The following is a 54,354-nucleotide window of genomic DNA, read 5'->3' as shown; positions in this document are numbered from 1 at the left end:
CCACGGAGAGCCTGAGATTTACGTCGTGATTTGTCGAGACAATAAATGTTACTTGAATTACCGTTAGTGGACGATAAAGCTTAGGAGGACATTTCTACTTTGCTCTATATCAAAGTGCGTATTATGTATATTATGTTAAATACTGTGTGCGTGAGCTTAAAATCCTTACCTTGAACAGCTCTACTAGCTCTACTTAGCCCAGATTTAACCATAATCGATATTTACCATAAAATACTTAATAATCACATTACTTAATCATAGATTAGTAATGTGATTATTAAGAAACAAAAAGCCCGTACAAGAGTTACTGCATGGGCTTTGTGCACTTTTCTAGAAGTTGTTGTCGTCGATGTCGTGCTGATTTCCTCCCGATGATTGGTCGTCATGGCCGAAGCTTCCAGAGTCATCAGTAAAGTCGACACCCGTATCGGTATTGTCGCCAGATGTCCAATCGCCGCTGCCGCCTGCATCTTGCAGACCTGAAGTGTCTGTTGGAGCTTGGCTACTCGCTTGCATTGCGTATTGATCATCAACTTCAATTGTTGTCGTTGCTGTGGCTCCTTCAATTGGAGTATCCAATTCATCAACACCTTGAAATGATATTGATGCTTCACCTTCAAAGGTATCACCTAGTGACATTGTCACAGGTTGCGATAAGTCGCCAGATACTGTGTAAGTACCATCACCATTATCAAGTGCACCGCTAACTGATGCGCCTTCTGGTATACCAGAGAGCTCAACCTGTTCTACACCTTCAGCTGACGTTACTTCATCTGGGATCGACAAGTTAACATCAGTGCCTGGTGCTGCGGTAACATCAGCACTTTCATCTTCAGTGTCGGTTCCATCTGTCGATGTTGCTTCGACTGTTTCTTGTACCGTTTCAGTATCTGGTGCAGCGGTTTCTGGCGCCGTGCTTGATGTAGATGTTGCTTCCGGCGTAGTTTCAACGTTCATTGTTGTTTCTAATGTTTGCTCTTCGCCTCCTGATTGCACGGTCGCTTCTAACGGGATGTCACCACTAAACTCTGGATCCGGCCAGAATGTCCATTGGTCATCACCGGACGGCACTAATGCACCTTCATCACCTGTGTAGTTGAGTTCAGACAAACTTGCATCGTCCGCAACATCAAGGTTTTGAAGAACTTGTTCGCCGTTGATGCCGATAGAGCCATCGTCGGATTGAGCTAATGGTTCAACTGTTCCAGCAGTTTGTTCATCAACCGTGATATTGAAGTGACTTTCAACTGAGTTTTCGCCATCACTAGCCACGAAGCCAATCTGTGCGCTACCAGTATAGCCTTCAGCTGGAGTGAATTGATAACCACCCTGCCCGTCAGACTCAATGAGACCTTCGCCTTCAAGCAGTGTGACGGATTCAATACTCATTTCACCCGTTTCAGAGCTTAAAGTACCCAACATGTCGCTATCGGTGAAGTTAAGTGGTTCACTTTCCTCAACGTTGGCAGAAGCAATAGACTCGATTTGTGGGCCATCGGTGATTTGCCCCTCATTCTCATGAACACCAATTGTGCTTTGTTCATCATGAAGAATGCCATCACGTTCTACCACATAAGCGAAGTCCACTTCCCCAGTGAAGCCATCGGCAGGACTAAAGGTCCATGTACCATCACCATTGTCAACCATCGTGCCTTGGTTAGGATCAACCAAGTGAACCATTTGGATAGCATCGTCATCATTAGCATCGATGTTTTGCGCCATACCAATCAAGTCCTCTTCAGTAAGAATGATTGGTTCGCCTAGCGTGGTATCAAAGTCGCCAGAAATCTCACTACCTTCTGGTTCTGGTAACGGCTCATCACCATAATCAACGGTAGTTGCGCTGACGGTCACGAAGAAGTTTCCAGAGAAATCTTCTGGTGGTGTTAACTGAAGATCATCTATGTTCCAGTTAGTGATACTTATCATTTGTCCAGGCTCGGTAATAATGACCGTATTCTCACCATCACTGACTTCAAACCCTACCGGGAAGCCAGTCATGACCAAGTTGCTGAGCATTTCTGAGTCATCAATTAGGTCAACGTTTAGTCCTAAGTGACCCGTTGAATCTTCAGAGAACACTAACGGACCATCGTGATCTGTGGTGATTACGGCACCATCCGCGACAGGACGTACAAATACTGGTACGTCGAGTGCAGTCTCAAACTCACCGTCAGATGCGACGACTTGTAGTCCAGAAGTTCCTGCAAAATCGCCTGTTGGTGTAAATGTCCAAGTACCGTCACCATTGTCATTTAGGTCACCTCCATCTTCTCCATCTGGCATGATAATGCGAGAAATTACCAAGTTCTCAGTATCAATGTCCCCAAACAGGTCAAGCATGTCGGATGAATCGAAGGTAAATGCCCCATCCTCGTTTGTTGTTAGGAAGGCATTGCCATCGTTAAATGGTGCATCATTCACCGGAATGACATCTACATTGAGCGAGCCTTCTGCTGTCGCTTCGCCATCTGAGATTTCGTAAGCTAATTCTACTAAGCCGTTAAAATCTTGTGATGTAACGAGGTGATACATGCCGTCTGGCTGTTGCTGCAGTTGCGCGTTCTGTGGCGACTTCACACTAATACTTTCTAGTGTTAGCTCGTCTCCATCTAAATCACTTGCTTGTGCCAAGATGTATTCAGGATCGATGACCATAATTTGGTCTTCTTCTCCCTGCATTTCTATTGCAGGTGCCTGAGGCTCATCATTAACTCCGGCTATGTCGATATTGCCTTGAACTGGTGTTAGTTCAGTACCATCATCAACGTTAAAGTTGAATGGCACGTCACCATTGAAGTTTTCTGTTGGTGTGAATGTCCACGTACCATCAGTGTTATCAACCAATGAACCGAATGACTCATCGATTGACAGATCTCTGGCTGTTAGGTCATCTCCATCAATGTCTTGCGCGTGTTTCAATAAGTCTTCTTGTGAGATGATGATGGCGTTATCTTCGATGCCTTCTAGGTCAACAGGATCCGATGTAGCTGCATCATTGACTGGATTCACGGTCAGATCAGCATTTGCAACGATTGTTTCTGTTCCATCAGAGATATCAAAGTTAAGATCGATGTCTCCGTTGAAGTTGGCATCTGGCGTAATGGTAAAGCTGCCATCACCATTGTCTGTTACTGTTGCGTTGTCTCCTGCAGTTAAGTTCGAAGCAGTTAGCGCATCACCGTCCACATCACCTGCTTGGGCTAGCAACTGCTCTTGAGTCAAGGTGATTGAACCATCTTCATCGACACTATAAGCGAGGTCACCTGATACTGGAGCATCATTGACCGCTATGACTTCAATTCCAGCCGTTGTACCAACGGTTGCTCCATCTTCATCAGCAACAACCACATCCAGCGCTACATCACCGTTGAAGTTTTCATTTGGTGCGAAGCTGTAAGTACCATCACCGTTATCTGTGAAGATACCGTCCGTGCCGGAGTAAGACACATCACTGACACTTACCTCGCCCTCCACATCAGAGCTGTTCGCTAGCAATTGGTCGTCCGAGATGGTGATGACCCCATCTTCATCGACTGAGTAAGTCGTTGAACCGGCCACTGGAATGTCATTGACAGACTCAACAGTCACATCAATGTTGGCTTCTGTGGTTGTTGTACCGTCGCTTACTGAGAAGCTTAGGTCTACTTCACCATTGAAGTTCTCATTTGGTGCGAAGGTATAAGTACCATCACCATTATCGGTGAACACCCCTTCGGTTCCTGAGTAACTCACATCCGCAACGGATAGATCATCCCCGTCAATATCTGATGCGCCGGCTAGAAGCTGTTCGTCCGTAAAGGTCAATGAACCGTCTTCTTGGATGGTGTAACCCACATCTTCTACGACTGCTGCATCGTTCACTGGGTTCACAGTGAGATCTGCATTGGCCATGATAGTGTCGGTACCATCAGAGATATCGAAGCTGAGGTCAATGTCGCCATTGAAGTCCGCATCTGGCGTGATGGTGAATGAGCCATCTTCATTGGCAGTGACTGTAGCATTATCGCCAGCGCTTAAGTTAGCGGCCGTCAGGTCATCACCATCGACATCACTTGCTTGCGATAGCAATTGCTCTTGAGTCAGAGTAATTGAGCCATCTTCGTCAACTGAGTAAGCTAAGTCACCTGATACTGGTGCATCGTTCACTGCGATAACGTCAATACCCGCGGTGGTGTCTGCGGTTGCACCGTCTTCATCTACAACGGTGACATCAAGCGATACGTTGCCATTGAAGTTTTCGTTCGGTGCGAAGCTGTAAGTACCGTCCCCATTATCAGTAAAGATACCGTCTGTGCCTGAGTACGACACATCCTCTACCGCAACTTCACCTTCAACATCCAAGCTGTTCGCTAGAAGTTGATCGTCTGAGATAGTAATGATGCCATCTTCATCGACGGAATATGTGGTTGAACCGGCAACAGGAATGTCGTTGACAGACTCAACCGTCACATCAATATTGGCTTCAGTGGTGGTCGTACCGTCACTCACTGAGAAGCTTAAGTCTACGTCACCATTGAAGTTCTCGTTTGGTGCGAAGGTATACGTACCGTCACCATTATCGGTGAACACCCCTTCTGTGCCCGAGTAGCTCACGTCAGCAACTGATAGGTCGTCGCCGTCAATATCTGACGCACCTTCTAGAAGTTGCTCATCAGTGAAGGTCAACGAACCGTCTTCTTGGATGGTGTAACCCACATCTTCCAAAACTGCTGCGTCATTCACTGGATTTACAGTGAGGTCAGCGTTCGCAACAATGGTGTCGGTGCCATCGGAGATTTCGAAGCTAAAGTCAATGTCACCATTGAAGTCCGCGTCAGGCTTAATGGTGAATGAACCATCTTCATTAGCAGTGACTGTAGCATTGTCACCTGCAGATAAGTTCGCAGCCGTGAGGTCATCACCTTCCACATCCGACGCTTGTGATAGTAATTGTTCTTGTGACAATGTCACACTACCATCTTCATCTACGCTGTATGCGAGGTCACCAGAGACTGGAGCATCGTTAATTGGAAGCACATCTACGTTAATGACCGTATCATCCGTGGCACCATCTTCATCTTGAATGGTAACGTTCAACTGAACTTCGCCATTGAAGTTTTCATTTGGCGCAAAGCTACAAGTGCCATCACCATTGACGGAGAAGATACCGTGTGGACCGTCATAGCTGATACCTACTAGAGATACATCGCCTTCGATATCAGATGCATTGGCAAGGACTTGAGACTCACTGAAGGTCAGTACGCTGTCTTCATCAATGGTGTAAGACGTTGGTCCTGCAATTGGTGGGTCGTTGACCTCGATAACGCTTAAACCAGCGCTTGTTTCTGCGGTTGCTCCATCTTCATCTGCTACAACTACATCAAAGCTAACTTCACCAGAGAAGTTCTCGTTTGGAGAGAAGGTATAGGTACCATCACCATTGTCAGAAAAGACACCATCAGTACCTGAGTAAGAGACATCCTGAACGGAAACATCACCCTCAACATCTGAACTGTTAGCCAATAACTGCTCGTCAGTTATGGTAATCGAGTTGTCTTCTTGTACTGAATAAGTCGTAGAACCTGCAACAGGAATGTCATTAACAGACTCAACCGTCACATCAATATTGGCTTCTGTCGTAGTCGTGCCATCGCTTACAGAGAAGCTTAGATCCACTTCTCCGTTGAAGTTCTCATTTGGTGCAAAGGTATAGGTGCCGTCACCATTGTCGGTGAACACCCCTTCGGTGCCTGAGTAACTTACATCAGCAACTGATAGGTCATCACCATCAATATCTGACGCACCCGCAAGAAGCTGCTCATCAGTGAAGGTCAATGAGCCATCCTCTTGGATGGTGTAACCCACATCTTCCACAACTGTAGCGTCATTCACTGGATTTACAGTGAGGTCAGCGTTTGCGACGATGGTGTCGGTGCCATCAGAGATGTCGAAGCTTAGATCAATGTCGCCATTGAAGTCCACATCAGGTGTGATGGTGAATGAACCATCGTCATTAGCCGTTACCGTAGCGTTATCACCTGCAGTTAGATTTGCTGCTTCAAGCTCATCGCCTTCAACATCGCTAGCTTGAGCTAGAAGTTGTTCTTGAGACAATGTAATAGAGCCGTCTTCATCGACGCTATAGGCCAAATCACCAGATACTGGTGCATCGTTGACTGCAATAACGTCAATGCTTGCCGTGGTATCCGCTGTCGCACCATCCTCATCGACAACAGTGACATCAAGACTGACATTGCCATTGAAGTTCTCATTTGGAGCGAAGCTGAACGTGCCATCACCGTTGTCGGTAAGTATGCCGTCTGTACCAGAGTAAGAGACATCTTCAACAGCCACCTCACCCTCTATATCCGAGCTATTAGCTAGCAGCTGGTCACTGGTAATGGTGATGATGTTGTCTTCGTCAACACTATAAGTCGTCGCTCCTGCAACCGGTAAGTCGTTCACTGAGATGACATCGATACCAGCCGTTGTATCCGCTGTCGCTCCCTCTTCATCGACAACCGTAACATTGAGGCTTACATCCCCATTGAAGTTCTCATTTGGTGAGAAGGTATAGGTGCCGTCACCATTGTCGGTGAACACACCATCAGTACCGGTATAGGTGACACTATCGACAGCAACATCACCTTCGACATCAGAGCTGTTGGCAAGCAACTGTGCGTCGCTGATGGTGATGCTGCCATCTTCATCGACACTATAGCTTGTTGCTCCGGCTACTGGAACATCGTTGATTGGCACCACTTGGACATCGATATTGGCCGAGACAGTATCCGTTCCATCACTTACGTCGTAGGTAAGATCAACGTTGCCATTGAAGTTTTCATTTGGCGCGAACGTGTAAGTACTATCTCCGTTGTCAGTAAAGACACCATCGGCTCCCTCATAGTTGACTGACTCGACAGTTAAATCGTCGCCGTCGATGTCAGTTGCGCCAGCGAGTAGCTGTTCGTCAGTAAAGGTTAGTGAGCCATCTTCATTAATGGTGTAGTCGTGGTCGTAAATGACAGACAAGTCATTTACAGCAGTCACAGTAACATCAAGTTCCGCTGGGGTAACGCCACCATTTCCATCGTCAACGTTGTAGCTGATTGAGAACTCACCGTTAAAGTTTTCTTCCGGCGTGATGGTATAGGTACCATCGCCATTGTCTGTGATGAGCGCGTTTTCAATAGCGATATCACCGATGCTCGGTTCATTAATGTCAGTTTCTTCGCCAGAGCCTGTTTCTTCGGTATCACCGGCTACGATTTCTGAGATATCAATGCCATTGTCGGCCGCAGCGGCTTCTTCGGACGTTGGTAGCTCAAAGTTAGTGACCGTGCTGACATCTTGGCTCGGCACTATCACGCCATCGACGATGTCAAATACATGCCAGTGATCGCCTTGCGGATTATCAGGTAAGTCTGGAGTGAATGATTGAATCAGCGTATCACCAACAAAGATTTGAACCTGAACTTCTTCAACACCATCTACGTCCCAACTACGACCACTGTAATTGTGAACTGAATAGTGCATGTTCATGTCTTCGTAGTTTGGAATAGTAATAGTTTCTGGTCCATTCCCATTTACGTCATCGACATCTTGGGTGACTCGGTCTCCACCTCCTTGGTTGTAACTCATATCCTGATAGTAGATATGATCAAGTTCTTGCCCTGAGTCTTGGTCGTATAACCACAGATGGTTATCAAGATCTCGAGGTTCATCGCCCCAAGTTACAACCACACGCATATCTGCATCATCTAGGACTTCAGATATTGCTGTGACGCCACCGTTGGTCTCTTCTCCCGCTGGTACTACAAAGCTAGTAGTAATTGAACCCTCTTGCTCAATTGTTACCGTACCTTCGTTGACAATCGAGCCACTGACCGAGTAATTACCAGAATCATCAGTTACGGTTGTGTAGCTGTTACCTGCTCCATCGGTCAGAGTGACCTCCGCACCTGAAACGGGGTTGCTGCTTTCAGCATCAAGAACCGTACCTGTCACTGTTGTATCATCGCCCTGCTCTCCGATGATGGCTGTCATGTCATCATCTTCAATGTCAGTAGCAAACTGCAATAGCTCCTCTTGAGTGATGGTATAAGAGCCATCTTCCTCAATCGTAATGGCTACATCAGCGGACACAATTGGCGCATCATTAACAGGATCTACTGTTAAGCCGAGGTTAGCTGCAATTGGAGTGTCACCATCACTGATGCTATAGGCCACATCGATGTAACCATTGAAGTTCTCATCTGGCGTGATGGAGAAAGTACCATCGCCATTGTCAATAATGGTTGCATTGTCAGCTACCAAGCTGTCTGCAGTTAGTGCATCCCCCTCGATATCAGCCGCATTGGCAAGCAATTGCTCTTGAGTAATCGTAATGGTGTTGTCTTCATCAACATTAGCGTAAACATCTGAAGTAGTTGGAAGATCGTTGACTGGATTGACCGATAGATCAGCATTAGCAACAATGGTTTCTGTGCCATCCGAGATATCAAAGCTTAGGTCGATGTTACCGTTAAAGTTGGCCTCTGGTGTTACCGTAAAGGTACCGTCACCATTATCAACCACGGTCGCGTTATCGCCAGCAGACAAGTTAGCAGCAGTGAGTTCATCACCATCCACATCTGTAGCCTGAGACAACAACTGCTCTTGGGTTAACGTAATCGAACCGTCTTCGTTGATGTTATATGCAAGATCACCTGATACAGGCGCATCATTGACTGCAATAACCTCGATACCGGCTGTGGTATCCGCTGTAGCGCCGTCTTCATCAGCGACCACAACATCTAATGAAACGTTGCCGTTGAAGTTTTCATTTGGTGCGAAGCTGTAGGTACCGTCACCATTGTCCGTGAAGATACCATCTGTGCCAGAGTAAGACACATCACTGACACTCACGTCCCCTTCAACATCAGAACTATTGGCAAGCAACTGATCATCTGAAATGGTAATCACGCCATCTTCATTCACGGAGTATGAGGTAGAGCCTGCTACGGGAATGTCATTAACAGATTCGACTGAGACATCAATGTTGGCCTCTGTTGTCGTTGTGCCATCGCTAACAGAGAACTTAAGATCAACATCACCGTTGAAGTTTTCGTTCGGAGCAAAGGTATACGTGCCGTCACCGTTATCGGTGAATACGCCATCAGTGCCTGTGTACGACACATCCGCAACAGAGAGGTCATCACCATCAATGTCTGATGCACCTGCCAGAAGTTGCTCGTCAGTAAATGTCAGTGAACCATCTTCTTGGATGGTGTAGCCAACATCTTCCACAACCGCGGCGTCGTTCACTGGGTTAACCGTTAGGTCGGCATTAGCCACTATAGTGTCGGTGCCGTCAGAGATATCGAAGCTTAAGTCAATGTCGCCATTGAAGTCTGCATCTGGTGTGATGGTGAATGAGCCATCTTCGTTGGCTGTAACTGCCGCGTTGTCACCCGCTGACAAGTTCGCTGCAGTAAGGTCATCACCCTCGACATCACTTGCTTGAGACAGTAGTTGCTCTTGCGTCAGCGTAATCGAACCATCTTCATCAACAGAGTAAGCTAAGTCACCTGAGACTGGTGCGTCATTAACCGCAATGACATCGATACCCGCAGTGGTACCCGCTGTTGCGCCATCTTCATCAACAATGGTTACATCAAGCGATACATTGCCGTTGAAGTTTTCATTTGGTGCGAAGCTGTAAGTGCCGTCGCCGTTGTCCGTGAAGATACCGTCAGTGCCTGAGTACGAAACATCATCAACGGCCACTTCGCCCTCAATGTCAGAGCTGTTGGCGAGAAGCTGTTCGTCTGAGATGGTAATAATGCCATCTTCATCTACTGAGTATGTAGTAGAGCCAGCAACAGGAATGTCATTGACCGACTCAACCGTCACGTCAATATCCGCTTCAGTGGTGGTCGTGCCATCACTGACAGAGAAGCTTAAATCAACTTCACCATTGAAGTTCTCGTTTGGTGCGAAGGTATAGGTACCATCACCGTTGTCAGTGAACACACCTTCTGTGCCCGAGTAGCTGACATCAGCAACAGACAAATCGTCGCCATCAATATCTGACGCGCCAGCGAGTAGCTGTTCATCCGTAAAGGTCAACGAGCCGTCTTCTTGGATGGTGTAGCCAACATCTTCCACAACCGCTGCGTCATTTACTGGGTTCACTGTAAGGTCAGCGTTCGCAACAATGGTGTCGGTACCATCGGAGATATCGAAGCTTAAATCAATGTCGCCATTAAAATCAGCATCTGGAGTAATGGTGAATGAGCCATCTTCGTTGGCAGTCACTGTCGCATTATCGCCTGCGCTTAAGTTAGCCGCAGTCAAATCATCGCCGTCTACATCTGAAGCTTGAGACAGCAGTTGTTCTTGAGTCAGTGTGATAGAACCATCTTCGTCAACGCTGTACGCCAAGTCACCAGAGACTGGTGCATCATTCATTGCAATGACTTCTACGCCTGCAGTTGTCTCTGCTGTCGCACCTTGTTCATCCACAACAGTAACGTCAATCGAGACCTCACCGTTGAAGTTTTCATTTGGCGCGAAGCTATATGTGCCATCACCATTGTCGGTAAAGATACCGTCTGTACCTGAGTACGAAACGTCAGAGACCGCGACATCACCTTCGACATCCGAGCTGTTGGCGAGCAACTGCTCGTTGGTGAACGTAAGAATGTTATCTTCGTCAACACTATAAGTTGTTGAACCAGCGACTGGTAAGTCATTGACTTCAGTTACTGTGATATCAATATTCGCTGGGGTGATTTCCGTGCCATCAGATACTTCAAACAAGAGATCAACTTCACCACTAAAGTTCTCGTTTGGAGCAAAGGTATAAGTACCATCACCGTTATCTGTAAATACCCCTTCTGCGCCATTGTATGTGACGGATTCAACGCTGAGGTCATCACCATCTACATCGGTAGCATTGGCGAGCAACTGCTCGTCAGTAAAGGTGAGCGAGCCATCTTCTTCCATGGTGTAAGCCACATCTTCAACAATCGCCGCTGCATCGTTAACTGGATTAACAGTCAAGTCGATATTAGCAACGGTTGAGTCTGTACCATCAGTGACAGAGAACGTTAGGTCGATATCACCATAGAAATCCGCTTCTGGCGTGATAGTGAATGAACCGTCATCATTGGCAACAACGGTAGCATTGTTTGCTGCAGTCACATCTAGAGCAGTAAGGTCATCTCCTTCAACGTCACTTGCTTGAGACAATAGCTGATCTTGGGTAAGCGTAATCGAGCCGTCTTCATTGACGCTGTATGCTAAATCACCAGAGACTGGCACATCATTAACAGCGATGACGTCGATGCCAGCTGTTGTTTCGGCCGTTGCACCATCTTCATCTACTACGGTTACATCAAGCGATACATTGCCGTTGAAGTTTTCATTTGGTGCGAAACTGTATGTACCATCACCGTTATCAGTGAAGATACCGTCTGTGCCTGAATAAGAGACATCGTCAACCGCGACCTCACTTTCAACATCTGAGCTGTTCGCAAGAAGTTGATCATCTGAGATTGTGATGATGCCATCTTCATCAACCGAGTACGCAGTTGAACCTGCAACTGGAATATCGTTGACAGACTCTACGGTAACATCGACGTTCGCTTCAGTCGTGGTGGTTCCATCGCTTACTGAGAAGCTCAAATCCACTTCACCATTGAAGTTCTCATTTGGCGCGAAAGTATAAGTGCCGTTACCATTATCGGTAAACACGCCTTCCGTGCCTGAGTAACTCACATTGGCGACAGACAAGTCATCGCCATCAATGTCTGAGGCGCCGGCTAATAGCTGCTCATCAGTAAAGGTTAATGAACCATCTTCTTGAATGGTATAGCCGACATCTTCAACCACTGCCGCGTCGTTCACAGGATTAACGGTTAAGTCTAGATTTGTCGATACGATCTGGTCGCCATCACTGACATCGAAGCTGAAGTTTACATCACCATTGAAGTCTGCGTCAGGCGTGATAGTGAATGTCCCATCGCCATTATCTACAACAGTGACGTTTTCATCTTCAGTACTCAAGTTAAGTGCAGTTAGTGCATCGCCATCGAGGTCGGTGGCGTTCGCCAGTAGCTGCTCTTGAGTAATGGTGATTGAGCCATCTTCGTCGACTTGTGCAGAGACTGAGTCTGATTCAGGCGCGTGGTCAACTTCAAAGTTAACGACTTGAATCGTACTCGCTTCATCGTCGTTAGAAAGCTCTGTTGCGGTCGCTTTGATCTCTAACGCAGTGGAGCCAGTGTAGTCCTCAGGGAAGGTAATTTCGATGTTTTGATCAATGACCAGCGTTGGAAGCACGGCTGTGCCATCTTCACCAACAACGATCTCACCTTGTAAGATTTGGCTGTTGGTTTCACCGACGTCTACAGTAAACGTGAAATCATCATAATCACGATCTCCGCCTCCGTAGAGATCTTCGATACCGTAAACTATCTCGCCATCATCATTTAGTGTTGTTCTGGTATGCTCTATTCCATCTTGATTCAGATTAGTATTCGTACCGCCGTGGAATACTGAGTCTCCAAATTGACTTTGTATGACAGTTTCATTGCCATCTGGGTCAATATGAACCAGTTGCGGGTCAACAGAATCAATGGTAGCCGGATTTCCGTCTGCATCACGGAACATAAAGGTTCCATCTTGCATCGAATCGAAGTCATTACGATTGAAGCCATTCGGAATAACGAACAGGTTGAAGCTTTCACCTTCTTCGACTTCAAATGTGATTGACGATTGGCCAGGAATCAAGTCGCCACCGGAACCAACTTGGGATGCGTTCTCAAACCCAATGTTTACATCGGTAATATTGCCATCTTCATCGACCGTGTAGTAACCCGCCGTATTTTGGAATCCAGCGCCTTCACCTTCGAAAGTGACAGTAATATCCGTGGTTTCATAACTGGTAATACCGCCAGCTTGCTCGTCGAGTACTCCTTCGTTGTCATAGCGAATCACAGTACCTTCTGGTAATCCACCTACTTCCAGCGTTAGTGTCTCAGACAAGTCTTGGTCTACAAGCGCTGCACCGATGTTTAGTTCGGTGGTGCTACCAGGCTCGACAACAATAGCCTCATCTGTGACGGCGTCACCATCACCAGTGGTCACTTCTAAGTCTGGTGCATCGGCAACCGCTTCGACACTCACACCGATAGTTTGGGCGACTTCAGCTTCACCATCTGAAACGGTAAAGCCAATATCTAGATTGCCGCTAAAGTGCTCTTCCGGCGTAAAGGTGTATGTGCCATCTCCATTATCGACGAGAGATCCTTCATCACCGCTGTAACTCACATCGGTAATACTCAGCTCATCACCTTCGACGTCCGTCGCTTGGGCAAGAAGCTGCTCTTCCGTGAAGACGAATGTATTGTCTTCCTGAATTTCAACGTTAAGCGGAGCAACGTCTGGTGCGTCATTGACTGGATTAACCGTCAGTGTAAGCTCGCTGCTTGTATCTAGCTCACCGTCAGAGACGTTGTAGCTAAACACGATATCGCCATTGAAATCTTGTGACGGCGTAACACTAAACGTACCATCGCCGTTATTGACGATCGTTGCGTTCGGGTCGTTAGTCTCAAGGTTTTCTGCAACTAAGAAGTCACCATCTCTGTCAGTCGCATTCTCAAGAAGCATATCTTGTGTAACCAAGATAACGCCATCTTCATCCATTTCCGCGACGACTGGCTCAGCTTCAGGCGCATCATTAACAAATTGAACTTTCAACGCGATGTCTGCGGTAACCGTATCGGTACCGTCACTAACATCAAACGTAAGACCTGCACTACCACTATAATCAGGCGCTGGCGTTAAGGTATAAGTACCATCACCATTATCTGTTACCGATACATTTGGGTCATCAGAGTTAACGTTGACGACGGTTAGATCATCACCCTCAACGTCTGTTGCTTGGGCAAGCAATTCTTCTGCTGTGACAATAATCGATTCATCTTCCAAGACATTGAATGATAAATCGGGTACATCAGGTGCATCGTTTACAGGCGTTACGGTTAAGTCTAACTCGGTACCTACCGTAGCGATTCCGTCTGTAACATCATAAGTGAAGTCGATATCGCCATAGAAGTCTTCACTTGGGGTGATAGTGAAACTACCATCCTCATTTTGAACAATGGTGGCGTTCTCGTCATTCGTGCTTAGGTTAACTGCGGTGAGATCATCTCCATCAAGGTCACTCGCATTAGCAAGGAGTTCTTCTTGAGTTATGGTGATGGTGCCATCTTCTTCTACCGTAGCTGATAGTGGGCCTGTTACTTCTGGACCAACGTTGGAGTCAACGACATCAATATTCAGTGAGCTTGGCGCCGATGCTTGGCCATCACTGATATCAAACGACAATGAGACATTGCCAGTAAAGCCTTCAGATGGTGTGAAGCTGAAGGTATTGTCGCCATTATCAACCAGTGTGCCGTCCAATTGATTGGTTAGGACAAGGTTCTCAACATGTAGGATGTCTCCATCAACATCAGTCGCACCGCTTAACAAGCTCGATGTACTAATTGTGATGGTGCCATCGTTCAACATATCTAAATTCAGCGGAGCACCAGGAACAGGAACGTCGTTCACTGGAATCACTGCTAAATCAATTTGGTTCATAGTGACGTCCTCACCATCACTCACACCAAAGCTGAGATCCACATCGCCATTGAAATTTTCATTTGGAACGAATGTGTAAGTACCATCTCCGTTATCGGATAACTCACCACTATCCCCGTTGTAGCTAACGTTGTAGATGCTTAACTCATCACCTTCGATATCTGAAGCATTCGCAAGCAGATCTTCATCGGTAAATGTGATGGAGTTGTCTTCTTCGGTACTTAGGATAACTGGGCCTGATACCACTGGCGCATCGTTTACTTCTGCGAAGTTGATGTGGATAGTATTATCGTCAACCAACTCGCCGTCGGTGACTTGATACGTTAGGTCAATATCACCAGAGAAGTTCTCGTTTGGTGTAACTGTCCAAGTGCCATCACCATTGTCGGTTAAGGTTGCATTGTCATCTTCGAGAGCTAAATTGATGATATCGAGCTCATCACTGTCGATATCGCTAGCTTGTGCCAATAACTGTTCTTCGGTAATGACAATAGAAGCGAAGCCATCTGCTCCTTCTTCTACCGTAGTTACGGCTGGTAGGTCGGCTGTTAGATCGATCTCTTGATCGCCCTCACGAACATTCAAACCAATAGTTTCCGTAACTTCAGTACCGTCTATACCGATAGATGTAAATACCACATCGTCAGGTAGTGTCTGAGAAACAGACATGTTTTGAACGACGTAAGTACCGTTACCTTGAATAGTGCCAAGTTCGAAACGAGCCACAGGTTCATCAGTCGTTAGCGTATATTCGTGCTCATAGCTATTACGATCATCTTTGTGGTAAGTTTCTGAATCTATGAGATTTCCATCCGTATCAAACGCGCGGATCTCGACCTCAGTGAAGTGTCTAGACTCTTCCATAAACCAGCCACCTAGACCATCTAGATTGAAGCTGATTTCGTTTATATCCTGACCTTCTACCGTAACGACAAGTTGCTCATCACCACTTAGGCCTTGCCTGTCGGTATCCCCAATACCATGACCGATATGGGTATTGCCATTCCAAGCGCCAAGCGGACCATCAGTACTTTGTGTGGTAACGGTTAAGTCACCATCGGTAAATTGGCGAGTATGAGAATCAACTTCATCACCCCAGTCGCTGACTTTAGCGTTGTCATCGAAGGTACCGAGTTGCGTCGTTGACGTAGAATCAGTTACCGCAGTCTCATCTGGAACAAAGCGAATCTCAGTGTCTGGAGAAACTTCTTGGCCAACTTCCAGAGTAACCCACTCATCTTCAATGTTTGCTTGAACAATACCGAATTCAGGTTGTTGGTCGAGACGAATCGCTGGCTCTTCACGCATACTTACGCCAACGGTTTGATCTTCTTCCGCTTGAATGTAAATTTCATCCCCAGCATCAGGTGCGTCATTCACTGGATTGACCGTAAGATCTAACGTCGTTACAACATTCTCTTCACCATCAGAAACGGTGTAAGTGAAGTCTAACTCACCATTGAAGTTTTCCTCTGGGGTGATAGTGAACGAGCCATCCTCGTTCTGAACGATTTCTGCCTCAGTACCAAACAATTGCAGATCACTGGCAACTAGATCGTCGCCGTCGATATCTGACGCATTCGCCAACAATTGTTCTTGAGTGATGGTGATACTGTTATCTTCATCTACCTGAGCGACAATGCCCGATACTTCAGGAGCATCGTTGACTGGGTTAACGGTTAAACCACCCGTTGCAACAATAGTCTCTGTACCATCTGAGATATCGAAGTTGAGATCAATTTCTCCATTGAAGTTAGCATCTGGAGTAATGGTAAAGGTACCATCACCATTATCTATTACCGTAGCATCTTCACTCACACTTAGATTGGACGCCGTTAAAGCGTCTCCATCTACATCTGAGGCTTGAGCAAGAAGCTGTTCTTGGTTTAGCGTGATTGAGCCGTCTTCGTCAACCGAGTACGCGACGGTACCAGAGACCGGTGCATCATTTACGGCAATAACGTCTATGCCTGCCGTTGTTTCAGCGGTTGCGCCGTCCTCATCGACAACTGTGACATCTAACGATACGTTTCCGTTGAAGTTTTCGTTTGGCGCGAAGCTGTAAGTACCGTCACCGTTGTCAGTGAAGATACCGTCTGTGCCTGAGTAAGACACATCATCAACCGCGACTTCGCCTTCCACATCTGAGCTGTTCGCTAGAAGCTGAACATCGGAGATAGTGATAATGCCATCTTCATCGACTGAGTATGTGGTTGAACCGGCTACTGGAATGTCATTGACGGACTCAACAGTCACATCAATGTTGGCTTCTGTGGTTGTTGTACCGTCGCTTACTGAGAAGCTCAAATCCACGTCACCATTAAAGTTTTCATTTGGCGCGAAGGTATAAGTACCATCACCGTTGTCGGTAAACACACCTTCTGTTCCTGAGTAGCTCACGTTGGCAACAGACAGATCATCCCCGTCAATATCTGATGCGCCAGCTAGAAGCTGTTCATCCGTGAAGGTTAACGAACCATCTTCTTGGATGGTGTAATCCACATCTTCTACAACCGCAGCGTCATTCACTGGATTGACCGTGAGGTCTGCATTCGCGACGATGGTGTCTGTGCCATCTGAGATGTCGAAGCTGAGGTCAATGTCGCCATTGAAGTCTGCATCTGGCGTGATGGTGAATGAGCCATCTTCATTTGCAGTTACCGTTGCATTGTCACCTGCGCTTAGGTTAGCCGCAGTGAGATCATCACCGTCCACATCACTTGCTTGAGACAGAAGTTGCTCTTGTGACAATGTCACACTGCCATCTTCATCTACGCTGTATGCGAGGTCACCAGAGACTGGTGCATCGTTAATTGGAAGCACATCTACGTTAATGACCGTATCAACAGTGGCGCCACCTTCATCTTGAATGGTGACGTTCAACTGAACTTCGCCATTGAAGTTTTCATTTGGAGCAAAGCTACAGGTACCATCACCATTGACGGAGAAGATACCGTGCGGTCCATCGTAGCTGATACCCACTAGCGATACATCGCCTTCTATGTCAGATGCATTGGCAAGGACTTGAGATTCACTGAATGTCAGTACGCTGTCTTCATCAATGGTGTAAGACGTTGGTCCTGCAATTGGTGGGTCGTTGACCTCGATAACGGTTAAACCAGCACTTATCTCTGCGGTTGCTCCGTCTTCATCTGCCACAACCACATCGAAACTAACTTCACCCGAGAAGTTCTCGTTTGGCGAGAAAGTATAGGTACCATCACCGTTGTCAGCAAAGACACCATCAGTACCTGAGTAAGAGACATCCTGAACTGAAAGATCACCCTCAACATCTGAACTGTTAGCCAATAACTGCTCGTCAGTTATGGTAATTGAGTTGTCTTCTTGTACAGAATAAGTCGTAGAACCTGCAACAGGAATGTCATTAACAGACTCTACAGTGACATCAATATTGGCTTCTGTGGTGGTCGTGCCATCGCTCACTGAGAAGCTTAGGTCCACTTCACCATTAAAGTTCTCGTTTGGCGCGAAGGTATAGGTGCCGTCACCGTTATCTGTGAACACACCTTCGGTGCCTGAGTAGCTCACATCAGCAACTGACAGGTCGTCTCCATCAATATCTGACGCACCCACTAGAAGCTGCTCATCCGTGAAGGTTAACGAACCATCTTCTTGGATGGTGTAACCCACGTCTTCTACAACCGCAGCGTCATTCACTGGATTGACCGTGAGGTCAGCGTTTGCAACGATGGTGTCGGTACCATCAGAGATATCGAAGCTAAGGTCAATATCACCATTGAAGTCCACGTCTGGCGTAATGGTGAATGAACCATCTTCATTAGCAGTGACGGTTGCGTTATCGCCCGCGCTTAAGTTAGCGGCAGTCAGATCATCTCCATCTACATCTGATGCTTGAGACAATAGTTGGTCTTGAGTCAGAGTAATTGAACCATCTTCGTCAACTGAGTAAGCCAGGTCACCTGAGACTGGTGCGTCGTTCACTGCAATGACATCAATACCTGCTGTAGTTTCAGCTGTTGCTCCCTCTTCATCCACTACAACGACATCTAGGCTGACATTACCGTTGAAGTTTTCGTTTGGAGCGAAGCTGTAAGTACCATCACCATTATCGGTGAAGATGCCATCGGTACCAGAGTAAGAGACGTCGCTGACGGAAACGTCTCCTTCAACATCGCTTGAATTAGCTAACAACTGGTCATCGCTAATTGTGATAATGCCATCTTCGTTAACTGAGTAAGTCGTTGATCCCGCGACAGGTAGATCGTTAACGGCTTCGACAGTTACATCAATATTGGCTTCAATAGTTGTAGTTCCATCGCTGACAGAGAAACTTAAATCCACTTCACCATTGAAGTGTTCATTTGGAGAAAAAGTATAGGTACCATCACCGTTATCGGTAAACACACCATCAGTACCAGTGTAACTGACATCGGCTACCGTAAGATCATCGCCGTCGACATCGCTTGCGCCTGCTAATAATTGGGCGTCAGTAAACGTTAGAGAGCCATCCTCTTGTATTGTATAAGCAACATCCTCAACTTCGGCTTCATCGTTTACATCTTCGACTTGAATTTCGAACGTTTGTTCTGTTGTTTCCGAGTCAAAGTCGTCATCCAATCGTTCTTGATCTAGATTGGCTTGCTCGTCTTCATCAAGAACGTTAACCTCGAACGTTTCGCTATCAGTTTGCGTATCAAAATCATCCCCTTCGCCAGCATCTTCAGCAGGTGAAGCGGCAGCGGCTTGTGGTGCGCTAGAAGCTTGTTGAGTTTGCCCTTCAGCATCACTACCGCCATCGGAACCTTCTGAGCTTTGTCCACCCACACTTTGCGCACCAGCACCTGCTCCACCAGCACCACCAGATCCTGCATCAGCAGAAGCGCCACTATCGGTCATCTGACTATCGACCACTCCTGACTGAGTGCCTTCCGAAGAGGCGGCTTCACTATCTACAGGCTGGGCAGATTGCGCACCACCGGTATCATCGCCTTCGCTTGACGCACCCGCTCCACTAGGGTCGTCTTGCATTGCCTGGTTAGCATCGTCTGCGGCATCAGCAGCATCGGCCCCAGTAGCTATCGTAGTTGCAATTGTGTTTTGTTGGTTCTGCTGTGCCTGCTGCTGTTCCGTACCATCATTACCAGTTTCTACTTGTTCGACCGCATCATTGAGAGGGTTGTTTTCGTTGTTGTCAGCCATGTTGCCTCCGTCGCGTTGTCAGCTTTTAAAATCAGACACTTCCTAGAAACGCAGTAAAGGACACCAGACACGAAAGACAAGGAAAATTCATTAAAAACAAGTTAAAAAGTTTAGGCCGATCTTTATTACGATTCTTTTAGCCTCTGCTTTTGCGTATGTAACTTGACACAAACTACAGATTATCAAGGATTTATTTTTGAAAAATGGCACTAAGTATACTTAGCTATTAGTTGTAACTAATCTATCGCTTTATAAACCTAACACCCTGTAATCACGTAAATTTAATACATTAGTTTAGAAAGCGGACCTGGAGGCGATTGTGAGCAAAAGTAATATCGAACATCACATTAGAAGTGCCTTAATTCAAAATACGGACAAATCCGAGTCTGATTATGTAGAAGCGGTAGAAATCAAAAGCGCAATGACAACAGTCCATAAGACCTTGTTGCTCACTTTCTTCATCATTTTAATCTTGTTAGGGATCGCCTCTCAGGCCCGTATAGATATTGTGGTTTCTTCTCGAGGAGAATTGTTGCTTGAATCCGACATTGAGAAAGTTCAGCACCTTGAAGGAGGCATTCTCGATACGATGCTCGTTAAGCCTGGGGATATTGTATACGAGGGGCAACCCATCGCCAGACTCAGAGCAATTGAACGTAATTCTCAGTTGTCGACTATGAACGCGGAAATCGCTCAATTGGAGTTGGATAAACTTAGGTATCATGCGCTTATTTCTCAACAGGAGCCCGATTACTCGCGTTATGCTGACTTTCCTGAGTTGGTTAACGTCAATCAAGATACGTGGCGCAAGGAGAATGCTAAGAACGTTTCAGCTGAGGCATTGATTCAACATGACATTGAACACAAAGACCGTTTAATAGCGTCAATGAAGAAGAGACGTGTGAGCTCGTTAAATCAGCTCAAACTGATTCGAAAACAACTTGAAATCAAACAAACTCTCTATAACGAAGAGATGGCTTCTTACGTCGACGTGCTCAATATGCAAGTACAAGAATCCAACATGGTAAGAGAAATTGAAAATCTCGATGAGTCTCTCATGAATGAGGATTTTCAACTGCTAAGGTTAGAAAAACAATTGAACGATCTCATAGTAAATAGGAATGCCGAATACCAAGCTCAGATCATTCAGGCAAATAAGGACTTAGATATCAAGCGCATACAACAACCCCAGCATACGGATAAAGTAAATCGCTTGGTGGTCTACTCGCCAGTTGATGGTGTCGTTGACAAGGTTCATTTTAATTTTCGGTCTGCGGTCGTTCCGCCTGGAGAAAGCATTGCCGACATAGCTCCGTTAAATAACACGTTACATGGCGAAGCCAAGATCCCTAGAAAAGAAATGGGTTTCGTTGAGGTTGGACAGGAGGTAAAACTGAAGTTTGATACCTATAACTTTGCAAAATACGGTTTTATGCCGGGCAAAATTTCATCTATCAGTCGCTCGTCTTATGAAGAGGAAGAAACAGAATATTACTTAGCGAAGATTACTATTGAACATGACTTTCTTGAACGTTCTGGGACCAAGTATAGCCTCTCGCCGTTTATGGAATTCACAGCTGATATAAAGACTGGTGATCGACGTGTTATTGAATACGCCGCTAAGCCAGTGATGTCGGCAATTGAAGACGCATTTGATGAGCGATAGAACATGAAGCAGCGGTACAAGATCTACAGCTTTCCGGTGATCAAATTAGGCATAGTACTTTTACTATGCCTTTCCGCTATTGGTCTCTGGTTCGCTTACAAGTACTACACTGCTGCCCCTAAAGAAAGTGCCTTTACAACTCCGTTAATTTCTCAAACTGAAAAGTTAAATAGTTCGCTCGAAGTCACCATTCTTAACGTTGACTTGTGCCTCCAATCTGGTGAATGTAGTGAAGTAAAACGGTATACCCGATTACTACTAAATGACCTAGCCGCCTTCAAAGCGTTAGCTGCGCTAGACAAAAAACAAGTAAGTTTGGTTGGCGCTGTGGAGTACAGTAACGTTCAGTTAGCGATAAACCGCTTTTTCGCTGTGAATGACCCGGCTCAAGAAGACTACTATTTACTTCGCACCACCCTCAGCAATAACTATGTTGAGATACGTAACAGGTTCGATGATCTTTTCTTTGTGGAGCACAAACAAGTTGTTGAAGACTTACGATCTTCCGTCAACATAATTGTCGTGATATTTCCAATACTCGCTGTTATCGCAATATCGGTGGTATTGGGAGGATGGAACCGCCTCAAGAAGACAGTTCGGGACCGCCGCTCTGTTAATCAGAGTTTTGAGTCTCTTGCAGAGCGACTCGATGAACTCGACTCATCAAAGATCGACGAGATACTGAGCACGACAGAAATCGATCCGATAGAGAGAAGTATTTATTCCAAACTTAGGCTACTTCATGAAAAGGTTGATAAGCAGCAGCAAGATGCTGACCTCAATCAACAGCTATATGGTTTAATCGGTTACGAGATTCGGGGAATCACCAACACCATTAAAGGTGGTATTCACTACTTAGTACAAGATGCTGATGAGAATACTGCTGTGCTTGCGCAAGACATCACATCAGCGGCAAATACCTTGTCGGAACTTGCCGAAAACTATAACCGACTACTCTCACAAGGGCGTGACAAGAGCAGTAGCGCCTTTTCTTTTTTAGATGTCATATCTGAGCTGACCATTCACATGAAGTCCAAATTACAACGCGAGAACCTGTCTTTAGAATGCGCATTTGTCGGCAGCGTCCCAGCAATGGTACTTGGTCACCAAACTAGTCTGTTTTGGATGTTGTTCTTAAAGCTTTCAAACGCACTGCAAGTTCAAACTGACAGAAATGTTCTGTTCAAAGTTGAAACAGGAAGTGGCTTAGATGTTGAACGTGCACGCATTACGCTGTCACTAACCTTCCTTACTAATACCAACGTCAAGGTGGCAAAAGTTGATTCCCTACACTGGTCTGAACGAGCTGATTCAATGGGTAGCAATGATGAGTGGACCAAATCAATACTCGGCAACGTCGGTCACTTTAGCTCTAAGTGGTTCGAGTCTGGCAAACAACGTCGTTTTCAAGTGGAAGTCGATCTAGAAGCACAAAGCTATTTTGCGCCGAACTCAGATACATTAAATGGTAAAAACTTAATTGTATGTAGCTCTGGAATGCTTTCTCTGGAGATTCTAACCGATGTGTTATCCATGAATGGTGCAACATATACCGTTTGTGAGGACCCAAATGAGCTGTTCCGCCTAAACCCATCACAACAGAAAGTCGATGGCGTCATCATTACAGATGCAATTGAAGGGATACAGATTGCACCATTTAGTAAGACACTAAGCTCTAGGTTAAAACCAACGGCTACAAAGCTGTTTCTTATGTCGAGTACTTCTGAGCTTGCACAAATTACCCATCAATATGTGGACAAAGTGTTTTTTAGTCCGATCCTTCCTCATGAATTTATTCCTCACCTTCGAGAAGCTTTAGAAGCTGAGTCAGTAGAAGAAACGTTAGAAAACAGCTCGTTCTTGATAGTTGAAGATGACAAGGTTCAGCAGTTCCTCCTCAAGCGTATTTTGATGAAGCAAGAATATAATGCAGACACCGTTGGTGATGGCTCTGAGGCTGTGGAATGGGTTAAAAAGCAGCGTGCCGATATCATATTTATGGACTGCATTATGCCCGGAATGGGAGGAATCCAAGCTACGCGCCTAATTCGTGAGCATGAAAAAGAGAACGACGTATCAATCCCTTCGACCATCATTGGTGCGACCGCTTTAACCAGCGTGGCTGAACACAAAGCTTGTATCGAAGCCGGAATGGACTACGTCATTAGTAAACCATACAAAAGCGATGAAATTCTCAAGGTGATTAAGAAATATGTGGCCTATCAGAAGATTAGTTAGTTGTGCTTTGTTTTCCATTGTTGCTACCCCGTCGCAAGCTTTGACATTACTCGAAGCGGTTCAGATTGGACTGAACAACAACGTATCCCTAATTGCTAGTCGCAAAGGTGTTGAGGAAAATGCTTACAACATTGATGTGAGTCGTTCCAAGTTTCTACCCACAATCTCTGCCAACGCTACTACAACATGGAGTGGAAACCGAACTGTGCTTAGCGGAACAGACGATACAACGAACAGCTATAACGACCATGGATATAGTGTTTCGTTAAGCCAGACGCTATTCAACCTTGCAGATATATATAAATATGGCACCGCTAAACTGGACTTTAATATCGAAGAAATAAGGAACGAAAACAAGACACAAGAAGTTATCCAAGAAATAGCGATCCAGTATTTCGAGTTTCTGAAAAACGGCGCGCAAACAAGAGCAACCAAAGCTGAACTTGACTCTTCTCTTGCTAGACTGAGGCAAATGCAGCGAAATGTAGAACTTGGAAACGTAGCAGCAAGCGAGTTGTATGAGGTCGTCGCTCAAAAAGAAGGCATAGCGAATCGCCTTAGAACGCTTGGGAAAGATAAGGATGTAATTCTCAATACTTTAGAATTGTTAACACAGTACCCTGTCATCCCCACACAAGATCTCGAGCGAAGTTTATTACTTTCCGAAATTAGCTTGGATAGAAGTGGCGATTTGCTAGAGCAAGCTATGCAATACAACAACGACATCATTGTTTCTGAAAAAACTCTAGAACGCAGTTTTCGTACCCTAAAAGAGACAGGTTCTAACTTTGCACCTAGCTTATCTGCAAGTGCAAGTTATCGCCACGATGACACTAATAATTTCGACCCTATCACAACACCTGGCTCTACTGGCATCAGTGATTCGAAGTCTTTGGGTCTCACCTTAACGGTACCCATTACAACCGGGGGGTCCGATTATTATGCCTATAAAAAGAATGAGAAAACCATCGAACGGAATGAACTACTACTTCTAGATACTAGAAATACCGTCAAGAATGACCTGGAAACCTCGATACTGAACATCAATGATTTCTCTCAATCGATTTTTACTTTCGAAAATATTATTCGTGCCAATTATTCTTCCTACAATGGAATCAAGAGGGCTTACGATTTAGGGACACGTACCTTAACCGACTTACTTGCGGCGGAAAGTAAACTTTTCAGTGCTATACGGGACTATGAAAGTGCGAAGTATGATTATGTCATTGAATCTATTCGCCTCGATAAAACGGTAGGTAACCTTTCCCCATTGAGCATAGAAAAGATCATGGCGCTAATGGTTAATGAGTCCAGTATTCGTGACATGGATGTCATACCTGAGCACCTGAAAAATTAAACGAGCATACAACAGGATTGGTCGATGAGTAGTGAGCATTTTTCCCAAAGAATCACAATTGCTGATACGGTGTACCTAACCTTCTCGACAATTATGTCGACGTTGTTCGCTCTTGTATTGCCCTTCTCTATTTTGATTATTTTTGACCGTGTGCTCCCTAACCAAGCAAAAGATACGCTTTCTCTATTGTTCGCCATTATTCTCGGCGCTATATACTTAGATTACTTGTTGAAAAAACAAGAAGAAGTCATCACAGCGACGCTCATGAAGGATTTTGAAAGTGATTTAACTAACAGAGTCTTTAAATCCGTCTGTTTGGCAGAAATTAATAAATTTAATCAGTTGGAACCCGGCCAGTACTTAGAGCGCATTGCCACAATACCTGAAATCAAGAGCTTCTTTGGCGGCGAAACGGTTAGAGCGGTTATCAATGCCGTTGTAAGTGTGATTACTATCGTCATTATTGGTCTGATAAACCTAGGTGCTGGGGTCACTCTCATCGTAGCGTCCTTGATTCTTTACATCGCTGCACGCCGTATTTCAAACAAAAAAATAGTCACACTCGAAGAGAAATCTGAGATAGAGGGACTGACTAATTCAAAAATCATAGAGATCGTTTCCAGCCCCCTCGACAATAAAAGCCGAACTATGGAGTATCGACTTGAAAGCTTGATGACTGACATGGTCAAAGAGCGTGAAAGAAAAAACATTGAGTATGAAAACTTGGAGTCTGAATTCAACTTAGTCTTAGCACTGATACAACAGCTATCAATTGCCTGTGTAGTGGTGCTTCTTGCAACATCAGTCATTAACCTCGCCGCTAGCCAGGGGGTAATGGCAGCGATCATTATGTTGACCAACCGTTACTTCGCTCCATATCAGCAAGTAATGCGTACCATTGGTCGTTGGAAATTGAATAAGCTTCACATTGAGAAAGTAACTGAACTGCTTGAGCTTGAGTACAAGCAACAACGTGAGGTTCAAACTAAATCAATAAATGAGAAGACACTTCCGACACCTCAACAGCAAGATATTGGAAATCTAATTGAGGTTAAGCTCTCTTCTGGTCAGCGCATTGAATTTGCACTAGGTCGACCTGCAGTTATCAGAGGTTTATCGGGAAGTGGAAAAAGTCATATTACGCGTTGTTTAACCCGAGATATCGAGTGTGAACGCTCGGAAATATACGTTAATCACCACCCACTCGAACAGGTACACTACCATACGTGGCGAGATGCTGTTCACCGTATTGACTCGGACAGTACGTTTGTAGAGGGAACTATCATCGATAACCTCACTTGCTTCAGGCCTGTTTTGAATAGCGCCGCATTTACTATCTGTAAAAACCTTGGGATAAAAAACGAAATAGATGCACTTACCGACGGTTTTTACACTGCTTTGACTGGTCACAAAAATGCCCCTGTGTCTCGTCAAGTTCAATATGCCTTGTTGATTGTCCGCGCAATGCTCAGTCAAAAACGATTATTGGTACTCGATGATATAGATTCTGTTTTTGATAGTGCGTTCGGTGAACGTGTTGTATCTACGCTAGTTCCCAAGGCAAATCAGCAATTCCTCATTATTGTTAGCAATAAATTGGACGCAAAAAAGTTTGGCTTGAAGTCCGTTAGATTAACTGGTGAAGAGGTGGCTGCATGAGCATTCTGGTTGATTTTAACAACATTGGTCAGCGACTAGCTGATTTTGAATCAGAACAATTTCAGGAGAGATACCAAGGTTCACCTCTATTAAGGGGATTATCATACACTCTAATAGCCATGGAATGGGAAGGAACACCTGAACTTCTATCAGATGCTTTCATGCCCGGAGAATCCGATAGTGATGGGTTCGAAGCAACGCTGACACGTCTGGGATACCAGTGCCGCACTACAAAGTATGAGAAAGCAAAACTAGAGGCCACTGAAGGGCTACATTTACCCTGTTTCATAGAACTCGATAAGTTGGAAGCGATTCTGTTGTCAGTAAGAGATGGTGAAGCGACACTTTTCGACTACAAAAACAATAACAGCGTGACGGTGCCTTTAGTTGGCAACACTTATTCGTTAACGGTTATATCAGAGTACTCTAAGCTATTTCGTGAGCCACCACCTGAATCTCAAGATAAATCGAATTGGATCAAATACGCTTTCTATCGATACAACGATGAGTTTAAAAGTCTTGTGTTTTTGTCTCTAGTCATCAATATATTTGGTGCGTTACAGCCATTTTTCATTATGAGCGTCTATAACTTCGCTCTCGCTTCGAGTTCGGTTTCTACATTGTATTGGTTAACGCTGTTCGCTGTGTTTTTGGGTTTCGCTGAGTATGCAGTAAAGAAAGTTCGTATGAACATACTCGCAACCTCAGGACAAGATCTCGCCGTCCATATATCAAGGAACGTCATATCAAAACTTCTTTGGTTACCCTACTCTATGACCTCTTCTGCAGGTGTATCTTCACAGCTTGCTCGTCTCAAGGATATCGATCAACTCAGGAAGCTTGTGACTGCGGAAGCAACTCTGAGTTACTTTGATATGCCGTTTATCGTGATCTTTATCTTAGCTGTAACGATCTTGTCTGGATACGCAGCACTGACAGTGTTAGCCGGTATCCTTTTGATGATTGTATTCTGTTTGTATTCTCGCTATATCTATTCGCAGGCAACGGCGAACAGCTCTCGAGCTAACGCGATGGTCTCTTATCAATGGAATGAGCTGCTTCGTGGAATTAACACCATTCAGGGCTTACCGCTTTTGAGAGTCATTCAATCTCGATTTAATGCCTCCCATGAACAAAGCTCTAACGACGCAGCTCACGTTGCCATGACGAATAGTAAAATTCAGGCTATTGGTGGAGGTTTAATCCAAGCTATCGGTACTGCTTCAATTGTGACCGCAGTTATTACTGTCATGGATGGCAACTCCGATGCAGGCGCAATGCTAGCTACCGTTATTTTGGTCTGGAAAGCACTAGGTCCCATCATGGGAATATACAACTCGATTACCAAATTCCAGACTATCAAATCATCTGCAGCTCAAATAAACGCTTTGATGTCTTTGAATGACGATAAAACGTCGCTCGAAAAGAGTCCGCCTATCCGTAAATTCAACGGTGAGGTTGTTGGCAGTGGGATCACTCACCGCTACCAAGGGGCTCAAACAGGACTGACAAATCTGGGGTTTAAACTAGCCCCGGGAAGCAAAACTGCAATCTCTGGACCTGCTGGCAGTGGTAAAACGACATTATTGATGGTTATTGCAGGTCTGGAAGAACGATACCAAGGCGCGGTTTACATTGACGGCTATAACATAAAGCAATTCAATAACTTTCGTTATAGAAAAGCGATTAACTTCATACCTTTTGACATGCATCTGTTTGAAGGAACTATTCGCTCCAATTACGTGCTACACAATGGCGTTATTTCTACCTCACAGATGCTTTACACATTTGAGCTATTGGAGCTGTCAAAATGGTTCACTGAAGGATTAGACAGCCATTTAAACACTGACGTTCTGAAGAACTTACCAAGCGGTGTCATTCAAAAATTAAAAATAGCGATTGGACTCGGTGATATGTCGCAAAACCTATTTATCATTGATGAGCCTTTTGTTGGATGCGAGGCGGAACATGCTGGCTATATGAATCAACTTTTCACTGGGGCATTAAAAGACAAGACCGTCATTTACACCACTATGGACCCGGCTTTAATAACAAGTTCTACCCATTGCCTTCTCCTCGAACCAGATGGTAACCAAAAATACTTTGGCCTCCCAGATAAAGTAATGGCTACCATGGGCTAAAAATTGCAGTAGATATCCAACTAAGGTTACTGATACTGAACTAGGACAGATTCACCATTTCTGTCGGTAACTTTGATCTCTGCTGGAAGATTTAACCCCTGAATTGTCGATTCTTTAGACGATTCATTTAACATAGTCTCAATATTTTGGACGTGAATTGTTAAATCTTTTGATTTTGTGACGCTTAGCACTTTTGAATCACCTTGATACAAAAATGTGATGGTTTTTTCCCCAACGCTTACCGCGCAAGGCCTATTTTCCACACAGCTGACTACTTTCCCATCAGAATGGGTCACAGTGCGGTAGCTAAATGCTGCAATTAGCACCACCATCATGATGATAATTTGAACAAGCCTACCTTTTGTTAACTTCTGTGCTGGCATATTTACGTGTTCTCCGTGTAACAAACTTCAAAGTTTTGAAATAAATGGTCAAAAACCCGACCAACCATAAGGTTACTACCCTGTTTTTGATTTGTTAATTGAAGTATTATTGTTGGCTGAAAATGCTACTTTTTGTTAAATCCCGAAAGCTGAGTAACGTTTTGATTAGGCGTTAGTTCTTCTGAAGGGTTGGGTAGCATTACGACATGTGTCGTGTTGGAAGTAAAGTGTAGTTAATTAGAAAATTGGAAGCATGTTAATGAGCCAAGAAAAGCAGCTTGAACAAGTCTACAACTATACCGTCGTACGCCAGTTCACTTTAGTGACGATTCTTTGGGGTATTGTTGGTATGGCAGTAGGTGTTTTGATTGCCGCTCAATTAGTTTGGCCACAGCTCAACTTTGATACGCCGTGGTTGACGTACAGTCGTTTACGTCCTTTGCATACTAATGCGGTAATCTTTGCGTTTGGTACTAGTGCTCTGTTTGCAACGTCTTATTATGTTGTGCAGCGTACGTGTCAAACGAGATTATTTGGGGGCCCTCTTGTCGCATTCACCTTTTGGGGATGGCAAGCAATTATTTTAGCCGCTGCAATTACTTTACCGTTGGGTTTCACCTCTGGTAAAGAATACGCAGAATTAGAATGGCCAATCGATATCGCTATTGCAGTGGTATGGGTATCTTACGCGATTGTGTTCTTTGGAACACTTATCAAGCGAAAGACATCGCATATCTATGTAGCGAACTGGTTCTTTGGAGCGTTCATCATTACCGTCGCGGTACTTCATATCGTGAACAGTATGGCAATTCCAGTATCAATGGGTAAATCTTACTCTGTGTACTCTGGTGCCGTCGATGCGATGGTTCAATGGTGGTATGGTCACAACGCGGTAGGTTTCCTTCTTACGGCAGGTTTCTTGGGTATGATGTACTACTTCGTACCAAAGCAAGCTGAACGTCCTGTTTACTCTTACCGTCTATCGATCGTTCACTTCTGGGCGCTTGTTTCTCTGTATATCTGGGCTGGTCCTCACCACCTACACTATACAGCTCTACCTGACTGGACTCAGTCTTTGGGTATGGTGATGTCTTTGGTTCTATTCGCGCCTTCATGGGGTGGTATGATCAACGGTATCATGACGCTGTCTGGTGCTTGGCATAAGCTGCGTTACGACCCAATTCTTCGTTTCTTGATCGTTTCTCTATCGTTCTACGGTATGTCAACGTTCGAAGGCCCGATGATGTCTATTAAGACAGTTAACGCATTGTCTCACTACACAGACTGGACTATCGGTCACGTACACTCTGGTGCTCTAGGTTGGGTTGCGATGGTATCTATCGGTTCGGTATACCACCTAATCCCTCGCCTATTCGGCCAAGAGCGCATGTACTCTGTAGGTCTTATTAATGCTCACTTCTGGTTGGCTACAATTGGTACGGTGCTCTACATCGTAGCAATGTGGATCTCCGGTGTAATGCAAGGTCTGATGTGGCGTGCAGTTAACTCAGACGGTACGCTGACTTACAGCTTCGTAGAATCTGTACAAGCGTCTTACCCATTCTATACCGTTCGTTTCATCGGTGGTTTCATCTTCCTGGCAGGTATGTTCCTAATGGCATACAACGCTTATAAGACAATCACTGCAACGAAAGGTAGCTTGAAAGCTATCCCTCAACCGGCTTAAGGAGATTAAAAATGAGCTCAAACTCTAACAATCGCCATGAAGTCGTTGAACGTAACGTTGGCTTACTGGCTATCCTAATCGTATTCGCAATCAGCTTGGGCGCACTTGTTGAAATCACACCACTGATTTTCCAAAAGCAAACGACTGAACCTGTGAAAAACCTACGTGCGTACAGTGCACTAGAAATGGAAGGTCGCGATATCTATATTCGTGAAGGTTGTAACGTTTGTCACAGCCAAATGATTCGCCCATTCCGTTCAGAGACTGAGCGTTACGGTCACTACTCTGTCGCTGGTGAAAGCGTTTGGGAACACCCATTCCTATGGGGCTCTAAGCGTACTGGCCCAGATCTAGCTCGTGTTGGTGGACGTTACTCAGATGAGTGGCATCGTGTTCACCTAATTGATCCTCGTGAATTGGTTCCAGAATCAAACATGCCAGGCTTCCCTTGGCTTGAGGAAAACGTACTGGATGGCAAACTGACGCAGAAGAAACTTGAGATCTTCCGCAATCAATTTGGTGTTCCATACACGGACGAGCAAATCGCAAATGCATCTAAAGACGTAGAAGGTAAAACAGAGATGGACGCCATCATTGCTTATCTTCAATCTTTAGGCCATGCGATGAAATAAGGAGGGGCTTATGGATATCGGTACTATTCACAGTATTTGGACCATAGTTTTGTTCGCAAGCTTTATCGGTGTTGTGTGGTGGGCTTTCGGTAAAAGCCGTAAATCACGATTCGAAGAAGATGCAAACCTAGTATTCGCTGACGAACAAAAACCCACCTCCGAAGAAAAAGGAGTGACTAAGTAATGACTACATTCTGGAGTCTATGGATTATTGTCATCACTGTCGGCACGTTGCTTGGTTGTGCAGCTATCCTATATTGGTGTGTTCGCGACAAAATGGGTGTCGAAGAAGGCGAAGATATGGGACACGAGTACGATGGTATTCGTGAACTAAACAACCCACTGCCTAAGTGGTGGACTTATTTGTTCGTTGGTACGTTCGTATTTGCAGCAATCTACCTTGCCCTATATCCGGGTCTAGGTAGCTATAAAGGCCTTCTAGGCTGGCAAAGTTCGGACCAAACAGTACGTTCGATTGAAGAGTCAAAGGCATCGATTGCCGCTGCACAGAGCAACAAGTCTCTTGTACAGTATGCAAAAGAGCTAGATGACGCAGAAACTCACTTTGGTGAGGCATTCAACCGTTTAGCGAAGTCTTCGGATGGTGCGTTGCGCCCTATCCCAGAAATCGCAGCAGACAGTGAAGCAATCAAAGTAGGACAACGTTTGTTCCTACAAAACTGCTCTCAATGTCACGGCTCAGATGCGCGTGGTCAAACTGGCTTCCCTAATCTAACGGACGATGCGTGGCTATATGGTGGTGAACCAGAAGCTATCGTAACTACTGTTATGCAAGGTCGTATCGGTCAAATGCCAGCGTGGAAAGACGCGTTGGGCGAAGATGGCGTTCGTGAAGTAGTCAGCTACACACTAAGCCTATCAGGTCGTAAAGTTAACGCACGTGAAGCAGAAGCAGGCAAAGCTCGTTTTGTAGTCTGTGCTGCGTGTCACGGTACAGACGGTAAAGGTAACCCTGCTGTAGGTGCTCCTGACCTGACTGACCAAGTTTGGCTATTTGGCGACTCTCGTGCTGCTGTGACTGAAACAGTCATGAATGGTCGTTCTGGTGTTATGCCAGCATGGAAAGACATTCTAGGTGAAGAAAAAGTACAGCTGGTTTCAGCGTACGTTTGGAGCCTAAGTAATTCCGAAAAATAAGTAACATTTCAATAACAGCCCCTTGTAAGGGGCTGTCTTTTCTAGATAAATTATAATTTCTTTCTTAGTTAGCTGTTGAGAACTTTTTTATGGTAAAGCCTTGGTATAAACAATTCTGGCCGTGGTTTCTAATCGCGTTGCCGCTTATCGTTGTGATTGCAACTGTCTACAGAATTTCACTGTTATTAGACAACAAAGTCAATCTGGTTGCCGAGGATTACTATAAAAAAGGCAAGGGAATTAACGTTGATCTAACCAAGATTAATGTCGCTAAAGAATTAGGGCTAAATGCTACAGTTTCGTCTGCTGGAGACACTATTCTGATTACGCTTCAGAAAGGTCAACTGCCCCACTTTCCGGCTCTCACTGCCACTTTTACTCACCGTACTCTGCCGGATAGAGACTTCGAAAAACTCTTAACTGCCGATGCTAAAGGCACTTATCGCCTTGTATTGGACCATGATGTGCAAGGGCCTTGGTTCGTCGAACTACAGCCACATGATCAAGCGTGGATGGTTCAAGGTCGAGTCACTTTTCCAACTGAAACTGATGTAGTGTTGTTAGATTAGATTATGTGTAAGACGTGTTATCACTGCGGTGAAGATGTACCAGCCAACACGAGCTTCAGCGTAGACATATTAGGTGCAGAACGGGACATGTGTTGTCCCGGCTGTGAAAGCGTGGCTCAAACCATCGTGGATAGCGGATTAGTCTCCTACTATCAATATCGAACAGCACCGGCAGAGAAAGCCGATCTCGTCCCAGAACAATTGCGGTCGCTAATTCATTATGACAATGAAGATGTACAAGCTGAATTTGTACGGAACAACGAAGACACCAAAGAGGTGACATTGTCACTTGACGGTGTATCCTGCGCGGCTTGTGCGTGGTTAATAGAAAAACGTATGGCTGTCGAGCCTGGTGTGCTGTCTATTCGCGTTAATACAACCACCAACCGGGCTCTGCTTAAGTGGGACAAAACCAAAACACAACTCAGCCAACTGCTCTCTTCTATCCATTCTTTAGGCTACAAAGCAGCACCTTTTGAGGCCGATAAACAAGAGGCTGCTTACCACGCGACCATGAAGCAGTATCTATATCGTCTGGGTATTGCTGGCCTCGCCACCATGCAAGTTATGATGCTTGCAGTGGCATTGTATCTAGAGGTGTTTGGTGATTTAGAACCGGAGTTTAAAAACTATTTCCGATGGGTCAGTTTGATATTCGCAACGCCTGTTCTTCTATATTCCGCCCTACCTTTTTATATCAATGCTTGGAGAAGTATTAAGGGCCGAACACTAGGGATGGATGTTCCTGTCTCCATCGCTCTCATTCTGGCTTACGTGGCCAGTTTAGTTGCTACCGTTGCTGAAAAAGGAGAAGTGTTCTTTGAATCGATCTCCATGTTCACCTTCTTCTTGCTCGTTGGACGGTACCTAGAAATGCGCGCTCGCCGTAAGGCAGCTGCAGCAAGCGGCAACCTGCTTAAGCTTGTCCCTGCGATAGCCAACAAATTAGATGGTGACCAAGTACCGGTAAAATCGCTACAAATCGGTGACCAAATCAAAGTACTACCAGGTGAACATATCCCAGCAGATGGGGTCGTGCTCAGTGGTCGTATTCATATCGATGAATCTATGCTGACTGGTGAATCTCTACCTGTCGTTAAAAGCAAAGACGACTTTGTGTATGCGGGTACGTTGAATGGCGATGAAGCTTTCGACTTGGAAGTGCGCTCGACCAAAGCTGACTCCATGATCTCAAGTATTGTGAGGTTGCAAGATGAAGCGCAGCTAACTAAGCCCAAGATAGCTGAAATTGCCGATATCGTTGCACGCTATTTTGTGGCAATTATATTAATTATCGCTGCAGGAACATGGTTCTATTGGCATCAGACTAAGCCGGACGACGCATTCTGGATCATGCTGTCTGTTCTTGTTGCAACCTGCCCTTGTGCGCTTTCGTTGGCAACTCCTACAGCGATTACCTGTTCGAGTTCAAGAATGGGCACTCTTGGTATTTTGTCTCGTAGGGGTCATGTCTTTGAGACCTTATGTAAGGTAAATCATCTTGTTGTCGATAAAACGGGAACATTGACACATGGCGACATCGAAATTGCTAAAACCAATTTGTTTGGTGATTTATCAGAGCAGCAAGCGTTGGAGTTAGCAGCCGCTCTTGAAAGTCATGCCAACCATCCTATTGCTCGCGCGTTTAAACCACACTTAAACCGTGAATTAGCGGTGAACAGCGTCGAAAACGTTATCGGTTCTGGGCTGACGGGGTATTTCGGTGATTCCTTAGTAAAAATTGGCAATGCTTCTTTTGTACTTGGTAGAACCGATAATGCTCGTAACAGCGTATATATGTCTATCAATGGTGAACATGTAGCGACATTTATATACCGAGACCCGATTCGAAAAGAAGCGGCTGAGTTTATTGATAAGATGCGTGCGGCAGGTGTAAAAACCACATTATTAACTGGCGATACGATGGCAAATGCCGAAGTAGTCGCAAAAGAAGTGGGCATAGATGACGTAGTCGCCAGCGCTTCACCAAGTGATAAGCTGGACTATCTTAAATCTTTGGGTAGTAACGATGTATCTATGATGATCGGCGATGGTATTAATGATGCACCAACTCTGGCGGGCGCTCACCTTTCTATTGCTATGGGTGGCGGTACGGACGTTGCTAAAGCATCGGCAGATCTAGTCTTACTAGGAGACCGACTTGATAAGATCTTAACTGCTCGAGAGTTAGCAATAAGAACAAGAAAGATTATTAGAGAGAACCTAGCTTGGTCTTTAGGGTATAATCTTCTCATCCTACCTCTCGCGGTTGTAGGTCTTGTCGCGCCTTACATCGCAGTAGTAGGAATGTCAGCGAGTTCTATCATCGTTGTTTCAAACTCGCTGCGCTTACTCAAAGAAGAAGGTAAGTAACATGGAAAGCATCTATATATTGATCCCAATTGCTATTGTCTTAGTTTGTGTCGCAGTTGGTATCTTCCTATGGGCAGTAAAGAGTGAGCAGTTTGAAGATCTTGAAAGACAAGGTCACAATATTCTGTTTGATGAAGATGTAGAGCAGAAAAAGGATACCAAGAAGGGTTCAAAAGAGTGACATTGGATCTATTAGGCGCCTTTACTATCGGCTTACTCGGCGCCGGCCACTGCATGGGAATGTGTGGTGGCATAGCCTCCCTCCTTTCTATAGGACAACCGAATAAAACCCCTACCACTCTTATCGTCAATTACAATCTTGGCCGTTTGATCAGTTACGCATTGATCGGTAGTGTTGTAGGAGGAACGATTGCAGGGATTGCGTCGCTTTCCCAGTTTAATCATGCACTTGCTATTTTGCGCATCATTGCAGCCGCCTTTATGGTGTTGCTTGCCTTCTACGTAGGGCGTTGGTGGAATGGCTTGTTAATTGTTGAAAAGCTGGGTCAGTCGTTATGGAAACGAATTTCACCTTTCGCAAACCAATTACTTCCTTTAAAGCACAGCAGCTATGCTATCCCCTTTGGTTTTCTTTGGGGCTGGTTGCCTTGTGGGCTCGTTTATTCAACATTAACGTGGGCAGCGGTTTCTGGAAGCGCATTGGGCGGCGCCGCCACAATGTTAGCGTTTGGACTAGGTACACTGCCAGCGATGCTACTTGTTGGAACGAGCGCAACAAAATTAAAAAACCTGCAAAATTCGCTCATATTCCGTAATATCGCGGCGATTTCTATACTTGTATATGGCCTGTATACAGGTTATGAATCGGTGATGATTTTTAACGCAAACTAATAGATGATTGTTTTATCATTGATTTTTTAGCTACCCTTAAGGGGTAATGAATGATAAAATCTTGATGTACATCAAATAGTGAAAGGTTGTTATGATTTCTGAAAAACCTGTAGCAAAACGTATTCAGTCCGGTGGCTGTGCCATCCATTGTCAAGATTGTAGTATTAGTCAGCTGTGTATCCCCTTTACTTTGAATGAATCTGAGCTCGATCAACTCGACCAAATCATTGAACGTAAAAAGCCAATTCAAAAAGGCCAAGAGCTTTTTAAAGCGGGTGATGAACTTAAGTCTCTCTATGCTATTCGCTCTGGCACAATCAAGAGCTACACCATCACAGAACAAGGTGACGAGCAAATTACAGCATTCCACCTTGCTGGTGATCTTGTAGGTTTTGATGCAATTACGGGTGATGAACACCCTAGCTTTGCACAAGCACTTGAAGCATCAATGGTTTGCGAGATTCCTTACGAAATTCTAGATGATTTGTCAGGAAAAATGCCTAAGCTTCGTCAACAAATTATGCGTTTGATGTCGAACGAGATTAAAGGCGACCAAGAAATGATTCTACTGCTTTCTAAAAAGAACGCAGAGGAACGTTTAGCCGCTTTCTTATATAATTTGTCGACACGTTTTTCTCAACGAGGCTTTAGCCCTAGAGAATTCCGTCTCACTATGACTCGTGGTGACATTGGTAACTACCTTGGTCTGACTGTCGAAACAATCAGTCGCCTATTGGGTCGCTTCCAAAAATCTGAAGTATTAAGTGTAAAAGGTAAATACATTACCATTATCGATCACGATGCTTTGATGGAAATGGCTGGCGTTACCAAAGAGTAAACTGACGCTTTTATCAGAACTCTACAACCTTTCAAAAAGTGGCTCTATGATGAGCCACTTCAAATTTCTACCTACCTGTTCTCCGATTTTTCTAAAAAAATTCATAGATTTGCGCTAAAGTTAATTTAGGTTATAGCCCAAATAGGTAGGGAGTATCTATGAGCATTTACAGTAAAATCCTCGTCGTTGCGAACCTCAATAGCGATGAGCAACCTGCCCTTGCTCGTGCGGTTCAACTTGCTAAGAAGAGTAAATCCAGAAGCCATATTTCGTTCTTCTTATCTATCTACGACTTTTCCTACGATATGACATCCATGCTTTCGCATGAAGAGCGTGACGCAATGCGACGCGGTGTGATTCAACAACGTGAAGAGTGGATGCGCAATGTTGCCAAACCGTTTATCGATGACAGTTTTGATTTCGATGTGAAAGTTGTTTGGCACAATCGCCCTTATGTCGCCATCGTAGAAGAAGTGTTTGAGGGAAGGCACGATATTGTCATTAAAGCGACGCGTAAACATGACATCTTAGAGTCTGTCATTTTCACTCCGACAGATTGGCACCTATTAAGAAAATGCCCAGTGCCTGTATTATTGGTTAAAAATTCAGACTGGCCAGAACACGCTAACATTATCGCATCAGTGCATGTTGGCTCTGAAAACCCAACCCATATCGATCTTAATGATTGTATGGTCAAACAGCTTGATAGTTTAACTGAACGCCTTGGTGCTACGGGTTATTTGGTTAACGCCTACCCCGTCACCCCAGCAAATATTACCATTGAGCTTCCTGAGTTCGATCCTGCAACCTACACCGATGCAGTTCGTGGTCATCATTTGACAGCGATGAAAGCTCTAAGGCAAAAGCACGGTTATTCAGAAGAGCATACTATTGTTGAACAAGGCTTGCCGGAAGATATCATCCCTGATGTATCACGTCAGCTTGATGCAGGTATGGTCATACTTGGTACTACTGGACGTACGGGTTTATCTGCGGTGTTCATCGGCAATACGGCTGAACATGTGATTGATAAGATAAACTGCGACGTAATGGCATTGAAACCTGAAGGTTACATCAGCCCCTTAGATCCAAGCCAAGCCTGATAGTTCTACTAGTAGGACTTCCCGTAGTGCGTCCCCTTGCGCTGGCAAGGGTCTACTTGAAACGGACATTGAGCCCTTAAGGATATTCTGGATTGGGACTGTATAGAGATATAAATTCAGAATGACTACCACAGAGAAGAAAACGCCCCTTTAACGAGGGGCGTTATTTTAATTAGATTTCGCAACTAAACGTTGGTTACATCAATAAACATCGACTCATCGATATTAGTTGAAGAAACAGTCGCTTCGCTAAAGTCATAGGCTTCTCGTTCCCCTTCACGTTCAAGAGGGAGGTTGACGAAGTCAAATAACTCACGATCAGCTAACTGGCTCGGGCTAACATTTTGAATCGATTTGAAGATGCTCTCTACACGCCCTGGAGTTTTCTTATCCCAATCGATCAGCATGGCCTTGATTGATTGACGCTGTAAGTTTTCTTGTGACCCACATAGGTTACAAGGAATAATAGGAAACTCTTTGTGCTCTGCGTAGCGAATCAAATCTTTCTCACGGCAGTACGTCAACGGACGAATAACAACGTTACGACCATCGTCTGAACGCAGTTTTGGTGGCATCGCTTTTAGACGGGAACCATGGAACATATTTAGGAACATGGTTTCTACGATGTCATCTAAATGGTGACCCAATGCAATTTTTGTTGCGCCAATCTTCTCAGCGAAAGAGTATAGCGTGCCGCGACGTAATCGAGAGCATAAACCACATGTTGTTTTGCCTTCAGGGATCTTCTCTTTCACTACTGAGTAGGTGTCTTTATCCACAATGTAATATGGAATGTTCAGTGTCTCAAAGTAGTCAGGCAAAATATGCTCAGGAAAACCTGGCTGTTTTTGATCTAAGTTTACGGCCACAACATCAAACTTGATAGGCGCTGCTTTTTGAAGATTTAGCAGGATATCGAGCATCGCAAATGAGTCTTTGCCACCACTAATACACGCCATTACAACATCGTTCTCTTCTATCATGTTGTAATCTATGATCGCGTTTCCAACATTTCTTCTAAGGCGCTTTTGAAGTTTGTTGAATTCTAGGGTTTCTTTTCTTGTATCTAATTGGGTCATCGCGGGCTCTCACATTGCCGACAGATGTCGACGGTTGGATTTCCTATCAAGGGTTTATCTGGGGCGTGGATTATACGAGCTTTTTTGCCATTATTAAATGGTTGTTTCAAGTTGAGTTGTACTGAGCGGATTTACAAGTGGGTTTGTAGCATAAAGAAGGATTCAATCCTCTCAGGTAAAGAGGATTGAATATTTAGAAGCTTATTTAGCTGCTGGTAGATATGGCAGTACACGCAGTGTCTGTGCTGGAAGCGTGATATAGCCATTTTCGCCAATATCCGCTAGTTTGACTTGTGCTTTCCCATTCTCAATCGGTTGTACTTTACCATTAGAAAAAGCGATTGAGCCAGATACGTCAGATGCAAACTCAAGTGTCACTCCTTCTACGTCAGGAGTAAACCAACTTGCAAACATGCCACCTAAGTCTTCTAACATAGTCTGCATTTGAGGCAGTAAGTTATTTATTTCACTGTAAGAGACTTCTCCCGATAAAGGCTGTTTGGTCAGTACTACCATAGAGAAATCACATCGCTTGTCCTGCGGCGTATGCACAAACACCAACGGGTTGGCTTGCTTTAGATTACTGTCTAGAGGAACGAGTAATTCATTCGCAGCGCTCGTTTGAAGATCTTCATAATGTTCTTCTTTCTCCATCCAAGCTTTTTCGATTGTACAAAGTGATTTGTTATCTGCATCAACAAAGAAAAAGCCGACTTTCACGTCTTCATGGCCGTCTTTGGCATTATTCTTCATTTGTGAATAAAGCTTTGAGTAGGTAAACATGTATTCTTGAGCTAACGTAGGCAGCGTAAATGTGCTCGCGGCCAATCCCAAAAGGGCTAGATTTATTACTTTCATAAGTTATTGTTTTTGTGTCCAGAATTCTTCATTATGACGAATCATTGCTTGCAGGTCTTTGACGTATGCCTCACCTCGCTCTGAGTAACGCAATAATCCGTTAGTCATTTCCAATGCAGCGGCTTCCGTTCGCGGATCTTGCCCTTTGTCTCTTATGTTGGCACGAATCTCTCTTAGTTCTTGGTAAGCACGATTACGGTTAACGTTCATAAAGTAACCATGAATAGACCCTTGCGGAGAGTCAAACTTTGCAACTTCGTGTGTTTTACCTTCGCTTCTTTGTAAAGGAACCAGTCCGCAACCTTTGCTATAGCACCATTGACCAAAGTAGTTATTGGCCTCTTTAGCAAATCGAGAAGTGCCCCAAGCCGATTCATTTGCCGCTTGAGTAAGCACAAGAGCTTCAGGAAGGACATCGACCCTGTGCAACATATCGTCAAGCCATTCTAAAGTCACTTCTGTGGGTTCGAGCGAATACAGCCTTCCTAATCGTTTAGCGGTCTCAATTTGTTCTGAGCTTAGTGAATTCTCTTGTTGTAGAGCCGTTTTCATATCCAATAATCGTTTGCGCTCTTTTTGTACACGAGCGTTCTCTATTTCGACACCCGGGCGCAAGTAATCAAAGAAGGTCTTCTTTTTGGTGCGCGTATCGGTAATCGTAGCTGTGTCAGGTTTGGATTCAGAAATCGGCGTTAACTTCGAGTCTAGTTGCTCAGTATCATCCTGTTTTTCATAGAAAAATAAAAAAGCGCTCCCCGACAGGAGAGCGATAATAGAAAGAATTTTGCGTGACTTACGCATCAAATACCTCTGGATTCTTAATTGGCTTGTCATCGTTTCTCGGAGGTGGTGGCGTATTGTCATCGTTATCACGATGATCCGAGTCGTCATTTGAGCCGCTGTCATCTTGAGACGCCACAATTTTCAGTTTGATGCCAAACATCTCTCGGTAAAGGATTCCCTTTACATGGAAGAAGAATGGCAAAACAAAAATTAGACCGATTCCGTAGAACATGGCCCCTGCAATAAACATCAATACTAACAGAATGTAAATTCCTGCTAGTACGAATATCTTTTTATTGACTGCTCGTAATGAAAGTAAAAGCGACTGCAATGGCGGAACTTTCTTTTCACAAATAAGCAGAATCGATTGGCTGAAAGCTAACGACAAATACATAGACAAGAACGGCAGGATCATACTAACCATCCCTTGTAGTACTAGGCTAAACAGAGTTGCAATAATCACTGGGACAGTAAACTGCAGACCTTTTGCAATGTGACGTGGCTTTGTAGTGAGTCCAGCAGCGTGGCTCATTGCCATTAACGAGATACCTGCATAAACCGGTGCACTTACTACTTCATAACTGAAGTTGGCGACAAATATGGCTTGAAAAATTTGTTCGTTCAAAAGAGATGGATCTTGGAACGCTTGTAAGATCACTGACGGGTCGCCAAGTTGCAATTGCAGCGCTATATAGAAGATTCCTAACTGCACAAAAATCAGTGCGATAATAGCAGGAGAGAAAGACATAAAATGCTTGGTGGTTTGCTTCCAAGCTTCTTGAAACACCGCTCCGGCTTTAAGTTCATACTGGCCGGATACCGCGCGCTCAATGCTTCCACCTAGATTGAAGTCTCTTTCAAAATCGTTTTTCATAGTATTTCCAAGTTACATCCACATTGCGAATGTGTAATTTCTTCGTTGAAAAGGCTGCGCCATTATAGCGGGAACAACAATGTATTATCACTGTTATAACCTTGCTTTCTTGTCTTTTTGGATGATAATTAACCACTTGATAAGGCGAAAATTTCGACTCAGTAAGTTCTTAACTTAGTATGGTAAATAATCTTTAGTTTTACCTGCAAAATTTTTTCTGTTTCGAGGTAAGAAAATGCTTTGAATTCACTCAATTGGTGATTATGATGCGCGCCTTAAATGTGTATAGCAACCGGCCAATTATAAAATTTCGGCCAAGGTGGAGAAAAACAGACGTTGAACGCTAAACATTCAGTAGGAACACCAGTAGTACAGCTATCAGGTGTAAGTAAAAGTTTCGATGGTAAGGAAATCATCGCGAATCTTAACTTAAACGTTAATCATGGTGAGTTTCTCACTATTTTGGGTCCTTCGGGCTGTGGTAAAACTACCGTACTTCGAATGATTGCTGGTTTTGAAACGGTTGATAATGGCCGAATTACCCTAGCTGACCAAGATGTAACGGACGTCCCTGCTGAACAGAGGCATGTAAACACCGTTTTTCAGAGCTATGCCCTATTCCCTCATATGACCGTGTTTGAAAACGTGGCATTTGGTTTGCGCATGCAGAAAGTACCTAACGCAGAAGTTGAACCACGTGTTCTCGAAGCGCTAAAAATGGTACGTCTTGAAAAGATGGCACAACGTAAGCCGCATCAGCTATCTGGTGGACAGCAACAGCGTATCGCTATAGCTCGAGCAGTTGTTAACAAACCAAAAGTATTGCTTCTCGACGAATCGTTATCTGCTCTTGATTACAAACTGCGTAAGCAAATGCAGATCGAGCTTAAACAGCTACAACGTCAATTAGGTATTACCTTTATTTTCGTTACCCACGACCAAGAAGAAGCGTTGTCAATGTCTGACCGTATTATCGTAATGCGTGATGGTGTGATTGAACAAGACGGTTCGCCTCGCGAAATCTATGAAGAGCCTAAAAACCTGTTCGTAGCGCGCTTCATTGGCGAAATCAACGTGTTTAACGCTATCGCTCGCGAGAGAATTGATGACAAGTGCATCAAAGCAGAGATCGAAGGTCAAGAGAGCATCGTCTATTACGACAAAGCGTTTGAAGCAGGAGAAAAGCTTCAAGTTCTTTTGCGTCCTGAAGATTTGCGCATTGAAGAGATCAAAGAATCTGAGAATAAAGGTATCGTTGGTCACGTTGCAGAGCGTACTTATAAAGGTATGACTTTAGATTCAGTTATCGAACTAGAATCAGGTATGCGTGTCATGGTCAGCGAATTCTTTAACGAAGATGATCCTGATGTTGACCACTCGTTAGGTCAAAAAGTGGCGGTAACTTGGGTAGAGAGCTGGGAAGTGGTGCTAAAAGATGAGCAAGAGATTTAATTTACAAAACGCCATCATCACTCTGATCGTTAGCTGGTTGGTACTGTTTGTACTCATTCCTAACGTGATGATCATTGGCACCAGTTTCTTAACCCGAGACGAAGCCAACCTCATCGAGATGACGTTTACGTTAGACAACTACGCAAGACTATTGGACCCACTTTATGCCAAGGTGTTGTTCCATTCATTCTACATGGCGATAGTTGCAACTTTGATTTGCTTAGTCATTGGCTATCCGTTCGCGTATATCGTCGCAAAGATGCCTGAGAAATGGCGTCCGTTTATGTTGTTCCTGGTCATCGTACCTTTTTGGACTAACTCTTTGATCCGTACTTACGGTTTGAAGATTGTGCTCGGCACACAAGGTATCTTGAACAAAAGCTTATTGGCATTGGACATTATCGACAAACCGCTACGCATTATGTACACCGAAACAGCAGTGATGATCGGCCTAGTATATATTCTGTTGCCATTTATGATTTTGCCGCTCTACTCAGCAATCGAAAAACTCGATGGCACATACATTGAGGCTGCAAAAGATTTGGGTGCTAACAAATGGCAAACGCTAACGAAAGTTATTTTGCCGCTTACTATGCCTGGTATTATTGGTGGCTGCTTGCTAGTACTGTTGCCAGCACTTGGTATGTTCTATATCGCTGACTTACTCGGCGGTGCGAAGAACTTGCTAATTGGTAACGTTATTAAGAGTCAGATTTTGAATGCACGTGATTGGCCGTTTGGTGCTGCGACGAGTATCGCTCTTACCGCTGCGATGGCAGTAATGTTGTATGCCTACTACCGAGCAGGCAAGCTCTTGAATCGTAAAGTGGAGCTAGAATAATGGGACGCGTAGTTAGATTTAGTTTTATGTCGGTAGTTTATGCGTTCTTATATCTACCGATCATCGTATTGATTGCCAACTCGTTCAATGCCAATAAGTTTGGTATGAAATGGGGAGGTTGGACAACAAAGTGGTATCACGCTTTAGTAAACAACGACAGCTTAATGCAGGCAGCATGGCATTCACTGAATGTGGCTGTGTTTTCTGCAACTGCGGCTACGATAATTGGTAGCTTGACCGCGGTTGCCCTCTTCCGTTACCAGTTTAAAGGTAAAGGTGCGGTTAGTGGGCTGCTGTTCATTGTCATGATGTCTCCTGACATTGTTATGGCAATCTCATTGCTGGCTATTTTCTTAGTATTGGGGGCACAACTTGGCTTCTTTAGCTTGTTAATTGCACATATTACATTCTGTCTTCCTTTTGTTGTTGTCACTGTTTACAGCCGACTAAAGGGATTCGATGTAAAAATGCTTGAAGCTGCGAAAGACTTAGGTGCGGGTGAATGGACAATTCTGAAACAGATAATCCTACCTCTTGCTAAACCTGCTGTTGCCGCTGGTTGGTTGTTGTCATTTACGCTTTCATTGGATGACGTTATTGTCAGCTCGTTTGTAACAGGCCCGACATACGAAATCCTACCGTTGAAGATCTACTCAATGGTAAAAGTGGGTATTTCGCCAGAAGTGAATGCACTGGCCACCATTATGTTAATTGTCTCTCTAATTCTTGTTGTTGCCTCGCAACTGCTTGCTAGAGAGAAAGTGAAATAAATCAGTAAAATCGCTATTTTATTTGCGGGAGCAGAATGGCGTCGACATTCTGCTCTTTTTCTATCTATGCCTTTGGGCAGCGTTTGTTTTGGAGCTAACGTCAATGAAAAAATGGGCTACTTTATTAGCTGGTAGTGCATGTGCACTCTCTCTACTTTCAGGAGCAGCGAGTGCTAAAGATGATCAAGAATTAGTATTCATGAACTGGGGGCCGTATATCAATAGCAGCATCCTAGAACAATTTACTAAAGAAACTGGCATTAAAGTGATCTACTCAACTTATGAGTCGAACGAAACTTTATATGCAAAGCTAAAAACGCATAACAAGGGTTACGACTTAGTTGTTCCTTCAACCTACTTCGTAGCGAAAATGCGCGATGAAGGTATGCTACAGAAAATTGACAAATCAAAGCTGTCGAATTTCAGCAACCTAGATTCTAACTACTTGGATAAGCCATACGACCCTAACAATGACTACTCTATTCCACACGTCGTTGCGATTACAGGTTTAGCCGTCAATACAGACATGTATGACCCAGAAGAGTTTACTAGCTGGGCTGACCTTTGGAAACCGGAGCTAGAAGGTCAATTGATGCTTATGGATGATACTCGTGAAGTATTCCATATTGCTTTACGTAAACTTGGTTACTCAGGTAACACCACGGATAAAGCACAAATCGACGAGGCGTACACCGAATTACAAAAACTGATGCCAAACGTATTGGTATTTAACTCTGATAACCCAGGTGCACCGTACATGTCTGGCGAAGTTGGTGTTGGTATGCTTTGGAACGGTTCAGCCGCTGCAGCGCAAAACGAAGGACTTCCAATCAAGCTTGTATTCCCTAAAGAAGGTGGCATTGGTTGGGTAGACAATTTCGCAATTAGCTCTGGAGCGAGAAACGTCGAAGCGGCTCACAAGATGATAGATTTCTTGCTGCGTCCTGAAATTGCTGAGCAAATTTCTCGAGATACCGGTTACTTAACAGCCGTTAAAGCATCGAATGAAAAGTTCAAAGACAGCCCAGCTCTATTCCCATCTCAAGAAGACTTAGATCGCGTTGAATGGCAAGACGCTGTTGGTGATAAAACTGTGGTTTATGAAGATTATTTCTTGAAGCTCAAAGCTGGTCAGTAACTCATAGCGAAATTGACAAAAAGGTGGCATTTGCCACCTTTTTTCATGATTGAGCTGCTATATCATTCTAAACGTTTAATTTTTGTAAATTCCTACATAGAGTATTCAATCATTGACTGATATAATGTTGTGATGCACATCAAATAATGATGGCGTGCAAAGTAATATAGGAACCCCTACTTTCCTATATTGTCATGTCTCCTAGAGACTCTTTGTCTACCAATACAAACGGAAAAGTAATGAAAAGCAAATTGTATGCAGGCGCACTTTGTGCGGCGACTCTTCTCACTACCCCGGCGTTTGCAGCCAACGAAGAACTTTACTTCTACAACTGGTCTGAATACATTCCTAGCGAAGTACTAGAAGACTTTACCAAAGAAACTGGTATCAAAGTCATCTACTCTACTTATGAATCCAACGAAAGCATGTACGCAAAGCTAAAGACCCAAGGTTCAGGTTACGATCTTGTCGTACCATCGACCTACTTCGTGTCTAAGATGCGTAAAGAAGGCATGCTTCAAGAGATTGATAAAGAAAAACTTACTCACTTCAAAGATTTGGATCCTAATTATTTAGACAAACCTTTTGATCCAGATAACAAATACTCCATCCCTTATATCTGGGGTGCAACCGGTATTGGTATCAATACTGACATGCTTGATAAATCAGCAGTAAGCTCTTGGGATGACCTTTGGGATCCTCAATGGGAAGGCCAGTTGATGATGATGGATGACTCTCGTGAAGTATTCCATATTGCATTGACTAAATTAGGTTATTCACCGAATACTACAAATCCAGACGAAATCAAAGCAGCGTATGAAGAACTAAGAAAGCTAGTACCAAACGTTTTGGTGTTTAACTCTGATTTCCCTGCTAACCCGTACCTTGCTGGTGAAGTGTCACTTGGTATGCTTTGGAACGGTTCAGCGTACATGGCCCGTCAAGAAGGTGCGTCAATTGATATTGTTTGGCCTGAGAAAGGTGCAATTTTCTGGATGGACAGTCTTGCTATCCCTTCAGGTGCCAAAAATGTTGATGCTGCACACAAGATGATCGACTTCTTATTGCGTCCAGAAAATGCAGCGAAAATTGCTTTAGAGATTGGCTATCCGACTCCAGTTAAGACGGCTTATCCTCTACTTCCAAAAGAGTTTGCTAACGATCCAAACGTGTTCCCACCACAAGAAGTGATGGATTCAGGTACATGGCAAGATGAAGTTGGCGAAGCTGGTGCGCTGTACGAAGAGTACTTCCAAAAGCTAAAAGTAGACAACTAAGCACAGCTTTTTCAATGAATAATAAAATAGCCCTCAAGTACGAGGGCTATTTTTATTTAAGTCGACAATCGATGACCTTATGAAGCTGCCTTATCCTCGGTCTGTAACGCTAAAATCTCTCTGACCAGTTTTGGCACTTCTATGCTTGCCTTGCCATAGCGCTTCTCTTCAAACTCACTTTGAACCGCACTAGGTTCTAAGTTAATTTCAATCGTATGCGCACCATGCATTTTTGCGTCATGGACAAAACCTGCTGCAGGATAAACTACCCCAGAGGTACCTATAGATATGAACAAGTCTGCTTTTTCTAATGCCGCATAGATATCACCCATTTTTAACGGCATTTCGCCAAACCAAACTATATGAGGGCGCATTTGTGATGGAATCTGGCAACAATGGCACAAATCACCCGTTTCGATGTCATTCACCATTTCGACGACCTGTCCTGACTCAGAGCAGCGAGCACGAAGCAACTCTCCGTGCATATGGATGATATTCTCACTACCGCCACGCTCATGAAGGTTATCGATGTTTTGTGTGATAACCGTTACTGTCCCCTCTAACTGCCTTTCTAGGTCCCCAAGAGCAATATGAGCCGCATTAGGTCGGATATCGGTTTGTTGAAGCTTCTGACGTCGTTGATTGTAGAAGCTTTGGACTAACTCTGGGTTTCTCGCAAATCCTTCAGGGGTCGCTACATCTTCGATGCGATGATTTTCCCAAAGTCCATCTTGTGCACGAAAAGTCTGTATTCCTGATTCTGCCGAAATACCTGCCCCGGTTAAAACGACAACATTTTTATAGGGAAACTTCATAAACACTCCTTGTGCTGACTTATCGTTGTTTTAATAAGAGTAACACGGAAGCAATAACAACAGTAGTTTTGGGGATTAGACCATAGTCTAAATTTACTTAGATTCAGTAAGTTAGATAGTGGGAATATGATGAGCACCCAAGTATTTCTTCGGGTGCTCTTATGTACTTAGTCTTCGTTAGTGGCGGATATTCTATGGATCGCCAGATCCGCTCCGTTAAATTCATCTTCTTCAGAGAGTCGTAATCCGGCGACTTTATCCAGAATGCCATATACTATACCTGCACCGATTACCGCAACGACTACGCCCGCGACCGTACCAATAAGCTGAGAAGCGAAACTAACGCCCCCTAACCCGCCCAAAGCTTGCTGTCCAAATATCCCAGCAGCAATACCACCCCATACACCGCAAAGCCCATGCAAAGGCCACACGCCCAATACATCGTCGATCTTAGTTTTATTCTGTAAGTAGGTGAACACCCAAACAAACAATGCTCCAGCAACTGAACCAGTAACTAGTGCGCCAATTGGATGCATCAAATCGGAACCTGCACAAATAGCCACTAAACCAGCTAACGGACCATTATGGATAAAGCCAGGGTCATTTCTTCCGACAATTAGCGACGCCAAGATACCGCCCACCATCGCCATCAGCGAATTCATAGCAACAAGGCCACTGATGCCTTCCAAAGTTTGCGCTGACATCACGTTAAAGCCAAACCAGCCGACACTAAGAATCCAAGCACCTAATGCTAAGAAAGGAATGTTAGAAGGTGCAAAGTTAGTATGCTTGCCCGCACGAACTCGTCCTTTGCGCATTCCTAAAAAGATAACCGCGACTAGCGCGATCCAACCGCCAACGCCATGTACAACGACTGAACCAGCAAAGTCATGAAATCCGGCGCCAAAGCTCTGTTCTAACCAGTTTTGGAATCCGAAGTTACCGTTCCAAATCATACCTTCGAATAATGGATAGACGATACCAACCGTAAAAAAAGTGGCAAGAAGAATTGGGTAAAAACGAGCTCGCTCAGCAATACCACCAGAAACAATGGCGGGGATTGCTGCGGCAAATGTCAGTAAGAAAAAGAACTTCACTAGCTCATATCCGTTGCCTTGTGACAATGTCTCCGCATCTGCAAAGAAAGTGCCCCCGTATGCAACCCAATAACCGATAAAAAAGTAAGCGATTGCCGAGACACCAAAATCGGCGAGTATCTTTACCAAAGCGTTTACTTGGTTTTTATGGCGAACGGTTCCCACTTCTAGGAACGCAAAGCCTGCGTGCATTAAAAACACCATGATGGCGCCCAATAGTAAAAATAGTGTGTCTGAGCTTTGCGTTAGTGTTTGTACGGCTCCATGTACCTGCTCTACCGAAGTGGTCATGTACTAATTACTCCTTTGCAACGATTCAATCCATGTAATGCACAATATCTGTGCTTCTTATTCTTTAAGCACACCAAAATAGGGAGCGCTAAAATCGAACGTTGTATAAGGCAATTAGCATTCCACTTATTGTCCAAACACAAGATAATCACTAACTTATTGAATATATGGATAAATACATGTTTGCTAATCAGTAAGGTAGGACGCACGGGCTTTAAAATCGCACCAATATAGTGAAACAGCACCAAAATGGTACGCACTACTATGTAGCAATGTTGTTATAGCGAGAAATGGGGGATAAAAGAAAAGCTCCTTAAAAGGAGCTTTTCGACGCTATGGTAAGTGTTGTATAGGTTGTTCGGTATTACCAAATGTCATCGCGATATTTTGATTCAGCTTACTCATTCCCATGAACATGCGAATGATCCACATAACAATCGCGACAGCAGCAAATAACATCCCAATGTAAGGAATAATATTTGCAATTTGGTCTATCCAACTGGCTTTGTACCAGTAGTTAGTCACACCTTTTAATAGCCCGTTCGATGTTGCTACCGTTACGATTAAAACAACAAAGAAAGTTAGGTTTAAAAAGAACGTGCGAATTAGACCATAATAGTGAGAGTTTACTACTTCGCTATCTTCACCTTTGTCTAAACGGTAACCTGCATAGATGATGGCAATCACGCCAGACAGTAACAAAGTAAACGGCGTAAACAAACTTAAGATATACGCCACCCAAATACCTTTATGATGTTGGTGCATAAAGTCCTCTACCCCTTTACGTTAATTTCTGCTCTGGTTTGACGGAATCAGGTTTGGCTTCGTTTGTCGTCGCTGTACCTTCACCACTTTGACCTTGCTTCATTTCCTCGTACCAAAGATCATGGTGTTCTTTTGCCCAAGTTTCGTCAACGTCACCTGTAACCATACCTTCTAACGCCCCTTCCATACCGAATAGACCGATATAGATATGGAATACGAATCCACAAATCAGTATAAGAGCTGAGAACATGTGAACTAAGTTAGATAGCTCCATATCTTTTCTCGTTTGTCCAAAGATAGGGAAATCGAGAATAAGACCACTCACTGCCGCGATAGCTCCAAAGAAGATAAGCAACCAGTAAATCGCTTTTTCACCACCATTGGAGAATCCAGCAGATGGGTGCGAACCTTTATGTTTACCAACCATCCCACCAAGTTTCATGAACCATTGCATGTCTGTCTTATTAAAGATGGACTTTCTCCACCATTTAAATAGAACAGCAAATAGCAGAATAAAGAATATTGGTCCCATGTAGTTGTGATACTGCTTAGCAAGATACACCGTCCAACCCCAAAGCTCGGTCGGTACATAAGGCTTCATAAAGTGTTTGCCATAAACAAGCATTAAGCCACTAAATGCCAACGTAAGAAAGGTAAACGCCATACTCCAGTGGAGAGCACGGTCCATTCTTGACCAACGACGTAGCTTTTTGCCGGTGCGAGCCCCGCTTAGTTTCAAAGGGCCAACTAAGAAGTACATCAATACCACCATACTGATGCTGCCAAAGATTGCGACAGCTGCAGCAGGTGACATCCATTTCTCTTTGAGGATAAACCACGTTTCCCCTGGTGTACTGATTAACACACCATGTTCAGGAGAAGCAGACGTTGTTGTACCTTCCACCCCTTCTTTCACATGACGCCAATAATCCGCACCCGCGAGTTGCGTCATCTCACCTCTAACGACTTGATTGCTTTTACTCTCTTCTGCTCTTACTCCAAACGACAGTACAAGCATCGCTGCTGCCAATAAAGGCAGCAGTGAGAGAGCCAATTTTCTAAGCAAACCTTGTTCTTTAAACAAAATAGGCATAGAGCTCTCCATTAGCTTTTCGTTGCGTCGTAAGCCAGATCATTGCCGTCAGTCCAGCCAGCATTCTTAGCACCGCGCTCTACAACACGTTGACGGAAGATATCAGACACTTTTTCCGCATCACCCGCTAGCAATGCTTTTGTTGAGCACAATTCAGCACACATTGGCAGCTTGCCCTCTGCTATACGGTTAGCTCCGTATTTTGCGCGTTCCTCTTCAGAGTTGTCTTCTGTTTCAGGACCGCCAGCGCAGAATGTACATTTGTCCATCTTACCGCGTTCGCCAAATGCTGCTTGTTTCGGGAATTGCGGAGCACCAAATGGACATGCAAATAAGCAATAGCCACATCCGATACAAAGGTCTTTGTTGTGAAGCACGATGCCATCTTCAGTATGCTCAAAACAGTCTGCTGGACACACCGCCATACATGGCGCGTCTGTACAGTGCATACAAGCAACCGAAATTGAGTTTTCACCAGGTAGGCCGTCGTTTAATGTTACAACACGTCTACGTTGGATGCCCCACTCAAGCGCATCATCGTTTTCGTTTTTACATGCAGTGACACAGCCGTTACATTCAATACAACGCTTGGTGTCACATAGGAATTTCATTCTAGCCATTTTATGACTCCTTACGCTTTCGTGATGTTACAGAGAGTGACTTTAGTTTCTTGCATCTGAGTCACCGGATCATAACCATAGGTTGTTGCAGTATTCGCTGCTTCACCTATGACGTAAGGGTCACAACCTTCTGGGTATTTAGAACGAAGATCTTCACCTTGGAACTTACCGCCGAAGTGGAAAGGAATAAACGCCAAGCCTGGTTTCACACGAGGTGTCACCATCGCCTTGACTTTGATTCGTCCTTTCTCTGCACCTTCAACCCATACCATGTCACCATCTTTAAAACCGATGTCATTGGCATCTTTAGGGTTAACTTCAACAAACATTTCACGTTGTAGTTCAGCTAGCCAAGGGTTTGAACGTGTTTCTTCACCACCACCTTCGTATTCAACCAGACGCCCAGAAGTCAGTACGATTGGATACTCTTCCGATTTGTCCTGATCCTGAATCGACTTATACATGGTTGGTAGACGGTAAATTGATTCGCTGTCATCCCATGTTGGGTAGTCAACAACAAGATCACGTCTTGGCGTATAAAGCGGCTCACGGTGTAAAGGAACACGGTCAGGGAACGTCCAGACAATTGTACGAGCTTTAGCATTACCAAATGGCATGCAACCATGCTTAATCGCGACGCGCTGGATACCACCTGATAGGTCGGTCTTCCAGTTCTTGCCTTCTGCAGCGGCTTGCTCTTCTGGTGTTAGATCGCCCCACCAACCCAATTGTTTAATGAGCTTGTCGCTGAACTCTGGATAGCCATCCTCAAGTTCACAGCCTAGCGAGTAGCTGTCTTCTGCAAGCAAGCTCTTACCTTCGAATTCCACACCAAAGCGAGCACGGAAGTTACCACCACCTTGCGCCACAGGTTTCGAAGTATCATAAAGAATATGAGTACCTGGGTGTTTCATCTCAGGTGTACCCCAACATGGCCATGGAAGACCGTAGGTTTCACCATTGATAGGACCGCCCTCGGCTTCCAGTGAAGTTTTGTGGAACGTATGCCAGTTTTGTTGATGCAGTTTCAAACGCTCTGGGCTTTGACCGGTATAGCCAATGGTCCACATACCTTTATTGAATTCACGAGTAATGTCTTCAATGTTTGGCTGGTTATTTTCGACTTTAATGTTCTTGAATAACTGCTGTTCAAAACCAAGCTTCTTAGTCAGAAGGTACATGATCTCGTGGTCAGGTTTTGAGTCGAACAAAGGTTCAATGACTTGGTCACGCCACTGAAGTGAACGGTTTGAAGCTGTTACTGAGCCGTGAGTTTCAAACTGAGTCGTTGCTGGCAGAAGATACACACCATCAGTACGGTTGTTCATAACCGCAGCGTGTGTTGGATATGGGTCAACAATAACCATCATGTCGAGTTTTTGCATTGCTTTTTGCATCTCAACACCACGAGTTTGCGAGTTAACCGCATGACCCCAGTAGAACATTGCGCGAATATTATCGTTTTGCTCGATGTTGTCTTTATTTTCAAGAACACCATCAATCCAACGAGAAACAGGAATACCCATGTTGTTCATCGGTTTCTTGCCGCGATACTCGTTTTGGTCAAAACGTTCTTTGATCCATTCGTAGTCAACGTCCCAAACTTTAGCCCAGTGCTTCCATGAGCCGTCTGCTAGACCGTAATAGCCTGGTAGCGTATGAGATAGCACACCAAGGTCTGTTGCACCTTGAACGTTATCGTGACCACGGAAGATATTAGCACCACCGCCAGAACGGCCAATATTACCTAACGCTAACTCCAGAACACAGTAAGCACGAGTATTGTTGTTACCCGTCGTATGTTGAGTACCACCCATACACCAAATGATGCTTCCTGGACGGTTTTCAGACAGGATCTTCGCAGCTTTGTAGACATCTGCTTCACTCACACCTGTTACACGCTCGACTTCTTTCGGATTCCATTTCGCGACTTCCGTACGGATTTCGTCCATACCAAATACACGTTGGCGAATAAACTCTTTGTCTTCCCAGTTGTTCTCAAAGACATGCCACAAAATACCCCAGATGAACGCTACGTCGGTACCCGGACGCAGTGAGCAAAAATGATCAGATTTTGCAGCTGTGCGGGTTCGACGAGGGTCCGCAACAACAATCTTACATCCATTCTTTTCTTTAGCGATCAGA

Annotated in this window: 32 protein-coding genes (1 of these 32 running past the window's edge); 20 read left to right on the top strand and 12 right to left on the bottom strand. The window is 44.6% G+C overall.

Annotated features, from left to right (window positions below; all coding sequences use genetic code 11):
- Window positions 1-330: 330 nt before the first annotated feature.
- Window positions 331-19,800 (bottom strand): tandem-95 repeat protein, encoded by a 19,470-nt coding sequence (locus VME0621_RS18670; RefSeq protein ID WP_062460421.1) that lies wholly within the window; start codon window positions 19,798-19,800, stop codon window positions 331-333.
- Between the two features lie 319 nt (window positions 19,801-20,119).
- Here VME0621_RS18670 and VME0621_RS18665 point away from each other — a divergent pair, with 319 nt between their 5' ends.
- Genes VME0621_RS18665 through VME0621_RS18645 form a run of 5 tightly spaced genes read left to right on the top strand, consistent with a single transcriptional unit; the run spans window position 20,120 to window position 28,861 of the window.
- Window positions 20,120-21,466, top strand: a complete 1,347-nt coding sequence (locus VME0621_RS18665) for an HlyD family type I secretion periplasmic adaptor subunit (RefSeq protein WP_062460423.1) — start codon at window positions 20,120-20,122, stop codon at window positions 21,464-21,466.
- Window positions 21,467-21,469: 3 nt separating this feature from the next.
- Window positions 21,470-23,704, top strand: coding sequence for an ATP-binding response regulator (locus VME0621_RS18660; RefSeq protein ID WP_062460425.1), 2,235 nt, complete (start codon window positions 21,470-21,472; stop codon window positions 23,702-23,704).
- Window positions 23,679-25,061, top strand: coding sequence for a TolC family protein (locus VME0621_RS18655; RefSeq protein ID WP_062460427.1), 1,383 nt, complete (start codon window positions 23,679-23,681; stop codon window positions 25,059-25,061). The genes VME0621_RS18660 and VME0621_RS18655 overlap by 26 nt, the downstream gene beginning before the upstream one ends.
- 24 nt (window positions 25,062-25,085) lie before the next feature.
- Entirely contained in the window at window positions 25,086-26,720 is a 1,635-nt protein-coding gene (locus VME0621_RS18650) for an ATP-binding cassette domain-containing protein (RefSeq protein ID WP_062460428.1), read from the top strand.
- The gene (locus tag VME0621_RS18645) at window positions 26,717-28,861 is read left to right on the top strand and encodes an ATP-binding cassette domain-containing protein (RefSeq protein WP_062460430.1); all 2,145 of its coding nucleotides are present in this window, start codon (window positions 26,717-26,719) and stop codon (window positions 28,859-28,861) included. The genes VME0621_RS18650 and VME0621_RS18645 overlap by 4 nt, the downstream gene beginning before the upstream one ends.
- Window positions 28,862-28,887: 26 nt before the next feature.
- Here the strand turns inward: VME0621_RS18645 and VME0621_RS18640 are convergent, their stop codons facing one another.
- Window positions 28,888-29,244 (bottom strand): hypothetical protein, encoded by a 357-nt coding sequence (locus VME0621_RS18640; RefSeq protein ID WP_062460432.1) that lies wholly within the window; start codon window positions 29,242-29,244, stop codon window positions 28,888-28,890.
- 259 nt (window positions 29,245-29,503) lie between these two features.
- Here VME0621_RS18640 and ccoN point away from each other — a divergent pair, with 259 nt between their 5' ends.
- The 10 genes from ccoN to uspE all read left to right on the top strand — a co-directional run bounded on the left by ccoN (window position 29,504) and on the right by uspE (window position 38,456).
- A complete protein-coding gene (gene ccoN / locus VME0621_RS18635; RefSeq protein WP_006074498.1) occupies window positions 29,504-30,931 on the top strand; it encodes a cytochrome-c oxidase, cbb3-type subunit I in 1,428 nt (475 codons plus the stop codon).
- Between the two features lie 11 nt (window positions 30,932-30,942).
- Window positions 30,943-31,563, top strand: coding sequence for a cytochrome-c oxidase, cbb3-type subunit II (ccoO, locus tag VME0621_RS18630; RefSeq protein ID WP_006074497.1), 621 nt, complete (start codon window positions 30,943-30,945; stop codon window positions 31,561-31,563).
- A gap of 10 nt (window positions 31,564-31,573) precedes the next feature.
- Entirely contained in the window at window positions 31,574-31,747 is a 174-nt protein-coding gene (locus VME0621_RS18625) for a cbb3-type cytochrome oxidase subunit 3 (RefSeq protein WP_006074494.1), read from the top strand.
- Window positions 31,747-32,721 carry a cytochrome-c oxidase, cbb3-type subunit III gene (gene ccoP, locus VME0621_RS18620; RefSeq protein WP_062460434.1) on the top strand — a complete coding sequence of 325 codons (975 nt, stop codon included), beginning with the start codon at window positions 31,747-31,749 and terminating at the stop codon, window positions 32,719-32,721. Before VME0621_RS18625 ends, ccoP begins: the two co-directional genes overlap by 1 nt.
- 89 nt (window positions 32,722-32,810) lie before the next feature.
- Window positions 32,811-33,290, top strand: coding sequence for a FixH family protein (locus VME0621_RS18615; protein WP_062460436.1), 480 nt, complete (start codon window positions 32,811-32,813; stop codon window positions 33,288-33,290).
- A gap of 3 nt (window positions 33,291-33,293) precedes the next feature.
- Window positions 33,294-35,663, top strand: a complete 2,370-nt coding sequence (locus tag VME0621_RS18610) for a heavy metal translocating P-type ATPase (RefSeq protein ID WP_062460438.1) — start codon at window positions 33,294-33,296, stop codon at window positions 35,661-35,663.
- A 1-nt stretch (window position 35,664) separates the two neighbouring features.
- On the top strand, window positions 35,665-35,844 hold the full coding sequence (gene ccoS / locus VME0621_RS18605; protein WP_038230540.1) for a cbb3-type cytochrome oxidase assembly protein CcoS: 180 nt from the start codon (window positions 35,665-35,667) through the stop codon (window positions 35,842-35,844).
- Entirely contained in the window at window positions 35,841-36,515 is a 675-nt protein-coding gene (locus VME0621_RS18600) for a sulfite exporter TauE/SafE family protein (RefSeq protein ID WP_006074486.1), read from the top strand. Before ccoS ends, VME0621_RS18600 begins: the two co-directional genes overlap by 4 nt.
- Before the next feature lie 91 nt (window positions 36,516-36,606).
- Window positions 36,607-37,353, top strand: coding sequence for a fumarate/nitrate reduction transcriptional regulator Fnr (gene fnr / locus VME0621_RS18595; RefSeq protein WP_065311723.1), 747 nt, complete (start codon window positions 36,607-36,609; stop codon window positions 37,351-37,353).
- Window positions 37,354-37,511: 158 nt separating this feature from the next.
- Complete coding sequence (gene uspE, locus VME0621_RS18590) at window positions 37,512-38,456, top strand: universal stress protein UspE (protein WP_062460440.1); 945 nt, start codon at window positions 37,512-37,514, stop codon at window positions 38,454-38,456.
- Between the two features lie 185 nt (window positions 38,457-38,641).
- Here uspE and ttcA read toward each other — a convergent pair whose 3' ends face one another.
- The 4 genes from ttcA to VME0621_RS18570 all read right to left on the bottom strand — a co-directional run bounded on the left by ttcA (window position 38,642) and on the right by VME0621_RS18570 (window position 42,050).
- Entirely contained in the window at window positions 38,642-39,535 is an 894-nt protein-coding gene (gene ttcA / locus VME0621_RS18585) for a tRNA 2-thiocytidine(32) synthetase TtcA (protein ID WP_062460442.1), read from the bottom strand.
- Window positions 39,536-39,736: 201 nt separating this feature from the next.
- Window positions 39,737-40,393 (bottom strand): DUF2987 domain-containing protein, encoded by a 657-nt coding sequence (locus VME0621_RS18580; RefSeq protein ID WP_062460444.1) that lies wholly within the window; start codon window positions 40,391-40,393, stop codon window positions 39,737-39,739.
- Between the two features lie 3 nt (window positions 40,394-40,396).
- Window positions 40,397-41,194: a glucosaminidase domain-containing protein gene (locus tag VME0621_RS18575; RefSeq protein ID WP_062460445.1), complete on the bottom strand. Its 798-nt coding sequence runs from the start codon at window positions 41,192-41,194 to the stop codon at window positions 40,397-40,399.
- Window positions 41,187-42,050, bottom strand: a complete 864-nt coding sequence (locus tag VME0621_RS18570; RefSeq protein WP_062460447.1) for a hypothetical protein — start codon at window positions 42,048-42,050, stop codon at window positions 41,187-41,189. The genes VME0621_RS18575 and VME0621_RS18570 overlap by 8 nt, the downstream gene beginning before the upstream one ends.
- A 336-nt stretch (window positions 42,051-42,386) precedes the next feature.
- On the opposite strand from VME0621_RS18570, the gene potA reads away from it, so the two are divergent.
- The 5 genes from potA to VME0621_RS18545 all read left to right on the top strand — a co-directional run bounded on the left by potA (window position 42,387) and on the right by VME0621_RS18545 (window position 47,528).
- Window positions 42,387-43,502, top strand: a complete 1,116-nt coding sequence (potA, locus tag VME0621_RS18565) for a spermidine/putrescine ABC transporter ATP-binding protein PotA (protein WP_062460449.1) — start codon at window positions 42,387-42,389, stop codon at window positions 43,500-43,502.
- Window positions 43,486-44,343, top strand: a complete 858-nt coding sequence (gene potB / locus VME0621_RS18560; protein WP_006075155.1) for a spermidine/putrescine ABC transporter permease PotB — start codon at window positions 43,486-43,488, stop codon at window positions 44,341-44,343. Before potA ends, potB begins: the two co-directional genes overlap by 17 nt.
- Complete coding sequence (gene potC / locus VME0621_RS18555) at window positions 44,343-45,113, top strand: spermidine/putrescine ABC transporter permease PotC (RefSeq protein ID WP_006075154.1); 771 nt, start codon at window positions 44,343-44,345, stop codon at window positions 45,111-45,113. Before potB ends, potC begins: the two co-directional genes overlap by 1 nt.
- Before the next feature lie 103 nt (window positions 45,114-45,216).
- Entirely contained in the window at window positions 45,217-46,251 is a 1,035-nt protein-coding gene (locus tag VME0621_RS18550) for an extracellular solute-binding protein (RefSeq protein ID WP_006075153.1), read from the top strand.
- A gap of 239 nt (window positions 46,252-46,490) precedes the next feature.
- Entirely contained in the window at window positions 46,491-47,528 is a 1,038-nt protein-coding gene (locus VME0621_RS18545) for an extracellular solute-binding protein (protein WP_006075152.1), read from the top strand.
- A gap of 77 nt (window positions 47,529-47,605) precedes the next feature.
- Here the strand turns inward: VME0621_RS18545 and cobB are convergent, their stop codons facing one another.
- From cobB to VME0621_RS18515, 6 genes are all read right to left on the bottom strand, one after another.
- A complete protein-coding gene (gene cobB / locus VME0621_RS18540; RefSeq protein ID WP_006075151.1) occupies window positions 47,606-48,343 on the bottom strand; it encodes a Sir2 family NAD+-dependent deacetylase in 738 nt (245 codons plus the stop codon).
- A gap of 167 nt (window positions 48,344-48,510) precedes the next feature.
- Window positions 48,511-49,731, bottom strand: a complete 1,221-nt coding sequence (locus tag VME0621_RS18535; protein WP_038230553.1) for an ammonium transporter — start codon at window positions 49,729-49,731, stop codon at window positions 48,511-48,513.
- A 333-nt stretch (window positions 49,732-50,064) separates the two neighbouring features.
- Window positions 50,065-50,496 (bottom strand): hypothetical protein, encoded by a 432-nt coding sequence (locus tag VME0621_RS18530; RefSeq protein ID WP_006075149.1) that lies wholly within the window; start codon window positions 50,494-50,496, stop codon window positions 50,065-50,067.
- A gap of 16 nt (window positions 50,497-50,512) precedes the next feature.
- Window positions 50,513-51,514, bottom strand: a complete 1,002-nt coding sequence (locus tag VME0621_RS18525) for a formate dehydrogenase subunit gamma (protein ID WP_370736779.1) — start codon at window positions 51,512-51,514, stop codon at window positions 50,513-50,515.
- Window positions 51,515-51,600: 86 nt separating this feature from the next.
- Entirely contained in the window at window positions 51,601-52,209 is a 609-nt protein-coding gene (gene fdh3B, locus VME0621_RS18520; RefSeq protein WP_006075147.1) for a formate dehydrogenase FDH3 subunit beta, read from the bottom strand.
- Between the two features lie 11 nt (window positions 52,210-52,220).
- Window positions 52,221-54,354, bottom strand: the 3' portion of a protein-coding gene (locus VME0621_RS18515; RefSeq protein WP_006075146.1) for a formate dehydrogenase subunit alpha. 722 nt of this gene lie beyond the right edge of the window; only the last 2,134 of its 2,856 coding nucleotides appear in the window; its start codon lies off the right edge, out of view; it ends in the stop codon at window positions 52,221-52,223.

The sequence above is a fragment of the Vibrio mediterranei genome (genome assembly GCF_900088415.1).
GTDB lineage: Bacteria > Pseudomonadota > Gammaproteobacteria > Enterobacterales > Vibrionaceae > Vibrio > Vibrio mediterranei.
This window is presented reverse-complemented; position numbering and strand designations above follow the sequence as displayed.

What these genes read in the sequence shown, in the direction of transcription:
- potC (WP_006075154.1), top strand. Translation starts at nt 44,343, where the DNA reads ATGGGACGCGTAGTTAGATTTAGTTTTATGTCGGTAGTTTATGCGTTC.
- VME0621_RS18525 (WP_370736779.1), bottom strand. Translation starts at nt 51,514, where the DNA reads ATGCTTGTACTGTCGTTTGGAGTAAGAGCAGAAGAGAGTAAAAGCAAT.
- VME0621_RS18580 (WP_062460444.1), bottom strand. Translation starts at nt 40,393, where the DNA reads ATGAAAGTAATAAATCTAGCCCTTTTGGGATTGGCCGCGAGCACATTT.
- VME0621_RS18660 (WP_062460425.1), top strand. Translation starts at nt 21,470, where the DNA reads ATGAAGCAGCGGTACAAGATCTACAGCTTTCCGGTGATCAAATTAGGC.
- VME0621_RS18640 (WP_062460432.1), bottom strand. Translation starts at nt 29,244, where the DNA reads ATGCCAGCACAGAAGTTAACAAAAGGTAGGCTTGTTCAAATTATCATC.
- fdh3B (WP_006075147.1), bottom strand. Translation starts at nt 52,209, where the DNA reads ATGGCTAGAATGAAATTCCTATGTGACACCAAGCGTTGTATTGAATGT.
- ccoN (WP_006074498.1), top strand. Translation starts at nt 29,504, where the DNA reads ATGAGCCAAGAAAAGCAGCTTGAACAAGTCTACAACTATACCGTCGTA.
- potB (WP_006075155.1), top strand. Translation starts at nt 43,486, where the DNA reads ATGAGCAAGAGATTTAATTTACAAAACGCCATCATCACTCTGATCGTT.
- VME0621_RS18615 (WP_062460436.1), top strand. Translation starts at nt 32,811, where the DNA reads ATGGTAAAGCCTTGGTATAAACAATTCTGGCCGTGGTTTCTAATCGCG.
- VME0621_RS18545 (WP_006075152.1), top strand. Translation starts at nt 46,491, where the DNA reads ATGAAAAGCAAATTGTATGCAGGCGCACTTTGTGCGGCGACTCTTCTC.
- ccoP (WP_062460434.1), top strand. Translation starts at nt 31,747, where the DNA reads ATGACTACATTCTGGAGTCTATGGATTATTGTCATCACTGTCGGCACG.
- ttcA (WP_062460442.1), bottom strand. Translation starts at nt 39,535, where the DNA reads ATGACCCAATTAGATACAAGAAAAGAAACCCTAGAATTCAACAAACTT.
- VME0621_RS18570 (WP_062460447.1), bottom strand. Translation starts at nt 42,050, where the DNA reads ATGAAAAACGATTTTGAAAGAGACTTCAATCTAGGTGGAAGCATTGAG.
- fnr (WP_065311723.1), top strand. Translation starts at nt 36,607, where the DNA reads ATGATTTCTGAAAAACCTGTAGCAAAACGTATTCAGTCCGGTGGCTGT.
- VME0621_RS18575 (WP_062460445.1), bottom strand. Translation starts at nt 41,194, where the DNA reads ATGCGTAAGTCACGCAAAATTCTTTCTATTATCGCTCTCCTGTCGGGG.
- VME0621_RS18670 (WP_062460421.1), bottom strand. Translation starts at nt 19,800, where the DNA reads ATGGCTGACAACAACGAAAACAACCCTCTCAATGATGCGGTCGAACAA.
- VME0621_RS18655 (WP_062460427.1), top strand. Translation starts at nt 23,679, where the DNA reads ATGTGGCCTATCAGAAGATTAGTTAGTTGTGCTTTGTTTTCCATTGTT.
- ccoO (WP_006074497.1), top strand. Translation starts at nt 30,943, where the DNA reads ATGAGCTCAAACTCTAACAATCGCCATGAAGTCGTTGAACGTAACGTT.
- uspE (WP_062460440.1), top strand. Translation starts at nt 37,512, where the DNA reads ATGAGCATTTACAGTAAAATCCTCGTCGTTGCGAACCTCAATAGCGAT.
- cobB (WP_006075151.1), bottom strand. Translation starts at nt 48,343, where the DNA reads ATGAAGTTTCCCTATAAAAATGTTGTCGTTTTAACCGGGGCAGGTATT.
- VME0621_RS18650 (WP_062460428.1), top strand. Translation starts at nt 25,086, where the DNA reads ATGAGTAGTGAGCATTTTTCCCAAAGAATCACAATTGCTGATACGGTG.
- VME0621_RS18535 (WP_038230553.1), bottom strand. Translation starts at nt 49,731, where the DNA reads ATGACCACTTCGGTAGAGCAGGTACATGGAGCCGTACAAACACTAACG.
- VME0621_RS18530 (WP_006075149.1), bottom strand. Translation starts at nt 50,496, where the DNA reads ATGCACCAACATCATAAAGGTATTTGGGTGGCGTATATCTTAAGTTTG.
- VME0621_RS18625 (WP_006074494.1), top strand. Translation starts at nt 31,574, where the DNA reads ATGGATATCGGTACTATTCACAGTATTTGGACCATAGTTTTGTTCGCA.
- VME0621_RS18550 (WP_006075153.1), top strand. Translation starts at nt 45,217, where the DNA reads ATGAAAAAATGGGCTACTTTATTAGCTGGTAGTGCATGTGCACTCTCT.
- VME0621_RS18610 (WP_062460438.1), top strand. Translation starts at nt 33,294, where the DNA reads ATGTGTAAGACGTGTTATCACTGCGGTGAAGATGTACCAGCCAACACG.
- VME0621_RS18645 (WP_062460430.1), top strand. Translation starts at nt 26,717, where the DNA reads ATGAGCATTCTGGTTGATTTTAACAACATTGGTCAGCGACTAGCTGAT.
- ccoS (WP_038230540.1), top strand. Translation starts at nt 35,665, where the DNA reads ATGGAAAGCATCTATATATTGATCCCAATTGCTATTGTCTTAGTTTGT.